Source organism: Lentzea roselyniae (genome assembly GCF_039537795.1).
Taxonomy (GTDB): domain Bacteria; phylum Actinomycetota; class Actinomycetes; order Mycobacteriales; family Pseudonocardiaceae; genus Lentzea; species Lentzea atacamensis.
The window spans coordinates 226816-283377 of sequence record NZ_BAABBE010000008.1 but is presented as its reverse complement, the minus strand read 5'-3'; the positions used below and the strand labels follow the sequence as shown (position 1 = coordinate 283377).

The window sequence follows — 56562 nt, the reverse complement described above, 5'->3', positions numbered from 1 at the left end:
GCCGGAGCCGCCGTACGAGGAGGGTCCGAAGGCCGCGGAGGCGGGGGCCACGTCGATGATCGACGTCTCGGACGGCCTGCTGCAGGACCTCGGCCACATCGCGGACTCGTCGGGCGTGGCGATCGACATCCGCACCGAGCTGCTGCCGTTGCACCCGCGGCTGCTCGACGTCGCCTCGGCGCTCGGCGGTGACGCACGGCACTGGGCGCTGACCGGAGGCGAGGATCACGCCCTCGCGGCGACGTTCCCCGGACCCAAGGCGGTGCCGGAGGGCTGGACGACGATCGGCACGGTCCGTGCGGGCGAGGGCGTGACCGTCGACGGCAGGGTTTACGAAAAACCGCCTGGCTGGGAGCACTGGCGCGCGTAAACTGGTCGATGTGGAACTATGCACGCGCGCGTATGACCATCCAGATTCGGTCAAGATGATCGCCGACCTGCAGCAGGTCTACGTCGACCGGTACGGCGACGTGGACGTCACACCGGTCGACCCGGCGCAGTTCGCCGCACCCCTCGGCTACTTCGTGATCGGCTACCTCGACGGCGTTCCCGTCGCGTGCGGTGGCTGGCGGATCAACGACGAGCTCGAAGGTGCCGCCGAGATCAAGCGGATGTACGTCGTCGACTCCGTGCGCGGGAAGGGCTACTCCCGCCTCGTGCTCGCCAACCTGGAGGAAACCGCGCGCGAGGCGGGCCTTCGGCGGATGGTGCTGGAAACCGGCCTGCGCCAGCCCGAGGCGATCAGCCTGTACACCACCAGCGGTTACGTGCGGATCGACAACTTCGGCGTGTACCGCGACCACCCGGAGAGTCGTTGCTTCGGGAAGCCGTTGTAGGTTCGGGCGCATGGCCATCTATGCGTTGGGGGAGTACACGCCGCAGATCCACCCGGACGCGTACGTGCACCCGGATGCGACTGTGATCGGCGACGTGCGCATCGGCGCGCATTCGTCGGTGTGGCCTCAAGCCGTGCTGCGCGGCGACTACGGCCGCATCGTCGTGGACGAGCGCACGTCGATCCAGGACGGCACCGTGATCCACTGCACCGAGGTCCACCCGGTGCACATCGGTTCGTCGTGCGTCATCGGCCACAACGTGCACATCGAGGGCGCGACGGTCGCCGACGACTGCCTGATCGCGTCAGGTTCCGTGGTGCTCAACGGTTCCATCGTGGAAAAGGGCGCGATCGTCGGTGCCGGCGCGGTGGTCTCGTTCGACGGCCATGTTCGTGAACGCACGATGGTGCTGGGAGTTCCTGCCCGCGAGCGTGCTGGATTTGTTGTGCCAGAACAGGCGTGGGCATTCATCGTCGAGAAATATGTGCAGAACATCGCGCTGTACCGGGAGAAGCTCCGTCGTCTGGATTGAGTGAGATAGGGTTCACAGCCGTGGCTCGTCCCCTCAACGAAATCGTCGAAGCCGGCTGGGCTGAAGCTCTCGCCCCCGTTGCTGATCAGATCGCCGCCATGGGTGAGTTCCTGCGCGCGGAGGTCGCCGCCGGCCGCACCTACCTCCCCGCGGGCGACAACGTGCTGCGCGCGTTCAAGCAGCCGTTCCACCAGGTGAAGGTGCTGATCGTCGGCCAGGACCCGTACCCGACGCCCGGCCACGCGGTCGGCCTGTCGTTCTCCGTAGCCCCCGACGTGCGGCCGATCCCGAAGTCGCTGGTCAACATCTACAAGGAATATGCGGAGGACCTCGGTCATCCGCTGCCGTCCAACGGCGACCTGACCCCGTGGTCCGAGCGCGGCGTGCTGCTGCTCAACAGGGCGCTGACCGTGCAGCCCGGCAAGGCGAACTCCCACCAGGGCAAGGGCTGGGAGGCCGTGACGGAGCAGGCGATCAAGGCGCTCGCCGCTCGCGACGCACCGCTGGTCTCGATTCTGTGGGGCCGCAACGCGCGCAACCTGCGTCCGTTGCTCGAGCCGTTGCCCTGCATCGAGTCCGCGCACCCGTCGCCGCTGTCCGCGCACGCCGGGTTCTTCGGCTCGAAGCCGTTCAGCCGCGCCAACGAACTGCTGGAGAAGCAGGGCGCGGAGCCGGTCGACTGGAAGCTTCCGTAGTTCCGCACGCGAGACGTGATCTGACGTTGACGGCCGCGGGAGCGGCCGTCTCCGAGTTCGGCAGCTCGTTGTCGCTGCTCGTGCTGCTGTTCTGGGCCACGCCGATCAGCCCGTTGCTGGTCGCCGCGATCCTGGTCGCCGAACTGCTGCCGCTCGTGCTCGGTGCGCCGCTCGCGGGTGTGCTCGTCGACCGGCTGCCCAACCGCAGACTGCTGATCATCGCGTTGCTGTTCCAGGGCATCGCGATCGCGGCCATCGCACCGTTGATGGGCCAGCCCGCCTTCGTGCTGGCGCTCGTGTTCCTCTCCGGCTCCGGTCGTGCCATCGCCATGCCCGCGATCGCCGCTCTGGTGCCGCACATCGCGGGCGAAGAAGAAGCCACGCGTGGTTATGCGTGGCTGGGCACCGCGCGCAGCGTCGGCAACATCGCGGGCGTGACCGGTGGCGCGCTGCTCGCCGGGATCTTCGGGCATCCCGCCGCCTTGCTCATCGACGGCGCCACCTTCGGTGTCTACGCGGTGTTGCTGGCGTTCGTGCGGTCGGACCGCAGACCTTCCGGCGAGCACGAGCAGCGGCCGAGCGCGCTCGCGGGGATCCGGCACGTCCGGCGGGATCCCGTGCTGTTCGCGGCGATCCTCGGGCTGGCGTTCTTCGTCGGTGCCGTCGTGGTGATCAACGTGGCCGACCCCGCGTTCGTGCGGTTCGTGCTGCACGGCGACGAGTTCCTGCTGGGCGCGATGCAGGCGTGCTGGATGGTCGGCATTCTCGTCGGCAACCGGCTGGCCGCGCGGCTCGGGACGGTTTCGCAGGCGGCTCACGCCCTCGCCGTCACCGGCATCACCACGGGGATCGCGGTCCTGATCCCCGCCGCGTTCCCGTACGTGGTGGCCGCGGGGATCGGCTGGTTCATCGGCGGTGTCTCGAACGGCGTCGACAACGTGACGGCGAACGCGATCGTGCGGTTGCGCACACCTGAGGAGATGCGCGGGCGGGCCTTCGCCGCGGTCTCGTCGCTGGTGATGGGCGCGAACCTGCTCGGAACGGCTGCCGCAGGTGGGTTGTTGCTGGTCATGGGGCCGCGAGCGGTGTTCGCGCTGGGCGGTACCGGGGCGTTGCTCAGCGGTGCGGCCTGCCTGGTGTTCGTGCACCGGGCCCTGAAACGCGAGAGGAGCCCGGCCGAAGCCGGGCTCCTCTCGAACTAACGAGCTGTGGCGTTATCAGCCGCGCACGACCTTGCCGGCCTTGAGGCACGAGGTGCACACGTTGATGCGCTGGCGCTGCGAGGCCGAGACCTTCGCGCGCACAGACTGGATGTTCGGGTTCCAGCGGCGGTTCGTCTTCCGCTGGGAGTGCGAAACCGAATGGCCGAAGCCCGGCCCCTTGCCACAGACGTCGCACACGGCAGCCACGTCAGCCACTCCTTCAGGTTCCTCAAGCGGGTGTCTCGCGTCCCGGTGGGCGCGCAAGCGTGCACAAGCCTCAACCGGGCACGGCAACCCAATCAGGGTAGCCGGTGGCCTCACCAGCGACCAAACCGGGTGGATACTCTCGCCGCCATGCAGGTCATGGATGCGGTCGCGGTGCGCAGGTGGGCGGACGCGTGCGTGCGGTCGCTGGACGCCAACCGGGAGTCGATCGACCAGATCAACGTCTTTCCCGTGCCGGATGGTGACACAGGCACCAACCTGCTGCACACGATGCAGTCGGCGCTCGACGCGCTGCTGCGCTCGCCCATCGCCACGGTGGGTGACGCGTTGTCCGCGCTGGCCCGTGGCGCGCTGGCCGGGGCCCGCGGCAACTCCGGCGTGATCCTGTCCCAGGTGCTCAGGGGCCTGGCGGAGTCAGTGCAGGAGGTGTCCGTCGTCACGGGATCCGCACTGCGCAAGGCGCTGCACCGGGCTGACGAGCTGGCCACCGCCGCTGTGTCCAATCCGGTTCCCGGCACGGTCCTGACAGTGCTGCACGCCGCCGCGGAGGCCGCTCGCGACTGCCCGTCGGACGACCTCGACGAGGTGGTGATGGCGGCGTCGCGCGCGGGTGCCGTCGCGTTGGCCGACACACCGCGTCAGCTCGCGGTGCTGGCCAAGGCCGGGGTGGTCGACGCCGGCGGACGCGGTCTCGTTGTGTTGTTGGACACACTCGCCGCGGTGATCACCGGTCAGACCGTGGAAACGCCGATGGACGCACCGCTGGTGCCGCGCACGCCAGAGTCGCTGACGACCGAGCGCGAGAGCGGCTCATCGGAGTTCGAGTACGAGGTCATGTACCTGCTCGACGGCACCTCGGAGGAGGCCGTCGCGGAGCTGCGCGCGTCGTTGAGCCTGCTCGGCGACTGCGTGTCGGTCGTGGGCGACGGCGCTTCTCTGTGGACCGTGCACGTGCACTGCAACGACATCGGCGCGGCCGTCGAGGCGGGTGTGCGCGCCGGGCGTCCGCACCGCATCACGGTGGCGCGGTTCGCCGACCAGATCGCGGCGCAGGCTTCACGGTTCGTGCGCGACCGGGCGATCGTGGTGGTGGTGAGCGGCGCCGTGGACCTGTTCCGGGCGGAAGGCGCCACGGTGTTCGATCTGGCCTCTACTTCGGCGACGCCCACGGACCTGTTGTCGGCCATCGTGTCGACGCGCGCGCGTCACGTCGCGGTTCTGCCGGGTGATCCGGACCTCGGCGAGGTTCTCGACGAAGCCGTGGCGTACGCACAGGCCGCAGGGCAGGACGTGGTGGTGGTGCCGACGTTCTCGCCCGTGCAGGCCCTCTCCGCGCTGGCCGTGCACGACGCGTCCCGCCGCGCCGGCGACGACGTTGTCGCCATGGCCGAGGCCGCTGCCGCCACCCGCCGCGGCGAGCTGTCGATCGCCGCCGACGAGGCCATCACGTGGGTGGGCCGCTGCCAGCCGGGCGACGTGCTCGGCATGCTGGACGGCGAGGTCGTGCTGATCGAGCCCGGCCCGGCCACGCCGGAGTCGTTGCTGGATCTCTCCTGCCGCCTGGTCGACCGCATGCTGAACGGCGGCGGCGAACTGGTGACGGTGATCCTGGGCGCCGATGCCCCGGACGGCCTGGCCGACGTGCTGGAGGACCACCTGCGGGTGACCCATCCGGAGGTCGAGGTGACCGCTTATCCGGGCGGCCAGCCCGACGCGGTCATTTTTGTCGGTGTCGAGTAGTTCAATGGGACGCGATGATCTCCTTCGACGACAAGCTGCAGCCGCTGCTCGGCAAGAAGACCGCCGACGCACTGGAGACCGGCCTCGGCCTCACGACGGTCGGTGACCTGCTGCGCCACTACCCGCGCCGCTACGACGAGCGCGGGCAGCTGACCGACATCAGGTCGCTGGAAATCGACGAGCACGTCACGGTGCAGGCCGAGGTCCGCAAGTGCACCAAGCGCCGCATGAAGGCCAGGCACGGCCACATGACCGAGGCGGTGATCACGGACGGCACCTCCGAACTGCACCTGGTGTTCTTCGGCAAGGTGGCCTTCGTGGCCGAGCAGGAGCTCCTGCCCGGCACCAGGGCCCTGTTCGCGGGCAAGGTCGGCCGTTACCGCCAGAACCTGCAGCTGGTGCACCCGGCGTTCGAGATCCTCACCCCCGAGTCGGACGGCTCCGAGTTCCTGCAGGCGTTCCTGCCCGTCTACCCGGCCTCGCAGCACATCAACACCTGGAACATCGCGAACTGCGTGAAGCAGCTGCTGGAGATCTGGGACGGCGTGCCCGAGGACCCGCTGCCGCTCGCGTTCCGCGAGGAGCACGGCCTGATCGGGCTGGAGGAGGCGCTGCGGGCGATCCACCGCCCGGAGAGCTGGGCGCAGATCTCCGTGGCGCAGCAACGCCTGAAGTGGGACGAGGCTCTTGCCGTGCAGCTGGCCCTGGCGCAGCGCCGCAAGGCCTCCACAGCTCGTCCGGCGCCGTCGTGCGCACGTCGTTCCGGCGGCATCCTGGACGCGTTCGACGCGCGCCTGCCGTTCAAGCTGACGGCGGGCCAGGTGGAGGTGGGCGAGCAGATCGCAGCGGACCTCGAAGCCACGGTGCCGATGAACCGCCTCCTGCAAGGAGAAGTCGGTAGCGGCAAGACCATGGTCGCGTTGCGAGCGATGCTGCAGGCCGTCGACGCGGGCCGTCAGTCGGCGATGCTCGCCCCCACGGAAGTCCTTGCGGCACAACACGCCCGCTCGCTGCAGGAGATGCTCGGCGACCTGGCCCAGGCCGGCCAGCTGGGCGGCGCCGACGTCGCCACGCGCGTCACGTTGCTGACCGGCTCGATGAACACGGCGCAGCGCCGCCAGGCCCTGCTGGACATCGTGACCGGCGAGGCGGGCATCGTCGTCGGCACGCACGCGATCATCCAGGACAAGGTGGAGTTCCACTCGCTGGGCCTGGTCGTCGTCGACGAACAACACCGCTTCGGCGTCGAACAACGCGACGCCCTGCGCGCCCGCGGCTCCGTGGAGAACCCGCACGTCCTGGTGATGACCGCGACCCCGATCCCGCGCACGGTGGCCATGACCGTCTACGGCGACCTCGAAGTGTCGGCACTGCGCGAGCTCCCAGGCGGCCGCTCACCCATCAAAACCTCGGTCGTCCCCGCCCGCGAAAAGCCGACGTGGCTGGACCGCGCCTTCGCCCGCGTCCGCGAGGAGGTGGCCGCAGGCCACCAGGCCTACTTCGTCTGCCCGCGCATCGGCGACGAGGAACCCGCGAAGTCCGACGACGAGGACAAGCGCCCGGCCCTCTCCGTGATCGACGTGGCGAACATGCTGGCGCAGGGCCCGTTGCGCGGCCTGCGCGTGGAAATCCTGCACGGCCGCATGCCCCCGGACGAGAAGGACGCCGTGATGCGAGCCTTCGCGGCCAACCAGGTCCAGGTCCTGGTCGCCACCACCGTCATCGAGGTGGGTGTGAACGTCCCGAACGCCACCGTCATGGCCATCATGGACGCCGACCGCTTCGGCGTCTCACAGCTCCACCAGCTGCGCGGCCGAGTGGGCCGAGGCAGCGCCCCCGGCCTCTGCCTGCTGGTGACCGAGATGCCCGAGATGACCGCGACGATGGAGCGCCTCCGCGCCGTCGAGTCCACTCTGGACGGCTTCGAACTGGCCCAGCTGGACCTCGAGCTCCGCCGCGAGGGCGACATCCTCGGCGCCGCGCAGTCGGGCCGCCGCTCAGCCCTGAAGATGCTCTCCCTGCTGCGCGACGAGGACATCATCGCGGAGGCCCGCCTGGCGGCCCAGCACGTCGTGGACGAGGACCCGGACCTGGAGAAGCACCCCGGCCTGGCGGGCATGGTGGCGACGTTGCTGACGGAGGAGAGGGCGGACTTCCTGGAGAAGACCTAGCCGCGCGTGTGTCGCGCCGGCTGGGCACCGGTGAACGTCGCGTTGCCGGACCGCGTTGCCGGACCGCGTTGCCGGACCGCGTTGCCGGACCGCGTTGCCGGACCGCGTTGCCGGACCGCGTTGCCGGACCGCGTTGCCGGATCTCATTGCTGGGCTGGGTTACCCGGCCGCGCTGCCGAACCACGCTGCTGGACCAGATTGCCGGACCGCGCCACCCGATCACCGCGATCCCCACCGCCACACCAGTCCTTTCGCGCTGCGCCGGCAACACCCGCCCCGAGCCGTACCTTCCACCTGCGCGCCCCAAATCCGGCAAGAAGTTCAAGAAGATCAGCGAGTTCACCGACCCGGCCAGCACCATGGTGCTCTGCTGCGGCCATCTCTACGAGCTCCCGCACCAGGTCGGGGCATGCCTGCGAGCACAAAACTGTGGGCCGGCTCGGTCGGCCTGCGGGAGGAGACGGCGAAGGGCCGCATCTGGCGCAGCGACGACGCCGGCGAGACGTGGTGGTACGTGTCCGAGTGCGCGCGGGCCAAGCAGCCCGTCTGCCTGAACTTCCACCCCGCCGATGTCGCGTCGCTCGACGGAAAGTCGCTCATCGGGTTCGCGAGCGACTACACGCCGAACGGCAAGTGCTTCACCAGCTGGGGCACGAGCAGCCTGCCACCGTTCCCCGGCTGACCTATCGGGGCTTCGGCAGCTGCTGGGTCTTCTCGCCGTCGTCCGAGTCGTCCGCGCTGTCGAAGTCGTCCGAGTCGTCCGCGCCGTTGGAGCCCTCGGAGTCCAGCGGCTTCAGCACCGACATCGCCGCCTCGACCGCTGCCTGCGCGGCGTGGAACTGCGTGGCGAGGTTGTCGTGCGCCGAACGCAGTGCCGCTTCCTTCTCGGCCGCGGCGGCAGCGCGCTGGTCGGCCTCGGCCACCGCGGCCGCTGACCTCTCCTCGGCCTCACGGACCAGGGCGGAGGTCTTTGCTTCGGCGTCGCGGACCAGCGTGGTGGCCTTCTCGTCGGCCTCACGCACGACCGTCTCGGCCTTCTGCGTTGCCTCGGCCAGCGTCGACTCGGCCTTGCCGGAGGCCTCGCGCACGACCGTCTCGGCCTTCTCCTCCGCCGCGCTGACCAGGGCGGTTGCCTGCGCGGACGCTTCGGAGGTGATCTTCTCGGCCAACGCCTGCGACTCCGCCTCCAGCTCGGCGATCGCCTTCTCGGCCTCGGCCTGCTTGGCCTTCAGCGCCTCGTCGAGCTTCCGCAGCGCCTCGACCCGCGTGGCCTCGGACTCGGCGGCGATCCGCTCGGCCTCGGCCTTCGCGTCCGCCAGCACCTTCTTGTGCTCGGCGGTCAGCGTCGCCTTGAGGCCGTCGTACTCCTTGTCCAGCTCGTCGTGGTAGGCCTTGTACTTCTGGTCGAGCTCCACGCGGTGGGTGTCCAGGTCGGCCGACTTCTTCTCGAACTCGGCGGCCACGCGCTCGCCTTCCGCGCGCACCTCGGCGACCAGGGCCTCGTGCTCGGCGGTCAGCTTCGCGCGCAACGCCTCGTGCTCGGCCTCCAGCTCGGACCTGCGGGCGGCGAACTGCTGTTCGAACTCGGCCGTGCGCTGCTGGTGGCCGACCTCCAGCTGCTTGCGGCGGGCCTCGGTCTCGGCGAGCAGGCGGTTGTGCTTCTCGCGCTGCTCCGCCGCCCACTTCTCGGCCTCGCCGCGCGTGGCGGCGGCCTTGTCGAGGGCGTCCTTGCGGATGTCCGCGATCTCTTCCTCGGCCAGGCTCATCATCACGCGAACACGCTCGGTGACGTTCGACGCGCTGACGGGGCTGTTGGCGAGGTTCGACAGCTGCATCTTGGTCTTGTCGAGCTCGGCGCGCGTCGCGTTCAGGAGCTTCGTGAGCTCCCCCACCTGGGCGGCGGCCGCGTCACGGGAGCGGTTCGAGTTCTTGAGGTCGAACTCCAAGCGGGTGACTCGTTCGTTCACCTGTCGCTGGTTGTAACCACGAAGGACAACGTCGAAATGCGGTGTGCGGGCAGTAGGCTGCCCGGCTCCATCAGCCCCGGCCATATGGCTCACCCTACCGAGATAGTTACCAAGATCGTCACTCGATCTGGTTAAACCCACTACCGGGCGGAGTCTGACCGGGTGGTGGGTATCAACCTAGCTCCCAAACCGCGAGAATCCTCACGAGCAAGACCGATCAGGATGACACCCATCACGTGAGACAGTCCTCCCAACAGGCAAGAGTCGCACGGTAACGTGCCCGAACTGACCGTCGAGCAACTCCGGGAGGGCTACGGATGTTCCGCAAGGTTCTTGTCGCCAACCGCGGCGAGATCGCGATTCGCGCGTTCCGGGCCGCCTACGAACTGGGCGCGGGAACGGTCGCCGTTTTCCCTCACGAAGACCGCAACTCCCTGCACCGGTTGAAGGCGGACGAGTCGTACGAGATCGGCGAGCCCGGTCATCCGGTTCGCGCGTACCTCTCTGTTGACGAGATCATCAAGGCTGCCCGCAAGGCCGGCGCCGACGCGATCTACCCGGGTTACGGCTTCCTGTCCGAGAACCCCGAGCTCGCGATGGCGTGCCGGGAGGCGGGCCTGACGTTCATCGGCCCCGTCGCCGAGGTGCTGGAGCTCACGGGCAACAAGGCGCGTGCCATCGCCGCCGCCCGCGAGGCCGGGCTGCCGGTGCTGGAGTCGAGCGCGCCGTCGTCGGACATCGGCGAGCTCCTCGAAGCGTCGAAGTCGATGCGCTTCCCCGTGTTCGTGAAGGCCGTCGCCGGTGGCGGTGGCCGCGGCATGCGCAAGGTCGACGACCCGGCCGCGCTGCGTGAGGCGCTCGAAGCGGCGTCGCGCGAGGCGGAGTCGGCGTTCGGCGACCCGACGGTGTTCCTCGAGCAGGCCGTGGTCGAGCCACGCCACATCGAGGTGCAGATCCTCGCCGACGGCCAGGGCAACGTGATCCACCTGTTCGAGCGCGACTGCTCGGTGCAGCGGCGTCACCAGAAGGTCATCGAGATCGCTCCCGCGCCGAACCTCGACCCCGAGCTGCGCGAGCGCATCTGCAACGACGCGGTGAAGTTCGCCCGCCACATCGGCTACCGCAACGCGGGCACCGTCGAGTTCCTGCTCGACCCGCAGGGCCACTACGTCTTCATCGAGATGAACCCGCGCATCCAGGTCGAGCACACGGTCACCGAAGAGGTGACCGACGTCGACCTGGTGCAGTCGCAGATGCGCATCGCGTCCGGTGAGACGCTGGAGGACCTCGGGCTCAGCCAGGACACCGTCCAGCTGCGCGGCGCGGCGCTGCAGTGCCGCATCACCACGGAAGACCCCGCCAACGGCTTCCGCCCGGACACCGGCATGATCAGCGCCTACCGCTCGCCGGGTGGTTCCGGCATCCGCCTCGACGGCGGCACGGCCGGCGCCGGCATGGCCATCGGAGCCCACTTCGACTCGATGCTCGTGAAGCTCACCTGCCGCGGCCGCAACTTCGCCCTCGCCGTGGCCCGTGCGCGCCGGGCGATCGCGGAGTTCCGCATCCGCGGTGTCTCCACGAACATCCCGTTCCTGCAGGCGGTGCTCGACGACCCGGACTTCTACGAGGGCCGCGTCACCACGTCGTTCATCGAGAAGCGCCCGCACCTGCTGACCGCGCGCCACTCGGCCGACCGCGGCACGCGCCTGCTGACCTACCTCGCGGACGTCACGGTCAACCACCCGAACGGCACCCGCCCGACCGCGGTGGACCCGCGGGAGAAGCTGCCGATCATCGACCTCAACGCCGAACCGCCGGCCGGGTCGAAGCAGCGGCTCGTGGAGCTGGGCCCCGAGGGCTTCGCGCGCTGGATGCGCGAGAGCAAGGCCGTCGGTGTCACGGACACGACGTTCCGCGACGCGCACCAGTCGCTGCTCGCCACCCGAGTACGCACCAAGGACCTGCTCGCCGTCGCACCGCACGTCGCGCGCATGACGCCGGAGCTGCTGTCCCTGGAGTGCTGGGGCGGCGCGACCTACGACGTGGCGCTGCGGTTCCTCGCCGAGGACCCGTGGGAGCGCCTGGCCGCACTGCGCGAGGCCGTGCCGAACATCAACCTGCAGATGCTGCTGCGCGGCCGCAACACGGTCGGCTACACGCCGTACCCCGAGGCGGTCACCAAGGCGTTCGTGCAGGAGGCCACGGACACCGGCATCGACATCTTCCGGATCTTCGACGCGCTGAACGACGTCGAGCAGATGCGCCCGGCCATCGAGGCGGTGCGCGAGACCGGCACGGCCGTCGCCGAGGTCGCCCTCTGCTACACGAGCGACCTGTCCAGCCCGGACGAACGTCTGTACACACTGGACTACTACCTCAAGCTGGCCGAGCAGATCGTCGGCGCGGGTGCGCACGTCCTGGCGGTGAAGGACATGGCGGGGCTCCTGCGGGCCCCGGCCGCCGCTCGCCTGATCTCGGCTCTGCGCAAGGAGTTCGACCTCCCGGTCCACCTCCACACGCACGACACGGCCGGTGGCCAGCTGGCGACCTACCTGGCCGCGATCCAGGCCGGTGTGGACGCGATCGACGGCGCGACCGCGTCGATGGCGGGCACGACGTCGCAGCCGCCGCTGTCGTCGATCGTGGCGCTGACCGACCACACCGAGCACGCCACGGGCCTCGACCTGCAGAACGTGTGCGACCTCGAGCCGTACTGGGAGGCCGTGCGCAAGATCTACGCGCCGTTCGAGTCCGGCATCCCCGGCCCGACCGGCCGCGTCTACCACCACGAGATCCCCGGTGGTCAGCTCTCGAACCTGCGCACCCAGGCCGTCGCACTGGGCCTGGGCGAGAAGTTCGAGGAGATCGAGTCCATGTACGCGGCCGCCGACCGCATGCTCGGCCACCTTGTGAAGGTGACGCCGTCGTCCAAGGTCGTCGGCGACCTCGCACTGCACCTCGTGGGCGCGGGCGTGTCCCCGGAGGACTTCGAGGCCGACCCCGGCAAGTTCGACATCCCGGCGTCGGTGATCGGCTTCCTGCACGGCGAGCTGGGCGATCCGCCCGGCGGCTGGCCGGAGCCGTTCCGCACCAAGGCGCTGGCCGGCCGGACGGCACCGAAGCCGATCGAGGAGCTCTCGCCGGAGGACGAGGCGGGACTCGTCGACGACCGCCGCGCGACGCTGAACCGCCTGCTCTTCCCGGGGCCCACGAAGGAGTTCCGCGCCCACCGCGACGCCTACGGCGACACGTCGGTGTTGCGGTCCAAGGACTTCTTCTACGGCCTGCGACCGGGTGAGGAGTACTCCGTCGACCTGGAGCCGGGTGTCCGGCTGCTGATCGGCCTGGAGGCGATCTCCGAGGCCGACGCGCGCGGCCTCCGCACGGTCATGGCGACCCTGAACGGCCAGCTGCGCCCGATCCAGGTCCGCGACCGCTCCGTGGCCGCCGACATCCCGGCCGCGGAGAAGGCCGACCGCGCCAACCCGAACCACGTCGCGGCCCCGTTCGCGGGTGTGGTGACGGCGGCGGTGGCCGAGGGCGACAGCGTGGAGGCCGGCCAGACCGTCGCGACGATCGAGGCCATGAAGATGGAGGCCGCGATCACCGCCCCGAAGGCGGGACGCGTGCAGCGCCTGGCGTTGCGCGGCGCCCAGCAGGTCGAGGGCGGCGACCTCCTGATCGTGCTGGAGTGAGCGTGCGGGGCCCGGCTTCGGCCGGGCCCCGTTTCGTTCTGCGCGCCGTGCGGAACTCCACGACCATTCCCTGCGTTGCACCGGGCACGGGTCAGGGGAAGGGTTGTGACATGAAGAAGGCGTTGGCCGGCCTGCTCGGACTGGCGGGCGTGGCGTGGGCGTTGCGGGACGTGCCGAAGCAGCTGGGCGGCAAGCCGGATCCGGCTCGGATGGCGCGCTCACCGCGCTACCGCGACGGCAAGTTCCACAACGACAAGGTGGTCAGCACGGTCCCGGACCGCGACTCCTTCTCCTTGCGCGACTTCATCTTCGGCGGCGAGGACCGCAAGCCGTCCGCCGTCGTGCCCCTCGTCGGTCCCGCCGCGCCGGTGACCTCTGGCCTGCACATCACCTGGTACGGCCACGCTTCCGCGCTGATCGAGATCGACGGCGCCGCGGTGCTGGTCGATCCCGTGTGGAGCGACCGCGTCTCGCCTTCCGCGCACCTCGGCCCCCGCCGCCTGCATCCGGTTCCGCACCAGTTGTCGGATTTGCCCGCCTTGAGCGCGGTGGTGGTGTCGCACGACCACTACGACCACCTCGACATGGAAACCGTGCAGGCGCTGGTCACGGGTTCGTCCGCGGTGTTCGTGGTGCCGCTGGGCCTCGGCGCGCACCTGCGGCGGTGGGACGTGCCGGAGGAGCGGATCGTCGAGCTGGACTGGGACGAGTCGTTCTCCGTCGACGGCTTCACGCTCACCTGCACCGCGGCACAACACTTCTCGGGCCGCTCCGTGCAGCGAAACGTCACGCTGTGGGCGTCCTGGGTGATCGCTCGTGGGTCTCGCTCGGTGTTCTACAGCGGCGACACGGGGTACTTCCCCGGCTACAAGACGATCGGCGAGGCACACGGCCCGTTCGACGCGGTGCTCATGCAGGTCGGCGCGTACAACGACGCCTGGCCGGACATTCACATGACGCCGGAGGAAGGGGTGCAGGCGTTCGAGGATCTCGGCGGCGGCCTGCTGATCCCGGTGCACTGGGCCACGTTCAACCTCGCGCTGCACTCCTGGACCGAGCCGGTCGACCGCGTGTGGCGGGAAGCCAAGGCGCGCGGCCTGAAGCTCGCCGTGCCGCGGCCGGGGGAGCGGGTCGACGTCGACGCGCCAAATGAGGTTGACGGGTGGTGGCAGGCTCTCTCCTGATGACTTTCGTTGGGGAGAACATGCGCACTGCAGTAGTCACGGGCGGTGGCACCGGCATCGGCCGGGCCATCGCCCTCGCACTTGCCGGACAGGGTCTGGACGTCACGATCACCGGCCGCCGCGCGGAAGTGCTCGCCGAGGTTCCGGACGTCCGCCACGCCGCGTTCGACGCCACCGACCCGGACGCGGTCAGCGAGGCGCTCGGCAGTCTTCCGTCCAAGGTGGACGTTCTGGTCAACAACGCGGGCGGCGTCATCAGCCACGCCGACACCAAGTCGCGGTGGCTCGCCAACTACGAGGCCAACGTCGTCAGCGCGGTGCTCGTCACCGAGGCACTCGCGCCGAGGCTCGCCGACAACGGCCGCGTGATCAACATCGGCTCCATCGCGGGTCGCAGGGGCGGCGGCAGCTACGGCGCCTCGAAGGCCGCGATCGAGGCGTGGACCGCGGACCTCGCGGGCGAGCTCGGCCCGCGCGGAATCACCGCCAACGTCGTCTCGCCGGGACTGATCGTCGACACGGAGTTCTTCGGCGACTCGATGACCGAGGAGCGGTTGAACACGCTCATCGGGCAGACCAAGAACGGCCGCGCGGGCACGCCGCAGGACGTGGCGGCGCTCGTGGCGTTCCTCGCCTCGGAGCACGCGGGCCACATCACCGGGCAGGTGCTGGCGGTGAACGGCGGAGCCCACCTGGGACGATGAGCAGGTGACACGAATCGTTGCCGGGACCGCGGGAGGCCGCAGGCTCAAGGTGCCGCCCAAGGGCACCAGGCCCACGTCCGAGCGGGTGCGTGAGGCCCTCTTCAGCTCGCTGGAGTCGATGATGGACCTCGACGGAGCGAACGTGCTGGACCTGTACGCGGGGTCGGGCGCGCTCGGCTTCGAGGCCCTGTCCCGCGGTGCCGGGCACGCGACCTTCGTGGAGTCGGACCGGCGGGCGGCCGACGTGCTCAAGGCCAACGCCAAGGACCTCGGCTTCGGCAACACCACGATCGCGAACCGCAGCGCCGAGGCGTACGTCACGGCCGAGGGCGAGAAGTTCGACGTCGTGTTCGCCGACCCGCCGTACGCGGTGACGGACGAGGAGCTCACCAAGGTCCTGCACGGGCTCGCCGGTCGGCTCGCCGAGGACGCGGTGCTCATCGTGGAGCGTGGTTCGAAGAGCGCCGAACCAGGGTGGCCGGACGGAGTAGAACCCTTGCGCGCCAAGCGGTACGGCGACACCGCGGTCTACTGGGGGCGGCTACGTGCTGATGGGTGATGAGAACCACGGACACGCCTGGAGGCGTCCGATCGGGTGCTAACGTCCGCCTCATGACGCGTGCCGTGTACCCCGGCTCCTACGACCCGGTAACGAACGGCCACCTGGACATCATCGGGAGAGCCGCGCACCTCTTCGACGAGGTCGTCGTCGCCGTGCTCATCAACAAGAACAAGCGCACCTTGTTCAGCGTTGAAGAGCGCCAGGACATGCTCCGCGAAGTCACCAAGCAGTGGGACAACGTGCGCGTCGACGCCTGGCACGGCCTCCTGGTCGACTACTGCCGCGAGAACGACATCAAGGCCATCGTGAAGGGCCTGCGCGCGGTCAGCGACTACGACTACGAGCTGCAGATGGCGCAGATGAACCACCAGCTCACGGGTGTCGACACGCTGTTCATGCAGGCCAGCCCGCAGTACTCGTTCCTGGCGTCCTCGCTGGTCAAGGAAGTGGCGACGTACGGCGGCGACGTGTCGACGCTGCTGCCCGCGATCGTCGAGCAGCGGCTGCAGCAGCGCCTCGCCGAAACCCGCTAGAGCGACAGCTTCATCCCCACGTGCGACGCGGTGAACCCGAGCCGCTCGTAGAACCGGTGCGCGTCCACGCGTGACGCGTCCGTCGTCAGCTGCACCAGACCACAACCGCGTGCGCGCGCCTCGTCGATCGCCCACCTCACCAGGCGTTCGCCGAGGCCGCTGCCGCGCTGGTCGGAACGCACCCGGACGGCCTCGACGGTCGCGCGGGTCATGCCCAGGCGCGACAGGCCGGACGTGAACGTGAGCTGGAGCGTGCCGACGACCTCACCGCCGGCGTCGGCCACCGCGAGGAACTGGTGCGGGTCGGCGTCGATCACCTCGAAGGCCTTGAGATACGCCGGATCGCCCGGCTTCTCGCGCGTGGCGCCCAGCGGATCGTCCGCGAGCATCGCCACGATCGGGTCGACATCGGCCGCGGTCGCCCGCCTGATCGTGATGGTCACGCCAAATCCTGACACGCCCTGCCGATCTCCCTCTTTCGGGGAGATCCGCAGGGCACACTTGTGAGTGGGAGCAACAGGTGGGTTAGGGAGTGAGACGTGTACCGGGTGTTCGAGGCACTCGACGAGCTCGTCACGATCGTCGAGGAAGCGCGCGGAGTACCGATGACCTCGGGCTGCGTCGTGCCGCGCGGGGATGTGCTCGAACTGCTCGACGACGTGCGTGACGCGATTCCCGCGGAGCTCGACGACGCGCAGGACGTGCTGGACCACCGCGACGAGGTCGTCGGCAAGGCCAAGCACGAGGCCGAGGCCGGTGTGTCGAAGGCGCGAGCGGACGCCGAGCGGATTCTCGCGGAGGCCCAGGCTGAGGCGGAGGCGATGCTGTCCGACGCCCGCGCCCGTGCCGAGCGGATGATCGCCGAGGCGGAGGACCAGGCGGAGCGCACAGTCGCCGCCGGCCGGCAGGAGTACGACGACCTGGTGGGCCGTGCCCACAGCGAGGCCGAGCGGATGATCCAGGCGGGCCGTGCCAACTACGAGCGCGCCACCGAGGACGGCCGGGCCGAGCAGGCCAGGCTCGTCAACGAGCAGGAGGTCGTCCGGGCGGCGCACGCCGAGTCGGCGCGCGTGCTCGACGCGGCGCAGAGCGAGGCCATCCGGCTGCGTTCGGAGTGCGACGCGTACGTGGACAGCAAGCTCGCGGACTTCGAGGACCTCCTCGCGCACACGCTCAGGTCGGTCGGCAAGGGCCGTTCGCACCTGCGCGGGCCTGCCGTCGCAGGGGCTGCCGCACCGTTCGACTACGGTTCCTGACGAACCAGCCGGGGTTCGGCACGACTGAACGTGTGATTCGCGCTACGTCTGACAGGTGCGATCACCTGCCGATTTCACGCGTGAGCCCGTCGTCCCGTACCCTGGACCGGCTGGACGTGGTAGGTCCCCGCCGGCAACCAATCTGATCATGACTGAGCATCGTCACGCGTCCACGCGTCCCACAGCATCAGGACCCTGGGTCATCGACACCAGGGACCTCGGCCGTCGCGCCGGGTCTAGCCGACCCTTCGTCCGGTCGGTTCCCGCAGCAGGCGTAGGGCTGCTCGGGGTGATCGCGGTGCCGGATGGCGGAGAGGTGGAGCTCGACCTCCTGACCGAGTCGGTCGTGGAGGGCGTGCTCGTGTCGGGGACCGCGTATGCCAAGGTCACCGGTGACTGCTCGAGGTGCCTCGAGCCGATCGCCGACGAGGTAGAGGTCCGGATCACGGAGTTGTACGCGTGGCCGGACAGCACCACTGACGAGACCACGGACGAAGACGAGGTCAGCCGGATCGTCAACGATCTGATCGACCTCGAACCTGTGGTGCGGGACGCCATCGTCCTCGCGCTGCCGCAGGCGCCGCTCTGCGAGCCGGACTGCAAGGGGCTTTGCTCCGAGTGTGGCGGCAGGTGGGCGGAGCTCGGGCCCGACCACGGGCATGAGACGATCGACCCTCGTTGGGCCGCGTTGCAAGAGCGGTTCAGCGATGACAACAACGAGGAGAAGTAGTCGTGGCCGTCCCGAAGCGGAAGATGTCGCGCTCGAACACCCGTGCGCGCCGTTCCCAGTGGAAGACGTCTGCCGTGCACCTGGTGGCGTGCTCCAACAAGGCTTGCCGCCAGCCGAAGCCGCAGCACGTCGCCTGCCCGGCCTGTGGTCAGTACGCTGGCCGCCAGGTCGCTCAGCCGGCCTGATCTCCTCGGCAACGTAGTGGGGGGAAAGCCGCCGCGCGCTCCGCAAGCCGACCGCGCGACTTTGTCCGAAGCGCTCGGCGTCCACCTGGACGCCGAGCTGCTCGGGCTTGCACTCACCCACCGGTCCTACGCGTACGAGAACGGCGGTCTGCCGCCGAACGAGCGTCTCGAGTTCCTGGGAGACGCCGTGCTCGGGTTGGTCGTCACCGACCACCTCTACCGCACTCACCCCGATCTTCCCGAGGGCCAGCTCGCGAAGCTCCGCGCCAGCGTGGTGAACATGCACGCACTCGCGGGCGTAGCGCGTGACCTGGGAGAAGGCGGTTTGGGAGCACACCTGCTGCTCGGCCGCGGCGAAGAGCTGACCGGCGGCAGGGACAAGGCGAGCATCCTCGCCGACGGCCTGGAAGCCGTCATCGGTGCGGTGTACCTGCAGTTCGGTATCGATACCGCACGAACGTTCGTTCACCGGCTGTTCGATCCACTCTTGGCCAAAGCTCCGCTTCTCGGTGCTGGACTGGACTGGAAGACAAGCCTGCAGGAGCTCACCGCTCAAGCCAGTCTCGGCGTCCCGGAGTACCGCGTGGACGACCAGGGGCCGGACCACCGCAAGGAGTTCACCGCCACGGTGCTCGTCGGTGGCCAGCCCTACGGCAAGGGTGATGGGCGCACCAAGAAGGAAGCCGAGCAGAAAGCCGCTGAAGCGGCTTATCATGTTCTGTCGGAGCGGGTCAAGGCCGAGCAGGAGTCGGCCGCATCCGCAAACGGACAGAACGGCGCCTCGGTGACGCCAGGGACCCTCCCATCCGAGGAAGACTGAGACACGCAATGTATGCGACCAGGTACCGCACGAACCGCCGCAGCCGCTCCGCTCGCGGCCCGGTCAACACCTCCCGCAACGGAGGCATCCAGGGACTTGTGCTGGTCAGGGACACGAGCCGTGCCGGCGTGTGGGTGCTCAAGCCCACCAAGCCGCAGGCTGCCGTGATCGAGGCACAGCCCGTCGACGAGGGCAAGTCCGAAGCCTGACGTGCCCGAACTCCCAGAGGTCGAGGTGGTCCGCCTCGGCCTTGAAGCCCATGTCGCCGGCCGGATCATCTCTTCGGTGGAAGTACTCCACCCGAGAGCGATCCGCCGGCACGACCTGGGCTCTGCGGACTTCTGCGCGCGCCTGGCAGGCCAGCCAATGGCAGCTGCCAGGCGCCGCGGCAAGTACCTCTGGGTAGAACTGGCCGACAAAGCCGCCATGCTTGCCCACCTGGGCATGAGCGGCCAAATGCTCGTCCAGCCCTCCACGGCCCCGGACGAGAAGCACCTCCGCGTACGGTTCCGCTTCGCCGACAACGGCCCGGAACTGCGCTTCGTCGACCAACGAACCTTCGGCGGCCTGGCCCTAGCCGAACTGGTGGAAGTCGACGGCACCCTCGTTCCCGACTCGGTCGCCCACATCGCCCGCGACCCGATGGACCCGCTGTTCTCCCGCGATGCTGCCGTGCGCGCGTTGCGCCTGCGTCACACGGAGATCAAACGCGCCCTCCTCGACCAGACCCTGGTCTCCGGCATCGGCAACATCTACGCCGACGAGGCCCTGTGGCGTGCTCGGCTGCACGGCACCCGCATGACCGACAAGCTGACCAAGGCGAAGGCCGCCGAGCTGCTCGACCACGCGACCGACGTGATGCGCGAGGCGCTCGGGCAGGGCGGCACGTCCTTCGACGCCCTGTACGTCAACATCAACGGTCAGTCCGGGTACTTCGACCGGTCGCTGAACGCCTACGGGCAGGAGAACCGGCCGTGCAAGCGGTGCGGGGCGGCGATCGTGCGCGAGCCGTTCATGAACCGCTCCTCGTACTCGTGCCCGCGCTGCCAGCCCCGGCCGCGGCTCTGACCTCGGCGCGCGTCCGGCAGGCGTTGCACCTGCGGGCGGACCTGCGGCTGCACCTCGTCAGCGACTCGGTGGCGTGCCCCGGTGCTGCCGGAACGCGGCTTCGACGGTGGGCGGGCCGACCGCATCGGTGATCGCGAACGTGAGTGCGGCCCACCGCCGCACTGTTCGGGTGGTGCGGCAGCACGGCGGGTCGTTCGGGTGTGCAGCCGACCTCCGCATCGTTCGGGCGGTGTGGCCGACCTCCGCATCGTTCGGGTGGTGCGGCAGCACGGCGCGTCGTTCGGTGTGCGGCACACGGCCGGGTCGTTCGTGCGGGGCGGCTGCGGTCACCGGTTCCACGCTCGCCATCGCCAGGCCACGTCGAGTGGCGGACATGTCGGTGATCTGCGGCTGGACGGCTTCAGCCCTTTCATTGCTGCGGTCCTGACCTGCATATTCGCGGCTTTCTCCCGTTGCTCCCTCGCGCGCTTCCTTATTGGCGCGGCGAAGATGACCATGATTTTGTGACACCTACTAGACGGCCGTCCGGCTGAATCCGGACACCGTTCACTCGGTCGGGTGGCGCTGGTCGCCGGAGCGTCGACCTCGTCGAGCAACGTGCCGAAGCCGTGGCCGTCCTGAATGGTGTGGACCTGCAGGTGGGCGAACCCCCTGATCGAACGGGGCAGGTCCGTCGCGGCGGGCGTCGCGGTGGACATCGGAGTGCCGTTCAGCAGCCGGATGATCGTCTTGCCCTCGGCGAAGGCGACCCCGATCTCCTCGCAGACCCCGCCTCTGCCGTCGCGCACGTCCCGCACCAAGCCGTCGCTGAAGCCCCGCACCCAGCCGACGTGCACCACCCCGATCACCACCTCGGACGGGCGGAGGCGGCGCTGCGGCCGGTCCGGATAGCGCCCGCCGAGATGGCCGCCGGTGCCGTCCAGGAACACGCTCGAGCCACCGAACAGTCCGCTGAGCTGCACTTACAGCCCGATGCGGAACGGCGACCAGCGACAGCAGATGAACACACCCCGCACGGCGCGACACCGACCGACAGCGCATTCGACAGTACTGTGCGATGCGTAGTAGTGTTCACGGCGCAACAGCGGGTCGGAGGGGTCATGGACACCAGTCAGCTGCTCAAAGGGGTGCTGGATCTGGCCGTCCTTGCGGTTCTGCGCAAGGACGACGGGTACGGGTACGACGTGGTGCGCAGACTGCGCGCCGGGGGATTGAACGACGTGGGGGACGCGTCGGTGTACGGCACGCTGCGACGGCTCTACAACGCGGGGATGCTGACCTCGTACGTGGTGCCGAGTGAAGAGGGGCCGCACCGCAAGTACTACAGCATCAACGAGACCGGGCGGGCGCGCCTGGCTGAGTCGAGGGAGACGTGGAGGTCGTTCGCCAGCACGCTGGACGGCCTGCTCGAGGAGGTCGCAGCATGAACACGCAAGCGCTCGGTGTCGAGTACTACCTGGCCGGGATGCGTGCGGCCCTCGACGACCTGCCGCCCAACGAGGTCGCCGAGATCATGGAGGACGTCGAGGCGCACGTCGCCGAGCTGTCCACCGAGCTGGGGGAGAACGAGACCCTCGAGCAGCGGCTGGGGTCGCCGGAGCAGTACGCGCAGGAGCTCCGGCAGGCCGCCGGGTACCCGCCGCGGACCGAACGGCTGCCGGTCACCACCAAGAAGCAGTTGGTCACCAGGCCCCGGGTGGCGGCTTGGGGGCTGGCGATCGCCACGGCTGTCACGTTGCTGGCGGGGACGGCGGTGCTGCGGCAGTCGGCGATCCTCCTGCTGCCGGCGGTGCTCCTGGTGCTCAGCCTGGCGCTGGTGCACGATCGCGGGCCGGCTCAGCAGGAGATCATGGACCTGCCGGAGACTCGCAAGATCCAGCAGTGGCTGACGCCGGAGGAAGGCACGCCGGGGGAGCGGGCGCTGACCTACCTCAAGTCGCTGCAGCCCGCGTGGTGGCTGGTGCGGGCCGGCCTGCTCGGGCTCGGGGCCGTGTTGCTCGCCAGCCGCGACATCCTCGGGTTCCTGTTCATCGCCGGGATCGCCGTGCTGTCGGTGTTCGCTGGGCCGCGCGCCAAGGTCGACCGGCGGTGGCTGTGGTTCAGCCTGCCGGCGTCCGCGCTGGCGGTCGGGCTGCTGTTCCAGGTGATCGACGTGACTGCGAACAACCTCGCGTACAGCCCGTCGCGGCAGGTGTATCAGCCGCCGGCCATGCAGAGCTACGAGAACGTCTACGCGTACGACGAGAACGGCAAGTTGCTCACCAACGTGCTGTTGTACGACCAGGACGGCAATCCCATCAACGCGCCCCGGCAGTACTACGGCTGCCACGGAGACGACCCGCAGCCGATGATTCCGGCTAACCGGTATCCGCGGCCGAAGATCGACTACGAAAACGGCACCTGTTACACGGTGGCACCGAGCGTTGTCGCTCCGTCATCGACGGAGAGTACGCCGCCGTCGAGTTCTGGAAGCGCACCTTCGAGCTCGGTGGCACCGACTTCTGTGTCACCCAGCAAGTAATGGCGAGGAGCGGGACCCGTCGGGGGGTCCCGCTCCTACTTGTTTTCCTGCGGTTCCGCCAGGTGGCGCAATACCGGCATGGCCGAACGCAGGAGTTCTCTGTCTTCCGGCGAAAGTTCGGACATTCTTTCACTCAATAGTTCGGCCTCGCCGTGAGCCAGCGACAGGATCGTCTCGCGACCGACTTCGGTCAGCACGACTATCGTCGCTCTGCCGTCGGCGGCGTCGGGCTCGCGACGTACGAGGCCGGTGGACTCGAGGCTGGTCACGACGGTTGTCGCGGTCGGCTGCGAACACAGCGCGCGCACCGCGATCTCGCCGATCCGCATCGGGCCGTGGGCGCTCAGTTCTGACAGCACCAATAACTGGGTGGGTTGCAAACGGCGGGCCGGAGCGGCCTGCCGAAGACTTCGCACCAGCCGGTGCACGGCCACCACGAGTTGAAGTGCCTCGTGGTTGGTGACGGTGGTGGGCATCGTTTCTCCGCGCGCATGTGATTGTCCGAATTCGGACACGAACCCTGGCACTTTCCCTCATTCACGCTCTGCGCGCTATCCGCCAACTGCCGATAACCCATTCGGCCGTTGTGGTGACGCGGGGTGTCACGGCGCGCGTCCAGCACAGTTAAATGTGCTGGTAAACGGCGTAAAAAGCGCAGTGGGGCTCACTCGAACGGGCGCCGTGCTGAAGCATGATTCAACGAGACAGATCTGTGGTCAAAGATGTGGGAAGGAGCACGTGAGTCGCCGGGCGGCGCAGTGCGTACCCCCGAACAGCCCATGCGGGGCCAGGAGCAGACTGGTCCGGTGAGTGCGAAACCCAGGCGTGGGGAGCTCCGCATCTTCTTCGGAGCCGCTCCCGGTGTCGGCAAGACGTTCTCGATGCTCGGTGAGGCCCACAGGCGCCGCGAACGCGGCACAGATGTGGTCATCGGATTTGTGGAGACCCACGGCCGTGCCAAGACCGCTGAACTGGTCGACGGTCTGGAAATCGTGCCGCGCAGGCACTTCACCCACCGTGGTGTCGAACTGACCGAGATGGACGTCGACGCCGTGCTGGCCCGTGTGCCCGAGGTCGCGGTCGTCGACGAACTCGCGCACACGAACGCGCCGGGATCCCGTAATGCAAAAAGGTGGCAGGACGTCGAGGAACTCCTCGAAGCCGGGATTGACGTGCTCTCCACCGTCAACGTGCAGCACCTGGAATCGCTCAACGACGTCGTGCACCGCATAACCGGCGTTCCTCAGCGGGAAACGGTGCCGGACGAGGTCGTGCGCAAAGCCGGCCAGGTGCAGCTCGTCGACCTCACGCCGGAAGCACTGCGCCGCAGGCTGGCCCACGGCGACGTCTACGCGGCCACCAAGATCGACGCCGCCCTCGGAAACTACTTCCGCGTCGGCAACCTCACCGCACTCCGTGAGCTCGCGTTGTTGTGGGTCGCAGACCAGGTCGATGTCGCGTTGCTGCGCTACCGGGCCGAACAGCAGATCACCGACACGTGGGAGACGCGCGAACGTGTCGTCGTCGCCATCACCGGCGGCGATGAGAGCGAGACGCTGATCCGGCGCGCTCGTCGCATCGCCACGCGCGCGGGAGGCGACCTTCTGGTCGTGCACGTCCTTCGCGGTGATGGGCTCGCAGGAGCCGACCCACACGCACTGACGAGGTACCGCAAACTCGCGGAGGACGTCGGCGCCACCTTCCACACCGTCGTCGGCGATGACGTGCCCACGGCACTGCTGGAGTTCTCGCGCGGTGTGAACGCCACGCAGCTCGTGGTCGGCACATCACGCCGTTCACGGTTCGCGCGCGTGTTCTCCGCTGGTATCGGCTCCACCGTGGTGCAGGAGTCCGGCGCGATCGACGTGCACATGGTCACGCACGCGGCCACGACCAGCGGCTGGCGCGCACGGTTCGCGGGCAGTCCGCTCGAGCCGAGCAGGCTCGCGTGGGGCTGGTTCCTCACGATCGCGGGTCCCGCGCTGGTCACGGCGGCCGGCGCGTCGATGCGGGGCAGCCTGAACTTCTCCACGAACGTCATCGCCTACCTGCTGGTCACGCTCGTCGTCGCCATCGTCGGCGGACTCGGCCCGGCGATCACCACCGCGCTGGTCAGCGCGTTGCTGCTGAACTTCTTCTTCACCGAGCCCGTCTACACGTTCACCATCGACGCGCAGCAGAACGTGCTCACCTTCTTCGCGATGATCATCGTCGGTGTCTCCACCGCGTTGGTGGTGGATTACGCCGCCCGCCGTGCGACGCAAGCAGCTCGGGCACGCACCGAGGCCACGCTTCTCGCGTCGTACGCGCGCACTGTGCTCACGAACCCGTATCCGCTCGTGCGGCTCCTTGAGAAGGTGAAGGAGAACTTCGGCCTGATCTCCGTCGCACTGCTGGAGCGCGCCGACGGCGAATGGCAGCGCGTGGCGTGCGTTGGCGCGAACCCGTGCGACGAGCCGGATGAGGCTGACGTCGACATCGCGGTGACCCCGGACGTGCACCTGGCGTTGCGCGGCCGGTCGTTGCCCGCGTCCGACCGCCGTGTGCTGGAGGCGGCCGCAGGCCAAGCGCTGCTGGCGCTACGGCAACAACGCATGGCCGAGCAAGCTGTGGAAGCTCAACGTCAGGCGTCTCGGACCGAGCTGCGCACGGCGCTCCTGAGCGCTGTCGGTCACGACCTCCGCACGCCGCTGACCTCGATCAAGGCCTCCGTGGGCTCGTTGCGCGACCCGGAGCTCCAGCTGTCCGAGTCCGACACCGCCGAGCTGCTGGAGGCCGTCGAGGAGTCCGCGGACCGGCTCACCGGCCTCGTCGACAACCTGCTCGACTCCTCGCGGCTGGCGACCGGAGCCGTGGAGCCGCAGTTCCGCGCCGTCGGCTACTACGAGGCCGTGGCACGGGCGTTGAGCGGCCTGAACGGCGACATCGAGGTGGACGTCCCGGAGTCGCTGCCTCCCGTGCTGGCCGACGTCGGGCTCCTCGAACGGGTCATCGCGAACGTCGTGGGCAACGCGCTGCGCTACGCCGGTGCCGTGGCACTCCGGGCGTCGGCACACGGTTCCGAGGTGGAGCTGCGCGTCGTCGACCACGGCCGCGGCCTGCCCCGCGGCACGGCCGACCAGGTCTTCGCCCCGTTCCAGCGCCTCGGCGACCGCACGCCGGGTGGCGTTGGTCTCGGTCTGAGCGTGGCGAAGGGCTTCACGGAGGCGATGGAAGGCACGATCAGCATGGAGGACACGCCTGGCGGCGGCCTCACCGTGGTGATCTCGCTCCCGGTCGATGAGAGGGCTTCGTGACGAAGGTACTGGTGGTCGACGACGAACCGCAGATCGTGCGCGCGCTGCGGATCAACCTCGCGGCCCGCGGCTACGAGGTGCTCACGGCCCCCGACGGCGCCACGGCCCTGCGCCTGGCCGCCGACGGCAAGCCCGACGTCGTCGTCCTCGACCTGGGCCTGCCGGACATGGACGGCACCGACGTCATCGCGGGCCTGCGCGGCTGGACCACCCTGCCGATCATCGTGCTCTCCGCCCGCACCGGCTCGACCGACAAGGTCGACGCCCTCGACGCCGGCGCCGACGACTACGTGACCAAGCCGTTCGGCATGGACGAGCTCCTGGCCCGCCTGCGTGCCGCGGTCCGCCGCTCGGCCGTCGCGGGGCCCGAGGACGAGCCGATCGTGAAGACCGCGTCGTTCACCGTCGACCTGGCGGCCAAGCGGGTGTTGAAGGACGACGTCGAGGTGCACCTCACGCCCACCGAATGGGGACTGCTGGAGGTGCTGGCGCGCAACGCCGGGAAGCTCGTCGCGCAGAAGCAGCTGTTGCGTGACGTGTGGGGACCTGCGTACGAGAAGGAGACCCACTACCTGCGGGTTTACCTCGCGCAGCTGCGGCGCAAGCTGGAGCCGGAACCCGCGCGGCCCCGGCACCTGCTGACCGAACCCGGGATGGGTTACCGGTTCGAGCTCTGAACTAGGGCTTCGGGTCGGGCACGGCCGAGCTGGAGCTCGCGGACGACGACGGCGGCGCGGTCGTCTGCGACGTCGAGGAAGTGGAAGACGTCGTCGGCTCCGTCCACGACGTGGGCGGGTTGCTCTGCGGCTGCGACGGCTCGCCCGGGTTGGTCGTCACCTGCGGTTGCTGCACCGGAGCGTCCGGCTTGGGCTGCTCGTTCGGGCGCGCGGCCTGCTTGCGGTCCGGCTTGGCCGACGAGGCGGCGGTGCTGGAGGGCACGGTGACGACGACCGTGCTGGTGCTGCCGTCAGGCGCCACGCTGGTGATGGTCTCGACGACGTCCGCGGACCTGCGTTCCGGGTTCGCCTCCTGGCCGCTCGCGGCCAGCATGGACGCGACGGTCGCGAACAGGGTTGCCACGACCACACCGCCCGCAGCCAGCATGACGGCCATGCCCACGCGCTTCTTCTGCGGCGCGGGCTCGGTTGGTGACTGCGGATGATCTTCCTCGAACACACCCATCTCCTCGTGGGAAACCCGGTCGGATGGTCTTGCGTTCGAGTTATCGGCGGAAACGCACCAAAGCCTCAGCTACGCCACACCTTCGTGTAGCTCTGCGTCACTGGGCGGTGACGGGCGTAACCCTAAGCGGGCGGAGTCGTTGTTGTCGGGTCCGGCGGCGGCGTGGTGGTCGTCGTCGTGGCCGGCGGGGGTGTCGTCGTGACCGGATCCTGCTTCGTGGTCGTCGTGGTGACCGGCGGCGGCTCTTCGGTCGTCACGGTGGTCGTGGTGCCGTCGGGGCGCGTGATGGTCGTGACGCGCGTGGGCTTCTTCGTCGTCGTGGTGGTCGACGTCGCGGTCTCCGAGGAGGTCGACGAGGTCAGCTCCACCGAGGACGTGGGCGCGGACGTCGGCACGATGCTCAGCGCGTCGCGCACGGCCTCCTTGCGCGGCGGCTGCGTGGACGGGGTCTGGGAGGCGCTGTCCGAGCCGGCCGCGAGCGAGGCCACGGCTGCGAAGACGGTCGCCAGTACGACGCCGGACGCGGCGAGGATGATCTGAGGTGCACCGCGAAAGCGCGAGCGCGAGTCCGGTTCCGGGCTCTCGTACACGAAGTTTCCCCTGCTCAAGCGTCAGAAGCCGAAGTTCTGGGTCCAGTAGTTCCCGCGGGTGTCGAGGCCGACGCCCATGGTCGCGAATTCACAGTTCAGGATGTTTTCCCGGTGACCCTGGGACTTCATCCAGCCGTCCATCACCGCCGCGGGGGTGGGATAGCCCATCGCGATGTTCTCGCCGCCGGGCTTCGGGTAGCTCGCGTCCTTCATGCGCTGGTCGAAGGTCCTGCCGTCCTGCGACGTGTGCGAGAAGTAGTTCTTGTTCGCCATGTCCGTGCTGTGCGCCTGCGCTGCGGTCGTGATGCGGTCGTCGATGACGAGGGCTTTGCAGCCCTTCACGGCGCGCTGGTCGTTCACGAGCTTGAGGACGGCCTGCTCCGGTGTCTGGCCGGACGGCGGCTGCGGTGGCTGGGCGGGCGGCTTCGGTGCTTCGGGAGGCGTTGTCGTGGTGGTGGGAGCCGCTGACGAAGTAGAAGAGGAAGTGGGAGCCGCCGTCGTCGAAGAAGTGGTGGGAGCGGGAGACGGCGAGGACTCAGCGGGAGCGCCTACACCGGGGTTGCCGGCCGGCATCTGTCTGTTGGGTGCGGCGGCGCTGCCGGTACCGAACTGGTTCGCTGCGTCGGTGCTCTCCTGCTGCGCGGCGGGCGTGAACCCGAGGCCGAGAGGGGAGGTACCGGTGACGGCGAGACCGCCGACGCCGGTTGCGCCGATCAGCAGGCCGAGTAAGAGGCTGCGGGCACTCACGGGTCGGCACCGTACCACTAATGGGTGATAAGCCCCGAGTGCCCCTTCGGTCACCTTGGGTGACTACGCAACCATTCGGAGGTGGACGTGCGACTAAACGCGTGGGTGCGTGGACGGGTTCAGGGTGTCGGTTTTCGCTGGTGGACGCGAGCCAGGGCGCTAGAGCTGGGCCTGGTGGGCAGCGCTTCGAACCGGCCTGACGGACGGGTCGAGGTCGTTGCCGAGGGTCCGCGCGAGAAGTGTGAACAACTGCTGAAGGCTCTCCGTTCGGGTGAAACCCCCGGACACGTCGAATCTGTCGGTGAGCAGTGGTCCGAGGCCAGGGGTGACCTGACCGGGTTCTCCGAGCGCTGAACCTTTCCGAAAGAAGTGGCGTAGTAAGGGAGCGTGGACTCCGCCGAAGACGTCCTCATCCAGCTGTACGACCGCTGGAGAGGCCCGCTGCTGCACTACGTGCTGCGGCTGGTCGACGGCGACTACCAGCAGGCGGAGGACGTCGTGCAGGAGACCTTGCTCCGCGCCTGGCGGCACTACGACGAGCTGAACCCGGACGACGCGGCACCGTGGCTCTACACGGTCGCCCGCAACCTGGTGATCTCCGGATATCGCCGGCGCAACGCACGTGCGACCGAGGTGCCGCTCGAACCGGTGGATCTGCCGCCGGTCGGCGACGAGGTCGAACACGTGCTGCAGACGTGGCAGATCGCGTCGGCGCTGCGGGCGCTCACGCCTGAGCACCGGACGGTCGTCATCGAGCTCTACTACCGCCGCCGCACCGTCGCGGAGGCCGCCAAGACGCTCGGCATCCCGCCGGGCACGGTCAAGTCGCGCTGCTTCTACGCGCTGCGGGCGCTGCGCGACGCACTGGAGGAGAGAGGGGTGACCGAGGCGTGAGCTGCCAGCACACCGTCGACGTCGGCGCCTACCTCTTCGGATCGCTCGAGCTCAAGGAACGGTCCGCGTTCGAACGGCACCTCGGCAGCTGCGACACCTGCCAGGCCGAGATGCTGCGGCTCGCCCCGCTGCCGGGCCTGCTCGGCCGCCTGAGCCTGGCGGACGTCGAGAACCTCGACGAGATCCCCGCCCCGCCCAAACCGAACCACCACCGTCGCGTGCTGATCCTCTGCGCGGCCGTCCTGGCGGTGCTGGCGCTGGCCGGCGGCGTGTTGTTCCTGAAGCCCCCGTCTGCGCCGACGTGGGCCGCGCAGGACCAGGCGACGGGCGTGAACGCCAGCGTCTCCATGGTCACCAAGTCCTGGGGAACCGAGATGTGGTTCACGCTCCACAACGTGAGGCCGGGCGCGCGCTGCAAGGTCATGGTGTTCGACCGGGACGGCCAGCGCGAGATCGGTGGCTGGTGGGGCTCGGACCACGCGCCTGACGAGCGGATTCCCGGGTCCACGTCGTTCCGGCTCGATCGGATCGATCGCCTGGAAGTGTCGGACGAAAGCGGGCCTCTGGTTACTCTCCGTCCATAGAAACGCAGGCCACGGCCCGCGTCCCGCATCACCCGCAAGCGTTTGGGTACTCTGCCCCGCGTGCATCTCAAGAGCCTGACGCTGAAGGGCTTCAAGTCCTTCGCCTCGGCTACCACGCTGCGCTTCGAGCCCGGCATCACCTGTGTGGTCGGCCCCAACGGGTCCGGCAAGTCCAACGTGCTCGACGCGCTGCGCTGGGTGATGGGCACGCAGGGTGCCAAGGACCTGCGCGGCGGCAAGATGGAGGACGTCATCTTCGCCGGCACGTCCGGCCGCGCGCCGCTCGGCCGCGCCGAGGTGACGCTCACGATCGACAACTCCGACGGCGTCCTGCCGATCGAGTACACCGAGGTGTCGATCACGCGCCGCATGTTCCGCGAGGGCGCCACCGAGTACGAGATCAACGGCAACTCGTGCCGCCTGATGGACATCCAGGAACTGCTCTCGGACTCCGGCATCGGCCGCGAGATGCACGTGATCGTCGGTCAGGGCCAGCTCGCCGCGATCCTCGAGTCCAAACCGGAGGAACGGCGCGCGTTCGTCGAAGAGGCCGCCGGTGTCCTCAAGCACCGCAAGCGCAAGGAAAAGGCGCTGCGCAAGCTGGAGGCGATGCAGGCGAACCTGACGCGCCTCACCGACCTCACCGCTGAGCTCCGCCGTCAGCTCAAGCCGCTGGGCAAGCAGGCCGAGATCGCCCGCCGCGCCCAGGTCGTGCAGTCCGAGCTGCGGGACAGCAAGCTCCGCCTGCTCGCCGACGACCTCGTCACGCAGCGGGAAGCCATCGCGCAGGAGGAACACGACGAGGCGAAGGCCCGCGAGCGCCGCGCCGAGGTCGAGAAGTCGTTGCAGGCCGCGCAGTACCAGCAGAACGAGCTGGAGGAGCGCGTCGCCGCCGACACGCCGAAGCTGCAGGCCGCGCAGGACACCTGGTACCGGCTGTCCGCTCTGGAGGAGCGTCTTCGCGGCACCGTGCGCCTCGCCGCGGAACGAGCGCGGCACCTGTCCGCCGAGCTGGACGCGCCGTCGCGCGGCCGCGATCCCGACGACCTCGAGCGCGAGGCCGAGGAGACCGCCGCGATGGAGCTGGAGCTCCAGGAGGGCGTGACCGAGGCGCGCATCGCGCTGGCCGAGGCCGTCGAGACGCGGTCGGAGCTGGAGCGCATGGTCTCCCAGGCGGAGAAGGCGCACATGGCCGCCGTCCGCGCGATCGCCGACCGCCGGGAGGGCCTCGCGCGGCTCTCCGGTCAGGTGGAAGCGTTGCGCAGCAAGACGAACGCCACCGCCGAGGAGATCGAACGCCTCTCCGTCACGCTCTCCGAGGCCACCGAGCGCGTCGAGTTCGCGTCGATGGAACTGGCCGAGGCACGCGAGATCACCGGCACCGAGGACGAGGACGACCACGACCTCGACGAGCGCCACCGCCAGGCCGTGCAGGCCGACGACGCGGCGAGGCAGCGCGTCGAGGAGCTGGTGAAGGCCGAACGCACCGCGGAACGCGACATCGCGTCGTGGCGTGCCCGTGTCGACGCGCTTTCGCTCGGCCTGACCCGCAAGGACGGTGCCGGCGCGCTGCTCGCGTCCGACGTGCCGGGCCTGCTGGGGTCGGTCGCGGCGCTGCTGACCGTCGAACCGGGCTACGAGGTGGCGATGGCCGCCGCGCTCGGCCCCATCGCGGACGCCGTCGCGGTGTCGTCCGGTGAAGGCGCGTTGCAAGCCCTGAAGCTGCTGAAGGAGAAGGACGCCGGTCGCGCGGGTGTGCTGATCGGCTCCCACGGGTCCACTGTGGACACGTCGCAGTGGGGTCATCTCCCGCACGGCGCGCGGTGGGCCGTCGACGTCGTGCACGCGCCCGAGGCGTTGCGTCCGGCACTGACCCGCGCGCTGGATCGCCTTGCGGTCGTCGAGGATCTGGACACCGCGGCCCGGCTGAACGTCCGCGCCGTGACCCGCGACGGCGACCTCTTCGGCACGGACTGGGCGGTCGGTGGCTCCGGCGGCCAGGGCCAGAGCGTCATCGAGGTGCAGGCGGCCGTCGACGAGGCCCAGGAGCAGCTGGCGACAGCGGAACGCGCACTGGAGCACGCTTCGGCGGCGATGGAAGGCGCCCGCGCCGAGCAGCAGGCCCGCCGCAAGGTGCTAGACGCGGTCAAGGAGGCCATGCAGGAGGCCAAGGTTCGCCAGGCGCGCTCCGGCGAGCGGCTGAACCGGATGGCCGCGGCGGTGCGGTCGGCGGAGGCCGAGGTCAACCGCATCGCCGAGCAGCGCTCGAAGGTCGAGCGGTCGCGGGAGGAAGCCCTGCTGAAGCTGGGCGAGCTCGAAGAGCGGCTGCTGATGGCCGAGGAGGAGCAGACCCTCGACGACGAGCCGGACACCGACCAGCGCGACGCGCTGGCCGCTGAGCTCGCCCAGGCCCGTCAGGCCGAGATGGACGCCCGTCTGGTGCAGCGCACCGCCGAGGAGCGCGCACGGGCGTTGCAGGGCAAAGCGGACGGTCTGCGCCGTGCCGCGCGCGCCGAGCGTGAGGCCCGCGAACGCCACGCCCGCGCCACGCAGCACCGTGCGCGCGGTGCCCAGGTCGCGAAGGCCGTGGCCCGTGGTGGCGAGCAGGCGCTGGAACGCATCGAAATCTCGCTGGCCCGCGCCGCCCGTGAGCGCGACCAGGCCCAGGAACGCCGCACGCAGCACGAGCTGCTGCTGACCCAGGTGCGCAACCTGGTGCGCGAGATGTCCGGCGAGCTGGAGAAGCTCGTCGACGCCGTGCACCGGGACGAGGTCCTGCGCGCCGAGCAGCGCCTGCGCATCGAACAGCTCGAGACCAAGATCGCCGAGGACTTCGGCATCGGCCTCGACGACCTCATCGCCGAGTACGGCCCCGACCAGCCGGTGCCGCCGTCAGCCGGCGAGATGGCCGAGTACCAGGCCGCGAAGGAACGCGGTGAGCAGGTCTCCGAGCCGCAGCCGATGCCGTACGACCGCGACACCCAGGCCCGCCGCGCCAAGCGTGCCGAGCGCGACCTGTCGCTGCTCGGCAAGGTCAACCCGCTCGCGCTGGAGGAGTTCGCCGCGCTCGAAGAGCGCTACAAGTTCCTCTCGACGCAGCTGGAGGACATCAAGGACACCCGCCGCGACCTGCTCACGGTGGTGAAGGAGGTCGACGACAAGATCCTGGAGGTCTTCACGTCGGCCTACGAGGACGTGGCGCGCGAGTTCGAGATCGTCTTCAAGGTCCTGTTCCCCGGCGGCGAGGGCCGCCTGGTGCTGACCGAGCCCGAGGACATGCTGACCACCGGCATCGAGCTGGAGGCCCGCCCGCCCGGCAAGAAGGTCAAGCGCCTGTCGCTGCTGTCCGGTGGCGAGAAGTCGCTGGCCGCGGTCGCGATGCTGGTCGCGATCTTCCGTGCCCGCCCCTCGCCGTTCTACGTGATGGACGAGGTCGAGGCGGCGCTGGACGACACGAACCTGCACCGGCTGATCGGCCTGTTCGAGCAGCTGCGGGAACGATCGCAGCTGCTGATCATCACGCACCAGAAGCCGACCATGGAGATCGCGGACGCCCTCTACGGCGTTTCGATGCGCGGTGACGGCATCTCGCAGGTGATCTCGCAGCGGCTGCGCACGCGTGGCGACGAGCCTGCCAAGCCCGTTGAGGCTGCTGTGCCGGAAGCGGCGGAGGCGGCGGAAGCCGAGGCGTGAAGAGGGCGGCCGGAGCGGTGCCTGGGGGGCTAAGACCAACCCCGGCCGCGGCCTCTCACGTCGGGCCGCGTCTGGCTCGGTGACCTTCCTCTTAGGGGAGGGAGGTCCCCCATATCACCGGGCAGACGCAGCCCTTGCGCCAGAAGAGGTGAAGTCCCCCAGTTCAACCTCACCTCTTCGGGTGCGCAGGGACCACTCTGCCCGACGAGGCTTGTGAAAACCTTGTATCCGCAGGTCAGCGCCCGTTGGCGTCGAGTCGCGCCGCCTCTTCCGGCGTGGGTGCGCCGCCGCCCAGGTGTGCCGGCGCCCACCACGCGCCCGGCTCGACGGGGTAGCTCGCCTGCGCGACGTCCAGCAGGTCCTGCATGCGCTTGCGCAGCAACGCGTCACCGGAGTCGCCGGGGGAGGGCTCGAACGGCTCGCCGATGAGGATCTTGATCGGCACGTGCCGTTGCGTCAGGTTCTTGGGCCGGCCCTTGGTCCACAGGCGCTGGGTGCCCCACAGCGCCATCGGGACGAGCGGCACTCCGGCCTCGTGCGCCAGGCGGTTGGCGCCGGACTTGATGTCCTTGACCGTGAACGACCGGCTGATGGTGGCCTCGGGGAAGATCCCGACGACCTCGCCGGTGCGGAGCGCGGACAGGGCCTGCTGGAAGGAGGCCTGGCCCGCGCTCCGGTCGACGGGGATGTGGTGCATGCCGCGCATGAGCGGGCCTGCGATCTTGTTGGCGAAGATCTCGTGCTTCGCCATGAACCGCGTGAGGCGCCCCGAAGGACGCGCGCCGTAGCCCGCGAAGATGAAGTCGAGGTAGCTGACGTGGTTGGACGCCAGCACCGCTCCTCCGGTACGCGGGACGTGGTGCGCCCCTTCGACGGTGATCTGCAGGTCCAGCAGCTTGAACATGAGCTTGGCTGCGGCGATCACCGGGGGATATACGCGATCCGACATGCTTCCGAACGGTAGCCGGAAAAGCTACTGACCGGTAGCGGCCCCTTCGTGTTCTCGCATGACCTTCGGCACGCCCGCGAGGTCCTCGTCGTTGCACAGCAGCTTGAGGTCGTAGTACGGGTTGCCATGGGTGTCGTCGTAGTCGAGATGAACTGCGATGACGTCCACGGGCTCGCCCAGCCACTCTTGCGTCTGCCGCAACCACGCGGCCGCGCGCTCGAGTGCGGTGGGCAGGTCATCGTCACGGAATTCGACCGGCCGGTACGGAACACCCTGGACGCCGTCCCGGTTGTTCGTCGGCAAGGGCAGGTCGACGGCCACCCCGGTTTCGTTGAGATCGAGTTGGATCGTTTCCTCACTCACTGTAGAAGAGTCCCCCACCCTCACCAGCCCTGCAAGCCCGAATCTGGGTGGCGGCCCGGTCGTGTGAGGCGTACCTCAGGTGGATCTCTTCAAGAACGCGATGTCGCGCTTCAGCTTGGTGATCCGGTCGTGGGTGGGCATGAGGGTGCGCGACAGTGCCGCCAGCAACTGTTCCTGCTCCTCGATCGCCCCTTCGACGTCGCCCGTCCGGTAGCGCAGGTTGGCCAGCAGCTGCCTGGTCTCCACCGTGTCGGCGTGCTCAGGGCCCAGCACGCGGACCTGGTCGCGCAGCAGCGGCTCGCAGGCGCGGATGGCCTTCGCGAACTCCGATGCGGCGCCGAGCATCCTCGCCAGGTTCAGCCGCACGTCGAGGGTCTGGAGGTGGTCCGCACCCGCGACGTCGGTGTAGTCCTCGACGAGCGCTTTGAACTCCGTGATCGCTCGCTTGAAATCGCCCGCGTGAGCCCTGGTCCTGGCCAGGTTGTTCCGCGTTGTCAGCGTTTCCGGGTGCCGTACGCCGTACCGGCGGCCCTGGTCCTCGGCGAGCCGTTCGAACTCGCGGACGGCACCGGCCGGATCGCCCGCGTCCAGGAGGCCTTCCGCCAGGCTGTGCCGAGAGGTCAGGGTGTCGGGGTGGTCGGCGCCGCGCGCCGCTCGCTGATCGGTCAAGAGTTCTTCCAGTTCTCGAACGGAGCCGAGGGGATCGCCTGCGGTCCTGCGCAGGCTCGCGAGGTGGTTGCGGCTGGAGAGCGTTGCTGATCGAGCACCTTGCCGACGCCTCCCATACCGCGCAGCACCGCGAGGCCGGTCAGACGGGTCGTGGGGCGGTCCTGGTAGCAGTCGGCCTGACGTGGGACGACGCCCACGTGCACGGGCCAGGACACCCCTGGTGACGTGCTGATGTGCACGTCGCCGCGCACGTTGCCGATCTGGGTGACGGGGCCCGTGGACCGTGCCGGAGATCGACGAGCGCGATTTCGCGGACATCCGCGCCATTTTACCCGGCCGAAAACTCCCTCGCGCCGAGCCGTCGCGGGAGCAACCATTCCTTCCATGTACGACATCCGTTTCGCCGAACCTGGCGACCTCGGCGCCACGATGGCGCTGCTGGTCCGGCTCCAGGCCGACAACGCGCATCACATCGGGTACCTCGGTGAGACAGTCGACGAGCTCCGCGCGGAACTCGGCGAGTTCGAGCCCAGCTGGGCCGACTGCACGGTGGTGGCCGTCGACGCCGACGACAACATCACGGGCATGCTCAGCGTGGAGATCGACGCTGACCTGGGCCGCGCGTGGCTGCACGGGCCGTTCGTCGACGTACCGGTCAACCACCCGGCGGGCAGCCGCATCTGGGACCAGACCGCCGACGCGATGTTCCGGCGCGCCGCCGAACTCCTCACCGGCATCACCGACCTCGAGCTCTACGGGCACACCGCCCACCGGCGGCTGGCGGCGTTCGCCGAACGCCACGGCTTCAGCGCCGGCAAAGCCAGTGCCATCCACATACTGGACAACGGGGAGCTGCGCACGTTGCTGCTGAGGGACGCGAAGTGCCCCAGCGAACGTGAGATGCGCGTGCTGCCCACCGACCGTTACGTGCACGAGGCCGTGGCCGTGTTGCACGAGCGATGTTTCCCGCGGACGTACCTGTCCGGCAGGCAACTCGTCGAATCCAAACCGGAGAACCGCACCGTCGTCGTCGCCATGGACGGCGAACGCGTCATCGGGTACGCGGCGGGCAAGGCCCAGCCCGAGGAGTACTACATCGACTTCGTGGCCGTCGAACCGGATGTTCGCGGCCAGGGCGTGGGCGCCGCGTTGATCACGGAACTGCTGTGGAAGCTCGCGGCGGACCACGGTGCACGACCGCAGGCCGCCGCGTCGATCTACTCGGGCAACGAGTCGTCGCAGAACATGTTCGCCCGCCTAGGCTTTCGCCTCCACATCGAGCTCGTCTCGTACCGGCACACCGCGTGAGTGCCGCAACGACAACAACCCACCCACCAGCAAGGTGACCGCCACCCCCAGGGGCGTGTTCCACCAGCCGGTCAAGGACTTCCTGGTCGCGTCGGCCTTCGCGAAGTCGATCGTCGGTGTGCTGCCGACGAACTTGACCCCGAGAATCACGAAACCGACGACCAGCACCGTCGTCACGAACGCGATGATCGCGTCCGCCTGCGTGACGCGCCTGAAGATCAGGCCGAGGAGGAAGGCCCCGAGCAGCGCGCCGTAGGTGTAGCCGGCGATGCCGAGCGCCTGCACCACGATCGGATCCGCCGTGGTCTTGTTCGAGGAGGCGAACAGGCCCGCGCAGACGATCAGCAGTCCCGCCCACACCAGCGTCCAGATCCGGCCGTGGCGCAGGCGTTCGTCGTCGGTCATCGGGGTCTTGCGGACGCGTTCGTAGACGTCCGTCACGGTCGATGAAGCCAAGGCGCCCAACGACGACGACAGCGCGGCCGCGAGGATGCCGGCGATCACGAAGCCGGAGAGTCCCGACGGCAGGTCGTTGACGATGAAGTGGGCGAAGAGCTCGTCCTTGTTGCTGAGCTTCAGGTCCTTCACCGGGTCGACGCCGTTGTAGAACGCCCACATCATCACGCCGATGAAGAGGAAGAACGCGAACTGCAGGAACACCACGACACCGGAGGCGATCAACGCCTTCTGCGCGGACTTCACGTCACGCGTGGCCATCAACCGTTGCACGATCATCTGGTCCGCGCCGTGCGAGGCCATCGACAGCAACGCGCCACCGAAGAACGCCGCGATGAACGGGAACGAGCCCGTCAGCGGTGACGAGGCGAAGTCGAAGAGCTGGAACTTGTTGGCGTCCGCGGCCTTCGAGAACCAGCCGTCCGGCAGCTGACCGGCCAGCACCCAGATCACCACGACGCCGCCGAGGACGTACCAGAGCATCTGGATGGCGTCGACCCACACGACCGCGCGGGCGCCGCCGAAGAAGCTGTAGAAGACCATCGCGATGCCGAGCGCGAGCACGATGGCCCAGTACGAAGCCGTGATCCCGTACTGCGCCAGCACGACCTTGATCGGAATCGCCGTCGCGAAGAGCCGGATGCCGTCCGCGAGCAGGCGGGTGAAGAGGAACGTGACGGACGCCGTGGCACGCATGCCGTCGCCGTACCGCTTGCCCAGGAACGCGTACGCCGTGACGAGGTCGCCGGCGACGTAGCGCGGCAGCAGCACGAAGCTGACGATGATGCGACCGACGATGTAGCCCAGCGCGAGCGTCAGGTACGTCATGCCGCCCTGCGCCGGCGTCGCCATGTAGGCGATCACCGGCACGCTCAGCACGGTGAGCGTCGACGTCTCCGCGGACACGACCGACAGGCAGACGACCCACCACGAGATGCGCTTCTCGCTGACGAAGTAGTCGGTGGACGATCTCTGCCTGCCGCCGATCCACGTGCCGAGCAACGGCATGCCGACGAGGAACAGGGCGATGATCGCGAGATCTAGTCCACGCATTTCGGTTCCCCCACTTTCAGCTTGGTCACGGCGGTGGTGACGGGCTCAGGCAGCCGCAGCGGCCCGTTGCCGGGCGTGATGCTCCCGAGCAGCCGCGGCCCGGACGCACCGGTCGCGGACGGCGTGTTGCCTGGAACTCCGTGCCACGTCAGGAATCCGAGCAGTGCGGCGAGGTAGGCCTCCTTGCCGTCGCGCGGCAGGCCCAGCGAGTCGCTGATCCGCAGCGGGATCGGGTCGAGCGCCTTCGCGAGCGCCTCGACGAGCACCGGGTTGCGCATGCCGCCACCGGACGCGACGACGGTGCTGGCGTCGTGGGCGCGGCAGGCGTCCGCGATGGTGCGGGCGGTCACCTCGACGAGCGTTCTCAGCATGTCCTCGGCGGGCACGGTCGGGAACCCCTGCAGGTACTCGGCGTTGAAGTGCTCCTTGCCCGTCGACTTGGGCCAGGGCTTCGAGTAGTACGGGTCCGCGAGCAGCTTCTTGAGGATGTCCTCCCGGACGGTGCCCCTGCGCGCGAACTCGCCGTTGGTGTCCTGCCGCCTCTGGCCGTTGGAGATGACCTCCATGACGGCGTCCATCAGCGCGTTGCCAGGCCCCGTGTCGTAGGCGATCGGTGGTGTTCCCGGCCGGACGACGGTGATGTTCGCGATACCGCCGATGTTCAACGCGACGGCGGAGGCGTCACCGGCCAGCCAGAGCGCGTCGAGGGTGCTCGCCAGCGGGGCTCCCTGGCCGCCGGCGGCGACGTCGCGCACGCGCAGATCGGCGATGACGGGAACACCGGTGCGTTCGGCGATCCACGCCGGCTGCCCGAGCTGCAGCGTTCCGAGGCAGTCGCCGTCCTGCACCTCGTGGTGGACGGTCTGGCCGAGCGAGGAGATCAGGTCTGCCGGAAGGTACCCGGCGGCGACTTCGCCGAAAGCCTGCCCGAGCGACGTGTCGAAGGCGCACACTTCGGCGAGGTCCCGCGGTTTCTCCAGCAGGTCCTTGGGGAAGGGGTGCTCGGCGCACTGCACCGGCACGAGCTCGACGACGTCGCCGTTGATCGACAGGTCTGCGACGGCCACGTCGATGCCGTCCATCGACGTGCCGGAAATCAGTCCGATCACCCTCACGACGTGTGGTGTATTCCACACCGTGGTCGCGCGCAAGGGCTTTGGTGAAATCTTCGCCTAAATGAGCAATATGTGGTTGGCAGGTCACATGGCACCCTGTGAAACCATAAGGCCGTGCCGACATCTTCCCTTGTCCTGATCCTCATCGTCGTTGCGGTCGTGCTGATCGCCGCGCTGGTGACCGGCGTGGTGCTGACGCGTCGCCGTCGCATCAGCCTGACCCAGAAGGAGGAGGCGCCCCGCCCTGGCGGCTACGAGGCCACGTCCGGGATCTCGCTGGCCCCGGCCAAGCCGGAGGTCGCCGAACCGGTCGAGCATCCGGTGGCCGAGCGGACAGAGGTGGACGGCCAGCCCGGGGTGGGGGACGACGCCTCCGTGCCGCGCGACTCGGTGAAGCGCGGCTTCGTCGAGGTCGACCTGCCGGAAGAGGCGTCCGAGGTCGAGGAGATCGAGCCCACCGAGGGACGCCTGGAGCGGCTGCGCGGGAAGCTCTCGAAGTCGCGCAACGCGTTCGGGTCCTCGCTGCTCGGGCTGCTGGGTGCCGGCGACCTGGATGAGGACTCCTGGCAGGACGTCGAGGACACGCTGCTGATCGCCGACCTCGGCGCGGCCACCACCACCGAGATCGTGGACAAGCTGCGCACGAAGATCGCCGGCTCCGGCGTGCGGACCGAGGCTGAGGCTCAGGCCTTGCTGCGCTCGGTGCTCGTCGAAGCGCTGGATCCGTCGATGGACCGGTCCCTGAAGGCGCTGCCGCACTCCGGGAAGCCCGCTGTGCTGCTCGTGGTGGGCGTCAACGGTGTCGGCAAGACCACCACCACCGGCAAGCTCGCACGCGTGCTCGTGGCTGACGGGCGCACGGTGCTGCTGGGCGCCGCCGACACGTTCCGCGCCGCTGCCGCCGACCAGCTGGAGACCTGGGGCAAGCGGGTCGGTGCGGAGACCGTGCGCGGGCCCGAGGGCGGCGACCCGGCTTCGGTGGCGTTCGACGCGGTCAAGCGCGGCATGGACTCCGGCGTCGACACGGTGCTGATCGACACGGCCGGCCGGTTGCACACCAAGGTCGGGCTGATGGACGAGCTCGGCAAGGTCAAGCGCGTCGTCGAGAAGCAGGCCGTGGTGGACGAGGTCCTGCTGGTTCTCGACGCCACCACCGGCCAGAACGGGCTCACCCAGGCTCGGGTGTTCGCCGAGCAGGTGGACATCACCGGCATCGTGCTGACGAAGCTCGACGGCACCGCCAAGGGCGGCATCGTGTTCCAGGTGCAGCGCGAGCTCGGGGTGCCGGTGAAGCTGGTCGGGCTGGGTGAAGGGGCCGACCACCTGGCGCCGTTCGAGCCGGGCGCCTTCGTGGACGCGCTGCTCGGCTGATCTTGTCGGACCCTCTGCCCGCGATCGCGACAGCGACAAGATCGCCGCGGAGGTCAGGGAGTTGTGGCGCGCTCGATGGCGAATGTCAGCGAGACTGCCTGGCGGCCACCGTCGCAGCCGCGACGGAGACTCCCTCCCGTGGTTTCGTCGGTCACCAGAGCGGCGGACAGTCAGCGATCTGGACGTGCGCCGCTTCGCGTGAGGGTCGGCATGGTGCGCGATTCCGGTGGCCCGCAGCAGGTCACCATGACGGTAGAGCCGTTGAGTCGCAGGGGTTCCCAGCTCGGGGGTACCCCCTGCGTCAGCTCGCCCGGTCCGCGAGCCTCTTCGCCACCGCCAGCACCTCCGGCAGGATCCGTGACACGGCTTCCTTGGTGAGCCTGCCTTCCGGCCCCGACACCGACACGGCGGCCAGCGTCGGCCCGCCGATCACCGGCACCGCGATGCACCGCACCCCGAGCTCCTGCTCCGACTCGTCCAACGCGTACCCGCGCTCGGAGATCTCGTCCAGCGAGTCCAGCAGCTGCGAGGCGTCCGTGATCGTGTTCGGCGTGTAGGCGGGCAGCCCGGTGCGCTCCAGCAACGACCGGACCTCGTCGCGCGGCAGCTGCGACAGCATCGCCTTGCCCACTCCGGTGCCGTGCGGCAGCAGGCGCCGCCCCACCTCGGTGAACATGCGCATCGAGTGCTTCGACGGCACCTGCGCGACGTAGACGACCTCGTCGCCGTCCAGGACCGCCAGGTTCGCGGTCTCCTCGACCGAGTCGACCAGCTGCGCCAGGTACGGGCGCGCCCAGGTGCCGTACTGACGGGACGCGGTCTCGCCCAGGCGGATCAAACGCGAGCCGAGGGTGTAGCGCCGGTTGCTGTTCTGGCGCACATAGCCCAGCGTGACAAGGGTGCGGATGAGCCGGTGGATCGTGGGCAGCGGTAGGCCCGAGACCGTGGCGAGTTCGGACAGGGAGGCTTCACCGCCCGCGTCCGCCAGGCGTTCCAGCAGGTCGAAGGCTCTTTGTAGGGACTGCACGCCACCTGTGGACACGTGCGGCTCCTCTCATTGCAGTTCCGCAATGCAAAAACTATAGTCCACACAGCAAAACCCGAGAGAGGTGGATCCAGGTGCAGGTCCTCACCGAAGAGGCTCTTGAGTTCGTCGCGAAGCTGCACGAGGCGCACGCCGCGCGCCGGGACGAGCTGCTCGCCCTGCGCAAGGAGCGACGGCCCCTCGGGTTCCTCCCGGAGACGCAGCACGTCCGCGACGGCGAGTGGCGGGTGGCGGAGGCGCCGGACGCCCTCGAAGATCGTCGCGTCGAGATCACCGGGCCCACCGAGCGCAAGATGACGATCAACGCGCTCAACTCCGGGGCCAAGGTGTGGCTCGCGGACCTCGAGGACGCGAACACGCCGCACTGGGACAACGTCGTGCAGGGGCAGGTCAACCTCTACGAGGCGGCGCGCGGGACGATCGAGTACACCTCGCCGGAGGGCAAGGAGTACAAGCTCAAGGGCGGCCCGTATCCGACGATCGTCGTGCGGCCGCGCGGGTGGCACCTCGACGAGCGGAACCTGGAGTTCGGCGGGCGCAAGGCGGTGGGGGCGCTCGTGGACTTCGGGCTGCACTTCTTCCACAACGCCGAGCTGGGCAAGCCCTACTACTACCTGCCGAAGATGGAGTCGCACCTCGAAGCGCGGCTCTGGAACGACGTGTTCACCACGGCGCAGAAGCTGTTGAACATCCCGTACGGCACCATCCGTGCGACGGTGCTCATCGAGACGATCCCCGCCGCGTTCCAGATGGAGGAGATCCTCTACGAGCTGCGCGACCACGCGTCGGGGCTCAACGCCGGCCGGTGGGACTACCTGTTCAGCGTCATCAAGTACTTCCGGGACGCGGGCGCGGACTACGTGCTGCCGGACCGCAACAGCGTGACGATGACGGCGCCGTTCATGCGCGCGTACACCGAGCTTCTGGTGAAGACCTGTCACAAGCGCGGGGCGTTCGCCATGGGCGGCATGGCGGCGTTCATCCCGAACCGGCGCGACCCGGAGGTCACGGAGAACGCACTGCGCAAGGTTCGTGAGGACAAGACGCGCGAGGCGAACGACGGCTTCGACGGCTCGTGGGTGGCGCACCCGGACCTCGTGCCGATCTGCCGCGAGATCTTCGACGGGGTGCTCGGGGGCAAGCCGAACCAGATCGACAAGCAGCGGCCCGAGGTCCACGTCACGGCCGAGCAGCTGCTGGACTTCAAGTCGGCCGGTGGCGCGGCGACGCGGGCGGGTCTGGAGTCCGCGGTCGACGTCGGCGTGCGCTACATCGCGTCGTGGCTCGGCGGCAACGGTGCGGCGGCGATCCACAACCTGATGGAGGACGCGGCCACCGCGGAGATCTCGCGCAGCCAGATCTGGCAGTGGATCAACAACAAGGTCGTGCTCGACGACGGCACGCAGGTCACCGCCGACGCCGTGCGGGAAGTCCTGGCGCGTGTGGGCAAGGAGCTCGAGGGCCCGCACGTCGCGGCCGCCGTCGAGCTGTTCGAACAGGTCGCGTTGTCCGAGGACTTCGTCGACTTCCTGACGCTGCCGGCGTACGAGCGCATCTGATGTACCGGACATCGCTGTCACCCGACGACGTCGCGCGGGTGACCGCGCGGTTGTCCACTGTGGAACGCAGCTGGCCGGTGGGCCGTCAGCCCGTGCACACGTGCTACGTGCCCGCCGGCCGTATCATCGCGACGACGGTCGGCGACTGGGGCCGCGAGGCGCTGCAGTCGATCGAACCCGCGCTCCTCCCGGACCTGCCGGACGGCGTGCTCGACCGCGTTCGCGCCAAGCTCGCCAGGGAGCCGATCGAAGACCTGCGGATCGACTTCGAGGACGGCTACGGCGCGCCCGAGGACGACGTCGAGGACATGGACGCCGAGAGCACGGCGCACCTCGTGTCCCGCTGGCTGGAGGAGGGCACCGCGCCGCCGTCGTTCGGCGTGCGGATCAAGTCGTTCGACACCCCGGCGTTGCGCGAACGCGGGCTGCGCACGCTGGACATCTTCCTGACAGCACTGGGAGAGGTCCCGCCGGGTTTCGTGATCACCTTCCCGAAGGTGACATCTGCCGACCAGGTCGAGGTGTTCGGCGAGGTGCTCGACCTGTTCGGGAAGGATCTGCGGTTCGAGATCCAGGTCGAGACCACCCAGTCCATCGTGGACAAGGAGGGCAGGCTTGCGATCCCGCGGTACATCGCGGCGGGCAAGGGCCGGGTGACAGGTCTGCACTTCGGCACCTACGACTACACGGCGGGCTGCGGGCTCTCCGCGGCGCAGCAACACCTCGCGCACGGCGCGTGCGACTTCGCGCGGCACGTCATGCAGGTCTCCGCTGCTGGGACCGGCGTGCGGCTGTCCGACGGCTCCACCAACGTGCTGCCCGTCGGCGACCAGAAGCAGCACGGGTGGGAGACGCACTACCGGCTGGTGCGGCGATCGCTGGAGCACGGTTTCTACCAGGGCTGGGATCTGCACCCGGTACAATTGGTGACACGATATGCCGCCGTTTATGCCTTCTACCGCGAGGGAATGAACGCGGACGCGGCCCGTTTGAAGTCCTATGTGCAGCGCGTCTCCGGAGGCGTTCTGGATGAACCGGCGACCGCCCAGGCATTGTCGTCCTTCTTCCTCCGTGCGATGGACTGCGGTGCGCTCGATCCGGTGGAAGTGCAGGTCGCGACGGGTCTGGACGAGGCAGCACTGAGAGGCCTCGCCACTAGATCAGGCTGACCGGGTAATCACCCGTTCGTGTGGTTCTGTCAATGGGTGTCGAATGTTCCCGGCAATGGGTGCAGGGTGGCTCGCATGAGCATGCGTGCTGGTCTCTGGACCGGGCTACCGGACCTCGACGCGGCGGAGCACAAATACCAGGTCGTCGCGTGCGAAGCGGATGTGGACACGTTGATCGGCCTGCTGGGCAGGCCCGAGTGCAACGACGGATCGCTCGACCACTTCGGCAGGGCCCTCACCGCCGAGGGCGATCCCGACCACAACGTGGTGCTCGCCGTGCGGGGCGTCTGGGGCTACATGTACTACGTCGACAACACGTTCATGGGCTGGCCGAAGGGGTCGGAAGAAGCGCCGTACGTCAACGAGAAGTACACGGACTTCCCGCCCGGTGTCGGCGTTCCACTCGACCTGTACAGGCAGTTGCTGATCGAGTTCATGACGACCGGTGAACGTCCTACCGGGGTGGACTGGTACTGCGAGGCGGATCTGTTCCACTCGTGGCGGGATCAGCAGATGTCGTTGCGCGGCACCGAGAACCGGTGAACGCCGGTTCGCACGGCTGTGTCGACCAGGTGATGTGACCCGGCTTCCGGGTTCGCCGCGTGCTCGAGGCGGTCGGCGCCGTCATCGGTGTGGTCGGGCTCGTGTTGACGATCCACTACGCCCGCAAGGCCGAGCAGATGAACCTGATGCGGAAACGGCTGTAGTGGCGGGTGCAGATTCCCAACGCCGTGTCGAAGCACGAAGGCACAGTGCTGATCGTCGACGACTTCGTGATGCCGGGTGACTTCCTGGACTCCCTGAAGCAGGAGCTGCCTGGCCGCCGGTCCGAGTGAGGACAGGATCAGGTCCGCCGCGGTGGCGGCCACGAAGATCTCCGTGAACAACCACAAGGCCCTCGACTGCTACTGGTGGCTGGCTGAGGACGACAGGTTCTTCTTTCCGTGGGGCAAGGCGCATGAGTGATCGCGATTGGCGGCACCTGCTCGAACCGGTCATCGCCGCGGTCGAGCGCGAGCTTCAGCTGGTGAGGTCGTGCACGTCGCGCCTGACGTACGAGTCGAAGGGGTCGGCGGGAGACCTGGCGACGGAGCTCGACAGGAAGATCGAGCGCTCGTTGTCCGAGGTGTTGCGATCCGTGCTCCCCGGCTCCGCTGTCGTCGGCGAGGAGTTCGGCTCGCGGGGGACGAGCCAGGCCGAGTGGATCGTCGATCCGATCGACGGCACGACCAACTTCGCGCACGGCGTGAAGCACGTCGCGATCTGCGTGGCGCTGGCGGTGGAGCGGCGGCCGGTCCTCGCGGTGGTGCACAACCCGTTCACGCGAAAGACCTACTGCGCGACCGCCGGCTGAGGCAGCTTCGTTCGTCACCGCGGTGTGCACGAGCCGTTGGCCGTGTCCCGGGTCGAGCGGCTGAGGGTGGTCTTCCACGAGTGTCAGGACCTCCGGCGGTGAGGTTCCGCCTCGCTCGATCTGATCTCGGTCGCGGAGGGCGCCATGGACGGTCACTTCGAACTGGACCTGCGGAGGTGGGACGTGGTGGCCGCGGGACTGGTCATCGAGGAAGCTGGTGGGGTCGTCAGCGGTTGGACCGGTGAGGACCTGAGCTGGACGTCGCCGGAGGACAAGCTCGACGTCGTCGCGTCCTACGGGCTGGTCCACGAGGCGCTGCTGAGGGCTGTCGGCGGTTCCGGGTGATTGAGGGGGATGGATGAAGGCCGTGGTGATGGGTGGGGGAATCGCCGGCTTGCTGGCGGCTCGGGTACTGACGGAGTCGTTCGACGACGTGGTGGTCCTGGAACGCGACAAGCTGTCCGACGAGCCCGAGTACCGGGCAGGTGTGCCGCAGGGCAGGCACGTGCACGGGTTGCTCGTGCGGGGCGGCGAGATCATGGAAGGGCTGTTCCCCGGTCTGCGCGACGAGCTCGTGCGGAGCGGGGCGCATCTGATGGACGCGGGGGAGATGCGGATCCTCAACCCGCTCGGCTGGGTGGCGTCGGGGCGCAGCGGGATGCCGTTGCTGGTGGTCAGCAGGCCGTTGCTGGAGACGCACATCCGGCGCCGGGTGACCGCCAAGATCGTGGACGACGTGCACGTCACCGGGTTGTCGTTCCGCGGATCCACTGTGGACGGCGTGCTGACGAGGGACGGCCGGATCGACGCCGACCTCGTGGTGGACGCGTCCGGCCGGTCCTCGAAGTTGCCCGCCTGGCTGGCCGAGGCGGGGATCGCGGTGCCGGAGCCCGAGGTGGTCGACTCGCGGACCGGGTACGCGACCCGGCTCTACACGGCGCCGCCGGAGATCCCGGTCGTGGTCGCCGAGTCGCTGTCCGCGCCGGACACCCCTCGCGGGGGCATTGTGATGCGCATCGAGGGGGACCGGGTGATGGTCACGGCGCAAGGTGCCGGGGGTGATCACCCGCCGCGGGATCCCGAGGGGTTCCAGCAGTTCCTGGACTCGTTGCGCGGGCCCATCGCCGGGATGCTCGCGGACGCCGAGCCCGTCACGCCCGTGTACCTGTTCGCGCGCACGGCCAGTCGCCGCATCGCGTTCGAGCAGGTGACGGGGTGGCCGGGCGGGCTCGTCGCGATCGGGGACGCGGTGTGCGTGTTCAACCCCGTTTACGGGCAGGGGATGACGGTTGCCGCGATGGCCGCGCTGTTGTTCCGGCGGCACTCGGACTTCAGCGCCAAGGGGTGCCGGGACTTCCAGCGGAAGGTCGCGAAGACGGCGAAGGGTTCATGGGTGCTGTCGAGCAACGCCGACCAGGGCTGGGCCGGCGTTGAGAAGACGCCGGCACCGTTGATGCGCGCCTTCCGCTGGTACATGAAGAAGTGGCAGGTGGCGCTCGTGCACGACCAGGACATCTTCCTGCGCTTCCTGCGCGTCGTGCACCTGGTGGCCTCGCCTGCCACTCTCATGAACCCGGTCGTGTTCAGAAGGTTGGCAAAGTACTCCAGGCTTGACCCGCGTCCGGGGCGTCGTCGCGCAGCACGGAGCCCTCGATGAGGCCGTACGGGCGGTCGGCGGCGTAGAAGACCTCGTTGTCGTTCTCCAGGCCGAACGGGCTGAGGTCCACCAGGAAGTGGTGCTTGTTCGGCATGGAGAGCCGCACCTCGGCGACCTCGGGACGCGTGTTCAGCACGGCCTCGCCCATCGCGTAGAGGGTCTGCTGCAACGACAGGGAGTGCTTGTCCGCGAACGTCTTCAGCATGATCGACCGGATCTCGGTGAACGACTTCGCCCAGTCGACGTCGGTGCCGACGTAGCGCCAGCGGGCCGTCACCGACGTCGCCAGGATGCGGTCGTTCGTCTCCTTCAGCGTCGTGTACGGGTCCTTCGGGTAGCCGTGGAACTCCGACCCGGTCGACTTCAGCACCACCAGGTCGCGTACGCCCGACACGACCCAGGCCTGCTCACCGTCGATCGTCACCGCCGTGGTGCGCTTCTCGTCCGAGCCGCGCACGAACGAGTGGTCGTGGCCGTCGATGCGTTCCCAGCCGTGCTCGTCGATCAACACACGAGCGCCCGTGATCGCCTCCTGCGAGGAGACGAAGTGGCGGCCCAGGCGCAGCGCGAAGTCCTCGATCTCGCCGACCGGAGCCTCCTTGGCGAAGGCGTAGACGGTGTTCTTCTGCGTGTCGGTCGCGAGCACCTTGGCGTTGTCGCCGGTCAGGTGCGTGTCGGCGAGGTCGCCGCGCAGTGAGGTGCTGACCGTCAGGTCCTTGATCGTGTGCACGGAACCGTTGCGCGACACCGTGACGAGGCGGTTCTCCGCCTTGCCGTACTGGTTGGGGCCCAAGACGATGGCCATGTTGTTCAGCTCCCGATCAGCTTCTGCAGCCGCAAGGCGGCGATCTTCGCGAGTTCGTCGTTGACGACGCGGAGCTCGACCTCCGGCGGGTTGTCCATCCTGCTGGACAGGTTGTCGAGCATCTCCGCACCGCTCAGGCCGGTCGCGCACACCAGGTAGATGTGCCCGAACCGATCCTCGTACGCGGCGTTCGCAGCCGCCAGGCGATCAGCCTGGGAGCTGTCCACACCGGACTGTTCGGACCGCGACCACTTCGCCGACACCCCACCTGTCTTCTGTCGTTCGCCGATGCGCGGGTGCCCGGCGATGGCGCCGAGCACCTCCTCGTCGGAAAGTCCTTGTGCGGCAACGTGAGAAGCCGCGAGGAGTGCATCCATCGACGCGTACGGCCTGCCCGCCACTATCGCGTCGACCCAGCGGGGTACCGCGAGGCACTCGGTGAGCAGAGGTCGCAGTTCGGCCTCCGGGGCGCTGTTGAAGCTCTCCACGGCTCTCCAAGTTTCTGTATCGCGGAATCTAGTTTCCACATTCTTGACCGGAGCCAAGTGGGATGTCTAGTGTCTCCGTAGTACGAAATCTAACTTCCGCAATGTGGAAGGACAAGCCACCGATGTTCGATGCGAACCTTTCGATGTTGTTCACCGAGCTGCCGCTGCTCGAGCGTCCGCAGGCGGCGCGTGCCGCCGGGTTCGACGCGGTCGAGATCTGGTGGCCGTTCGCGGACGCCGTACCCGAAACGCGCGAGATCGAGGCGTTCGAGAGCGCCATCGAAGACGCCGGTGTGCGCCTCGTCGGCCTCAACTTCTTCGCGGGCGACATGCCCGCGGGCGATCGCGGCCTCGCGAGCTGGCCGGGCCGCGAGACGGAGTTCCGGACGAACGTCGAGGTCACGGTGGCCATCGCGGCCCGCCTCGGCTGCCGCACGCTCAACGCGCTGCACGGCAACTTCGAGACCACCGCGCAGACCATCTCGAACTACCGCTTCGCCGCCGACGTCGCGGCCGAGGCGGGCGCCCAGATCGTCGTCGAACCACTCAGCGGCGCGCCGAAGTACCCGATCAAGACCGCCCAACAGGCGTTCGACGTCATCGACGAGATCGACCGCGGCAACGTGAAGCTGCTCGCCGACCTCTACCACCTCGCCACGAACGGCGACGACCTCGACACCCTCGCCGACCACGTCGACCGCATCGGTCACGTGCAGATCGCCGACGCTCCCGGACGCGGTGAGCCCGGCACCGGCGAGCTCGACCTCTTCGGGCACCTCGCGAAGCTCCGCGCCAACGGCTACACGGGCTTCGTCGGCGCCGAGTACAAGCCCGTCACCCACTCCTTCGCTTGGAGGGACAACGCATGACCAGGATCGGTTTCATCGGACTCGGCATCATGGGCAGCCCGATGGCGGCCCACCTGGTAGCCGCCGGTCACGACGTGACGGGCTTCGACCTCAGCTCCGCGTCGCTGGAGAAGCTCGCCGAGCAAGGCGGCAAGGCGGCGGCATCCGCCCAGGACGCCGTCACCGGCGCCGAGGTCGTCATCACGATGCTGCCAAACCACCCGCAGGTCGAGGCCGTCATCGACGAGGTCACCTTCGACGACGGCACCCTGCTGATCGACATGAGCACCATCCGGCCGTCCACGTCGATCGAGATCGCGCGCAAGCTCAGCCACGTCCGCGTGCTCGACGCGCCGGTCAGCGGTGGTCAGACCGGTGCCCAGCAGGCCAGCCTCAGCATCATGGTCGGCGGGGACGAGGCCGACTTCGCCGCCGCCAGGCCGTTCCTGGAGGTCGTCGGCAAGACGATCGTCCACGTCGGACCGCACGGCGCCGGCCAGGTGGTGAAGGCCGCGAACCAGCTCATGGTCGGCGGTATCTACGCGCTCGTCGCCGAGTCGATCGTGCTGCTGGAGGCGTCCGGCGTCGACCCGAAGGCGGGTCTGGACGTGCTCGCCGGCGGTCTCGCGGCGAACCGGATCCTCGACCTCAAGCGCGAAACGATGATCGCGCGCGAGTTCCAGCCCGGCTTCCGGATCGACCTGCACCACAAGGACATGGGCATCGCGCTGGACGCGGCACGCGCCGCCGACGTCGCGCTGCCGGTCACCAACCAGATCGCCGCGCTGGTCGCGGCGGCACGCGCGCAGGGCTACGGGTCGCTCGACCACTCCGCGCTGCTCAAGGTCATCGAGAACTTCGCGGGAAGGGCCTGACATGCCGAAGATCCCAGTCATGCAAGCGGTCGTCGAGGTCCTGAAGTCCGAGGGCATCGACACCGTGTTCGGCTGCCCCGGCGCCGCGATCCTGCCGCTGTACAAGGCGATGGAGCAGGACGGGTCGATCGAGCACCTCATCGTGCGGCACGAGGAGGGCGCCACCCACATGGCCGACGGCTGGTCGCGCACGACCGGCAACGTCGGCGTCGCGATCGGCACCTCGGGCCCGGCCGGCACGAACATGATCACCGGCCTCTACACCGCGCAGGCCGACTCGGTGCCGATCCTGTGCATCACCGGCCAGGCCGCGGTGTCGAAGCTGCACCAGGAGGCGTTCCAGGCCGTCGACATCGTCTCGATCGCCGCACCTGTCACGAAGTGGGCGGTGCAGGTGAAGGAAGCCGCGCAGATGCCGTGGATCTTCCGCGAGGCGTTCCGGATCGCCCGCTCCGGCCGTCCTGGCCCGGTGCTGATCGACCTGCCGATCGACGTGCAGAAGCAGGAGATCGAGTGGGACCCCACGATCGACGAACCGTTGCCGGTGCAGAAAAGCGCTCCCTCCGACGCACGCGTGGAACGGGCGCTGGAGATGCTGCTGGCCGCCGAACGCCCACTGCTGCTCGCCGGTGGCGGTGTCATCCTCGGCGAGGCGTCCGCCGAGCTGCTGGACCTGGCTGAGTTCCTGCAGATCCCGATCCAGGCCACGCTGATGGGCAAGGGCGCCATCGACGAGGATCATCCGCTCTACGCGGGCATGACCGGCATCCAGACCTCGCAGCGGTACGGCAACGCGTCGTTCCTGGAGTCCGACCTCGTGCTCGCGCTGGGCGCGCGGTTCGGCGACCGGCACACCGGTGACCTCGCGACCTACCGCGGCGACCGCAAGTTCATCCACGTCGACGTCGAGCCGACCCAGATCGGCAAGGTGTTCGGGCCCGACCTCGGGATCGTGGCCGACACCAAGTTGTTCCTGCAGGCCCTGCTGGAAAAGGCGAAGCAGCACGGGCCGCGGGACAAGGGTGTCTGGGTCGAACGGTGCCAGGAGCTCAAGCGGACCCTGCTGCGGCGCGAGGACTTCGACACCGTCCCGGTCAAGGCGCCGCGGGTGTTCAAGGAGATCAACGAGTTCTACGGCCCGGACACCTACTTCGTCACGGCCATCGGGCTCTACCAGATCTGGTCCGGCCAGCACCAGAAGGCGCACAAGCCGCGCCACTACCAGGTGTGCGGCCAGGCAGGCCCGCTCGGCTGGGAGATCCCGGCGGCCATCGGGGTCAAGAAGGCCAGGCCGGACGCCGAGGTCGTCGGCATCGTCGGCGACTACTCGTTCCAGTTCCTCGTGGAGGAGCTCGCGGTCGGCGCCCAGTACGACGTGCCGTTCGTGCTGATCATGCTGAACAACGAGTACCTCGGCCTGATCAGGATGGCGGAGGACCACGGTGGCTACGACATGAAGTACGAGGTCGACATCCACTACGACACCACCGGCTCGGACAACGTGAAGATCATGGAGGCCTACGGGTGCTCCGGGGTTCGCGTGGCCGATCCCGGCGAGATCCGCAGCTCGCTGGAGTGGGCGCGCAAAGAAGCCGACCGCACGCAACGGCCGGTGCTCGTGGAGATCATGATCGAACGCGAGGGCAACACCGCGAACGGCACGTCCATCGCCGCGATGAAGGAATTCGAGCCGATCCCGTGAGTCACGTGATTGTCGCGCCGGACAAGTTCAAGGGATCGCTCACCGCCCCGCAGGTCGCTGCCGCCGTCGCGCGCGGCCTGCGGGAGGCGGTCCCGGACGTGGACGTGCGCTGCCTCCCGGTGGCGGACGGCGGCGACGGCACGGTCGACGCCGCCGTCGCCGCCGGGTTCGTGAAGGTGGGGCGCTGGGTCACCGGCCCGGTCGGCAAGCCGGTGCCGGCGTCCTTCGCGGTCAGGGGCACCATCGCCGTGGTCGAGGCCGCCGCGGCGGCCGGGCTCACGCTGCTCGACCGGCCGGCGCCGCTCGACGCCACCAGCCACGGCGTCGGTGAGCTGCTCAAAGCCGCGCTGGACACCGGCTGCACCACGATCGTGCTCGGGCTCGGCGGCAGCGCGTGCACGGACGGCGGCGCGGGGATGCTGGAGGCGCTGGGCGGGGCGTCGTTCGACGGCGTCGACCTCGTGCTGGCCTCGGACGTGGACAACCCGCTGCTCGGCCCGACGGGCGCGGCGGCGGTCTACGGGCCGCAGAAGGGCGCCTCACCTGATCAGGTCGAGATCCTCGAGGCCCGGCTCGCGGCTTTCGCTTCCAGGCTGGGCCTGGAGCACGCGGACCGGCCCGGCGCCGGTGCCGCGGGCGGGATCGGGTTCGCCGCGCTCGCGGTGCTCGGTGCGCGGTTCCGGCCGGGCATCGAGGTGGTGCTGGAACTGGTCGGGTTCGCCGAGGCGGTCGGGGAAGCCTCGCTGGTGATCACGGGCGAGGGTTCGCTGGACGCCCAGACCCGGCACGGCAAGGCACCGTTCGGCGTGGTCAGGGCGTCCGGTGACGTCCCGGTGGTCGCGGTGGCGGGTCAGTGCTCGATCGAACCGGGCGACCTGGGGCTGCAGGCCGCCTACGCGTTGCTGGACATCGAGCCGGACGTCACGAGATGCATGGCCCAGGCCGAACCACTGCTCGCCGGCATCGGCGGTCGCATCGCCCGCGACTGGGTGTCAGAGTGAGCGGCATGGACCTGGTCTTCCGCGCCCGCAGGGTGATCACCCCGCAGGGCGAGATCGCGTGCGACGTCGGTGTCGTCGACGGTCGGATCGTCGCCGTCGAGCAGCACATCGACTCGCCGAACGTCGTGCACCTCGCGGACGACGAGGTGCTGCTGCCCGGTCTCGTCGACACGCACGTGCACGTCAACGACCCCGGCCGCAGCGAGTGGGAGGGCTTCGAGACCGCCACGAGGGCCGCGGCCGCCGGTGGCGTCACGACGATCATCGACATGCCGCTGAACAGCATCCCGCCGACGGTGGAGCTGGAGGCGCTGGAGATCAAGCGCAAGGCGGCGGCGAACGTGTCGGTCGACGTCGGGTTCTGGGGCGGCATCGTCCCCGGCAACCTGGCCGACCTGAAGCCGCTGCACGAGGCCGGCGTCTTCGGCTTCAAGTGCTTCCTGCTGCACTCGGGCGTCGACGAGTTCCCCGCCGTCACCACGGCTGAGCTGGAAGCGGCGTTGCGCGAACTGGCGACGCTCGACGCGTTGACGATCGTGCACGCCGAGGACGCGCACACGGTTCGTGACGCCGAACCGGACTACGCGGGGTTCCTCGCCTCACGGCCGCGTGAGGCCGAGAACCGGGCGATCAGCGACGTCGTCGAGCTGACCCGCAGGACCGGTGCCCGCACGCACATCCTGCACCTCTCGTCGTCCGACGCCCTCTCGATCCTGGAGGCCGCGAAGCGCGACCGGTTGCCGATCAGCGCCGAGACCTGCCCGCACTACCTCACGTTCACCGCGGAGGAGATCCACGACGGGCAGACGGAGTTCAAGTGCTGCCCGCCGATCCGCGAGGAGGCGAACCGCGAGGCGCTCTGGTGGGGGCTGCGGGAGGGCCTGATCGACCTCGTGGTGAGCGACCACTCGCCGAGCACGGTCGAGCTGAAGGAAGGCGACTTCGCCACGGCCTGGGGCGGCATCGCGTCGCTGCAGCTGGGCCTGCCCGCGGTGTGGACGGGGGCGCGCGAACGGGGCTTCCAGCTCACCGACGTCGTGCGCTGGATGGCCGCCCACCCGGCACGTCAGGTCGGGCTGGAGAGCAAGGGCGCCATCGAACCCGGCAAGGACGCGGACCTCGTGGTGTTCGCGCCGGACGAGACGTTCGTGGTGGACAAGAACAAGCTCCACCACCGCAACCCGGTCACGCCGTACCACGGTCGCACGTTGCACGGCGTCGTGCGCCAGACGTGGTTGCGTGGCAAGGAAATCAGTGAGACGCAAGGCAAGCTGCTACGCAGAGGAGAAGCATGACGGAGTGGACCCGGCTGCCCGATCTCGCCTCGCGCGCGGTCGGGGGTGGTGTGGTGTGGGCGAACGACGAGCTGTTCGCGGAGCGGGAGAACCTGATCAAGCCAGCCGAGCCGGTCTACCAGACCTACACCTTCGGCCACAAAGGACAGATCTACGACGGCTGGGAGACCAGGCGCCGTCGTGAGGCAGGGGTGGACCAGGCGGTGATCCGGCTCGGCATGCCCGGTGTCGTGCGCGGAATCGTCGTCGACACGGCGTTCTTCAAGGGCAACTACCCGCCGTTCTGCTGGGTGGAAGGTGCCCAGGCCGACGGCTATCCGTCCGCCGACGAGATCACCGAGTGGTTCCCGCTGGTCGAGCGGTCCGCGCTGAAGGGCGACGAGAAGCACTTCTTCGACGTGGCGGAGGACCGCCGCGTCACGCACGTCCGCCTCACCATCGACCCGGACGGCGGCGTCGCCAGGCTGCGCGTCCACGGTGAACCGATCGCCGACCCGCGGCTGCTCGTGCCGGGCATCGACCTCGCGGCGCTGGAGAACGGCGCCGTCGTCACCGGTTGCAGCAACATGTTCTACAGCTCGCCGAACAACCTCATCGCTCCCGGTCAGGCCACGGTCATGGGCGAGGGCTGGGAGACCGCGCGCCGGCGTGACGACGGCAACGACTGGGTGTCGGTCCGGCTCGCCGCACCCGGTGTCGTGCAGCTCGTCGAGCTCGACACCAGCCACTTCAAGGGCAACGCACCGGGCTGGGCGTCGGTGAGCGGCTGCGACGAGCGCAAGGACCCGGACGCCTGGTTCGGCGTCCTGCCCCGCACCCGGCTGCAGCCCGACACGCGGCACCGGTTCGTCGTGGACGGTGTCGAGGCGACGCAGGTACGGCTCGACATCTATCCGGACGGAGGCATGGCTCGCCTGCGCGTCGTAGGCACCCCTACGAGTGACGGGCTAGCACACCTCCGGACGATGTGGACCAGAACGACTAACTGAGGGTGGTTGTCCGACCACAGGCTGATTCTTTTCCCTACCTCGGTTGGTTGTCTGCGTCACACGATCGGTGGAAGCGTTTCCTCCCGCAAGATCGGGGATCTAGGGAGGAAATCCATGCAACCGATGATGCGCGTCTTCGGAGCCGCGCTCGCGAGTTCTGCATTGGTACTGGGTGTGTCACCGCTCGCGCTGGCGGCTCCGGAGGGGCAGCCGGAGTTCAAGGTCGGCGCGATCGACTGGAAGCCGTGCGAGGAAGTTCCGACGACGGACTGCGGCTTCCTGGAGCTGCCGATCGACTACGCCAAGCCGGCCGGTGAGAAGTTCAAGCTGGCGGTGTCGCGCCGCAAGGCCAACGACCAGGCCGGCCGGATCGGTGCGATGGTCATCAACCCCGGTGGCCCCGGCGGCTCCGGTGTCGACTTCTCGTTCGGCGCCGACCGCTACTTCAGCAAGGAGATCGTCGACAAGTTCGACGTCATCGGGTTCGACCCGCGTGGCGTCGCGCGCAGCCAGCCGATCAAGTGCTCGGCCGACCTGCTGCGCAAGCAGCCGTCCGACTACCCGAAGACCAAGGCCGAGTTCGACCAGCTGGTCGCGTTCAACAAGGAGCTGCGCGAGGACTGCCGCAAGCAGTCCGGCCCGATCTTCGACCACGCCTCGACGCGGGACGTCGCCAACGACATCGACTCGATCCGCCGCGCGCTGGGCGAGAAGAAGATCAACTACTACGGCATCTCGTACGGCACGATCATGGGTCAGCACTACGCGGAGCAGTACGGCCGCAACATCCGCGCCATGATCATCGACTCCAACATGGACCACAGCCTCGGCACCTGGAAGTTCCTCGAGACCGAGGCGCGCGGTGCGCAGGACATGTTC

59 protein-coding genes and 1 pseudogene (2 of these 60 cut by a window edge) are annotated in these 56562 nt (G+C 68.9%); 43 read left to right on the top strand and 17 right to left on the bottom strand.

What is annotated here, in order from left to right:
• The 5 genes in view from ABFX45_RS17200 to ABFX45_RS17180 are tightly spaced (at most 55 nt apart) and all read left to right on the top strand, a layout consistent with a single transcriptional unit that may run on beyond the window.
• A protein-coding gene (locus ABFX45_RS17200; RefSeq protein WP_109634200.1) for a thiamine-phosphate kinase crosses the window boundary here: on the top strand, positions 1-370 show its 3' end. 599 nt of this gene lie to the left of the window's left edge; 370 of the gene's 969 nt are visible here — the last part of the coding sequence; the start codon falls outside the window, past its left edge; the stop codon is at positions 368-370.
• A 55-nt stretch (positions 371-425) separates the two neighbouring features.
• Entirely contained in the window at positions 426-836 is a 411-nt protein-coding gene (locus ABFX45_RS17195) for a GNAT family N-acetyltransferase (RefSeq protein WP_211337223.1), read from the top strand.
• 10 nt (positions 837-846) lie between these two features.
• Positions 847-1368, top strand: a complete 522-nt coding sequence (locus ABFX45_RS17190) for a gamma carbonic anhydrase family protein (RefSeq protein ID WP_109634195.1) — start codon at positions 847-849, stop codon at positions 1366-1368.
• Between the two features lie 20 nt (positions 1369-1388).
• Positions 1389-2063 (top strand): uracil-DNA glycosylase, encoded by a 675-nt coding sequence (locus ABFX45_RS17185; RefSeq protein WP_109634193.1) that lies wholly within the window; start codon positions 1389-1391, stop codon positions 2061-2063.
• 26 nt (positions 2064-2089) lie between these two features.
• Positions 2090-3265 (top strand): MFS transporter, encoded by a 1176-nt coding sequence (locus tag ABFX45_RS17180; RefSeq protein WP_346130972.1) that lies wholly within the window; start codon positions 2090-2092, stop codon positions 3263-3265.
• 15 nt (positions 3266-3280) lie between these two features.
• Here ABFX45_RS17180 and rpmB read toward each other — a convergent pair whose 3' ends face one another.
• Positions 3281-3472: a 50S ribosomal protein L28 gene (gene rpmB, locus ABFX45_RS17175; RefSeq protein ID WP_030467945.1), complete on the bottom strand. Its 192-nt coding sequence runs from the start codon at positions 3470-3472 to the stop codon at positions 3281-3283.
• 147 nt (positions 3473-3619) lie between these two features.
• Between rpmB and ABFX45_RS17170 the strand changes: the two genes are divergently transcribed.
• The 3 genes from ABFX45_RS17170 to ABFX45_RS17160 all read left to right on the top strand — a co-directional run bounded on the left by ABFX45_RS17170 (position 3620) and on the right by ABFX45_RS17160 (position 8083).
• On the top strand, positions 3620-5230 hold the full coding sequence (locus ABFX45_RS17170; RefSeq protein ID WP_346130970.1) for a DAK2 domain-containing protein: 1611 nt from the start codon (positions 3620-3622) through the stop codon (positions 5228-5230).
• 14 nt (positions 5231-5244) lie between these two features.
• The gene (gene recG / locus ABFX45_RS17165; protein ID WP_346130968.1) at positions 5245-7401 is read left to right on the top strand and encodes an ATP-dependent DNA helicase RecG; all 2157 of its coding nucleotides are present in this window, start codon (positions 5245-5247) and stop codon (positions 7399-7401) included.
• A 409-nt stretch (positions 7402-7810) separates the two neighbouring features.
• Positions 7811-8083 carry a hypothetical protein gene (locus ABFX45_RS17160; RefSeq protein ID WP_346130966.1) on the top strand — a complete coding sequence of 91 codons (273 nt, stop codon included), beginning with the start codon at positions 7811-7813 and terminating at the stop codon, positions 8081-8083.
• 1 nt (position 8084) lies between these two features.
• Here ABFX45_RS17160 and ABFX45_RS17155 read toward each other — a convergent pair whose 3' ends face one another.
• Positions 8085-9368, bottom strand: coding sequence for a coiled-coil domain-containing protein (locus ABFX45_RS17155; protein WP_346130964.1), 1284 nt, complete (start codon positions 9366-9368; stop codon positions 8085-8087).
• Between the two features lie 317 nt (positions 9369-9685).
• Here ABFX45_RS17155 and ABFX45_RS17150 point away from each other — a divergent pair, with 317 nt between their 5' ends.
• The 5 genes from ABFX45_RS17150 to coaD all read left to right on the top strand — a co-directional run bounded on the left by ABFX45_RS17150 (position 9686) and on the right by coaD (position 16046).
• A complete protein-coding gene (locus ABFX45_RS17150; RefSeq protein WP_109634180.1) occupies positions 9686-13063 on the top strand; it encodes a pyruvate carboxylase in 3378 nt (1125 codons plus the stop codon).
• A 110-nt stretch (positions 13064-13173) separates the two neighbouring features.
• Positions 13174-14247: an MBL fold metallo-hydrolase gene (locus ABFX45_RS17145; RefSeq protein WP_346130962.1), complete on the top strand. Its 1074-nt coding sequence runs from the start codon at positions 13174-13176 to the stop codon at positions 14245-14247.
• 20 nt (positions 14248-14267) lie between these two features.
• A complete protein-coding gene (locus tag ABFX45_RS17140) occupies positions 14268-14951 on the top strand; it encodes an SDR family NAD(P)-dependent oxidoreductase (protein ID WP_109635219.1) in 684 nt (227 codons plus the stop codon).
• A gap of 4 nt (positions 14952-14955) precedes the next feature.
• Positions 14956-15510, top strand: a complete 555-nt coding sequence (gene rsmD / locus ABFX45_RS17135; RefSeq protein ID WP_109634175.1) for a 16S rRNA (guanine(966)-N(2))-methyltransferase RsmD — start codon at positions 14956-14958, stop codon at positions 15508-15510.
• 53 nt (positions 15511-15563) lie between these two features.
• Positions 15564-16046, top strand: coding sequence for a pantetheine-phosphate adenylyltransferase (coaD, locus tag ABFX45_RS17130; protein ID WP_109634172.1), 483 nt, complete (start codon positions 15564-15566; stop codon positions 16044-16046).
• On the opposite strand, the gene ABFX45_RS17125 is transcribed toward coaD, so the two are convergent.
• The gene (locus ABFX45_RS17125; RefSeq protein ID WP_325049745.1) at positions 16043-16483 is read right to left on the bottom strand and encodes a GNAT family N-acetyltransferase; all 441 of its coding nucleotides are present in this window, start codon (positions 16481-16483) and stop codon (positions 16043-16045) included. The genes coaD and ABFX45_RS17125 overlap by 4 nt on opposite strands.
• 102 nt (positions 16484-16585) lie before the next feature.
• On the opposite strand from ABFX45_RS17125, the gene ABFX45_RS17120 reads away from it, so the two are divergent.
• From ABFX45_RS17120 to mutM, 6 genes are all read left to right on the top strand, one after another.
• The gene (locus ABFX45_RS17120) at positions 16586-17302 is read left to right on the top strand and encodes a DivIVA domain-containing protein (protein WP_109634170.1); all 717 of its coding nucleotides are present in this window, start codon (positions 16586-16588) and stop codon (positions 17300-17302) included.
• 148 nt (positions 17303-17450) lie between these two features.
• Positions 17451-18032: a YceD family protein gene (locus ABFX45_RS17115; protein WP_109634167.1), complete on the top strand. Its 582-nt coding sequence runs from the start codon at positions 17451-17453 to the stop codon at positions 18030-18032.
• Between the two features lie 2 nt (positions 18033-18034).
• The gene (gene rpmF, locus ABFX45_RS17110) at positions 18035-18217 is read left to right on the top strand and encodes a 50S ribosomal protein L32 (protein ID WP_030467958.1); all 183 of its coding nucleotides are present in this window, start codon (positions 18035-18037) and stop codon (positions 18215-18217) included.
• A gap of 16 nt (positions 18218-18233) precedes the next feature.
• Complete coding sequence (gene rnc / locus ABFX45_RS17105; RefSeq protein WP_109634165.1) at positions 18234-19037, top strand: ribonuclease III; 804 nt, start codon at positions 18234-18236, stop codon at positions 19035-19037.
• An 8-nt stretch (positions 19038-19045) separates the two neighbouring features.
• The gene (locus ABFX45_RS17100) at positions 19046-19246 is read left to right on the top strand and encodes a hypothetical protein (RefSeq protein ID WP_109634163.1); all 201 of its coding nucleotides are present in this window, start codon (positions 19046-19048) and stop codon (positions 19244-19246) included.
• 1 nt (position 19247) lies between these two features.
• Positions 19248-20105: a bifunctional DNA-formamidopyrimidine glycosylase/DNA-(apurinic or apyrimidinic site) lyase gene (gene mutM, locus ABFX45_RS17095; protein WP_346130957.1), complete on the top strand. Its 858-nt coding sequence runs from the start codon at positions 19248-19250 to the stop codon at positions 20103-20105.
• A 57-nt stretch (positions 20106-20162) separates the two neighbouring features.
• On the opposite strand, the gene ABFX45_RS17090 is transcribed toward mutM, so the two are convergent.
• Positions 20163-20435 (bottom strand): hypothetical protein, encoded by a 273-nt coding sequence (locus tag ABFX45_RS17090; RefSeq protein WP_346130955.1) that lies wholly within the window; start codon positions 20433-20435, stop codon positions 20163-20165.
• Positions 20432-21034 (bottom strand): hypothetical protein, encoded by a 603-nt coding sequence (locus ABFX45_RS17085; RefSeq protein WP_346130953.1) that lies wholly within the window; start codon positions 21032-21034, stop codon positions 20432-20434. Before ABFX45_RS17085 ends, ABFX45_RS17090 begins: the two co-directional genes overlap by 4 nt.
• A 171-nt stretch (positions 21035-21205) precedes the next feature.
• Here ABFX45_RS17085 and ABFX45_RS17080 point away from each other — a divergent pair, with 171 nt between their 5' ends.
• Together ABFX45_RS17080 and ABFX45_RS17075 are read left to right on the top strand one after the other, a co-directional pair.
• On the top strand, positions 21206-21532 hold the full coding sequence (locus ABFX45_RS17080; RefSeq protein WP_089954763.1) for a PadR family transcriptional regulator: 327 nt from the start codon (positions 21206-21208) through the stop codon (positions 21530-21532).
• Positions 21529-22626 (top strand): HAAS signaling domain-containing protein, encoded by a 1098-nt coding sequence (locus tag ABFX45_RS17075; protein ID WP_109634156.1) that lies wholly within the window; start codon positions 21529-21531, stop codon positions 22624-22626. Before ABFX45_RS17080 ends, ABFX45_RS17075 begins: the two co-directional genes overlap by 4 nt.
• A 35-nt stretch (positions 22627-22661) precedes the next feature.
• Here ABFX45_RS17075 and ABFX45_RS17070 read toward each other — a convergent pair whose 3' ends face one another.
• Positions 22662-23102, bottom strand: coding sequence for a MarR family winged helix-turn-helix transcriptional regulator (locus ABFX45_RS17070; RefSeq protein ID WP_109634153.1), 441 nt, complete (start codon positions 23100-23102; stop codon positions 22662-22664).
• Between the two features lie 303 nt (positions 23103-23405).
• Here ABFX45_RS17070 and ABFX45_RS17065 point away from each other — a divergent pair, with 303 nt between their 5' ends.
• Positions 23406-25922 (top strand): DUF4118 domain-containing protein, encoded by a 2517-nt coding sequence (locus ABFX45_RS17065; protein WP_346131029.1) that lies wholly within the window; start codon positions 23406-23408, stop codon positions 25920-25922.
• A complete protein-coding gene (locus ABFX45_RS17060; RefSeq protein ID WP_109634149.1) occupies positions 25919-26599 on the top strand; it encodes a response regulator in 681 nt (226 codons plus the stop codon). Before ABFX45_RS17065 ends, ABFX45_RS17060 begins: the two co-directional genes overlap by 4 nt.
• Position 26600: 1 nt before the next feature.
• Here the strand turns inward: ABFX45_RS17060 and ABFX45_RS17055 are convergent, their stop codons facing one another.
• Positions 26601-27098 carry a hypothetical protein gene (locus tag ABFX45_RS17055; RefSeq protein WP_346130950.1) on the bottom strand — a complete coding sequence of 166 codons (498 nt, stop codon included), beginning with the start codon at positions 27096-27098 and terminating at the stop codon, positions 26601-26603.
• A gap of 204 nt (positions 27099-27302) precedes the next feature.
• On the opposite strand from ABFX45_RS17055, the gene ABFX45_RS17050 reads away from it, so the two are divergent.
• A complete protein-coding gene (locus ABFX45_RS17050; RefSeq protein ID WP_146231452.1) occupies positions 27303-27644 on the top strand; it encodes a hypothetical protein in 342 nt (113 codons plus the stop codon).
• Positions 27645-27715: 71 nt separating this feature from the next.
• Here the strand turns inward: ABFX45_RS17050 and ABFX45_RS17045 are convergent, their stop codons facing one another.
• The gene (locus ABFX45_RS17045; protein WP_346130948.1) at positions 27716-28441 is read right to left on the bottom strand and encodes a CAP domain-containing protein; all 726 of its coding nucleotides are present in this window, start codon (positions 28439-28441) and stop codon (positions 27716-27718) included.
• Between the two features lie 81 nt (positions 28442-28522).
• On the opposite strand from ABFX45_RS17045, the gene ABFX45_RS17040 reads away from it, so the two are divergent.
• Genes ABFX45_RS17040 through smc form a run of 4 tightly spaced genes read left to right on the top strand, consistent with a single transcriptional unit; the run spans position 28523 to position 33612 of the window.
• The gene (locus ABFX45_RS17040; RefSeq protein ID WP_109634140.1) at positions 28523-28795 is read left to right on the top strand and encodes an acylphosphatase; all 273 of its coding nucleotides are present in this window, start codon (positions 28523-28525) and stop codon (positions 28793-28795) included.
• A 33-nt stretch (positions 28796-28828) separates the two neighbouring features.
• The gene (locus tag ABFX45_RS17035; RefSeq protein ID WP_109634138.1) at positions 28829-29335 is read left to right on the top strand and encodes a sigma-70 family RNA polymerase sigma factor; all 507 of its coding nucleotides are present in this window, start codon (positions 28829-28831) and stop codon (positions 29333-29335) included.
• On the top strand, positions 29332-29919 hold the full coding sequence (locus ABFX45_RS17030) for an anti-sigma factor family protein (RefSeq protein WP_346130945.1): 588 nt from the start codon (positions 29332-29334) through the stop codon (positions 29917-29919). The genes ABFX45_RS17035 and ABFX45_RS17030 overlap by 4 nt, the downstream gene beginning before the upstream one ends.
• Before the next feature lie 60 nt (positions 29920-29979).
• Positions 29980-33612: a chromosome segregation protein SMC gene (gene smc / locus ABFX45_RS17025; protein ID WP_346130943.1), complete on the top strand. Its 3633-nt coding sequence runs from the start codon at positions 29980-29982 to the stop codon at positions 33610-33612.
• Between the two features lie 235 nt (positions 33613-33847).
• Here smc and ABFX45_RS17020 read toward each other — a convergent pair whose 3' ends face one another.
• The 4 genes from ABFX45_RS17020 to ABFX45_RS17005 form a co-directional block, all read right to left on the bottom strand.
• Positions 33848-34561: a lysophospholipid acyltransferase family protein gene (locus tag ABFX45_RS17020; RefSeq protein ID WP_109634130.1), complete on the bottom strand. Its 714-nt coding sequence runs from the start codon at positions 34559-34561 to the stop codon at positions 33848-33850.
• Between the two features lie 24 nt (positions 34562-34585).
• Positions 34586-34924 (bottom strand): hypothetical protein, encoded by a 339-nt coding sequence (locus ABFX45_RS17015; protein ID WP_109634128.1) that lies wholly within the window; start codon positions 34922-34924, stop codon positions 34586-34588.
• Between the two features lie 75 nt (positions 34925-34999).
• Complete coding sequence (locus ABFX45_RS17010; protein ID WP_233439405.1) at positions 35000-35647, bottom strand: tetratricopeptide repeat protein; 648 nt, start codon at positions 35645-35647, stop codon at positions 35000-35002.
• Positions 35590-35844 (bottom strand): hypothetical protein, encoded by a 255-nt coding sequence (locus ABFX45_RS17005; RefSeq protein WP_346130940.1) that lies wholly within the window; start codon positions 35842-35844, stop codon positions 35590-35592. Before ABFX45_RS17005 ends, ABFX45_RS17010 begins: the two co-directional genes overlap by 58 nt.
• Positions 35845-35977: 133 nt before the next feature.
• Here ABFX45_RS17005 and ABFX45_RS17000 point away from each other — a divergent pair, with 133 nt between their 5' ends.
• Entirely contained in the window at positions 35978-36901 is a 924-nt protein-coding gene (locus tag ABFX45_RS17000) for a GNAT family N-acetyltransferase (protein ID WP_109634122.1), read from the top strand.
• On the opposite strand, the gene ABFX45_RS16995 is transcribed toward ABFX45_RS17000, so the two are convergent.
• Both ABFX45_RS16995 and ABFX45_RS16990 read right to left on the bottom strand, forming a co-directional pair.
• Positions 36851-38410, bottom strand: coding sequence for a sodium:solute symporter (locus ABFX45_RS16995; RefSeq protein ID WP_112229971.1), 1560 nt, complete (start codon positions 38408-38410; stop codon positions 36851-36853). The genes ABFX45_RS17000 and ABFX45_RS16995 overlap by 51 nt on opposite strands.
• The gene (locus ABFX45_RS16990; protein WP_109635215.1) at positions 38398-39519 is read right to left on the bottom strand and encodes an anhydro-N-acetylmuramic acid kinase; all 1122 of its coding nucleotides are present in this window, start codon (positions 39517-39519) and stop codon (positions 38398-38400) included. Before ABFX45_RS16990 ends, ABFX45_RS16995 begins: the two co-directional genes overlap by 13 nt.
• Before the next feature lie 120 nt (positions 39520-39639).
• Here ABFX45_RS16990 and ftsY point away from each other — a divergent pair, with 120 nt between their 5' ends.
• Positions 39640-40896 (top strand): signal recognition particle-docking protein FtsY, encoded by a 1257-nt coding sequence (gene ftsY, locus ABFX45_RS16985; RefSeq protein ID WP_109634117.1) that lies wholly within the window; start codon positions 39640-39642, stop codon positions 40894-40896.
• A 301-nt stretch (positions 40897-41197) separates the two neighbouring features.
• On the opposite strand, the gene ABFX45_RS16980 is transcribed toward ftsY, so the two are convergent.
• Positions 41198-41938: an IclR family transcriptional regulator gene (locus ABFX45_RS16980; protein WP_109634115.1), complete on the bottom strand. Its 741-nt coding sequence runs from the start codon at positions 41936-41938 to the stop codon at positions 41198-41200.
• A gap of 77 nt (positions 41939-42015) precedes the next feature.
• Here ABFX45_RS16980 and aceB point away from each other — a divergent pair, with 77 nt between their 5' ends.
• The 6 genes and pseudogenes from aceB (at position 42016) to ABFX45_RS16950 (ending at position 47680) form a co-directional block, all read left to right on the top strand.
• A complete protein-coding gene (gene aceB / locus ABFX45_RS16975; protein ID WP_233439336.1) occupies positions 42016-43500 on the top strand; it encodes a malate synthase A in 1485 nt (494 codons plus the stop codon).
• Complete coding sequence (locus ABFX45_RS16970) at positions 43500-44669, top strand: DUF6986 family protein (protein WP_346130936.1); 1170 nt, start codon at positions 43500-43502, stop codon at positions 44667-44669. The genes aceB and ABFX45_RS16970 overlap by 1 nt, the downstream gene beginning before the upstream one ends.
• 75 nt (positions 44670-44744) lie before the next feature.
• On the top strand, positions 44745-45212 hold the full coding sequence (locus ABFX45_RS16965) for an Imm1 family immunity protein (protein WP_109634108.1): 468 nt from the start codon (positions 44745-44747) through the stop codon (positions 45210-45212).
• A 415-nt stretch (positions 45213-45627) separates the two neighbouring features.
• Positions 45628-46023, top strand: a complete 396-nt coding sequence (locus ABFX45_RS16960) for an inositol monophosphatase family protein (RefSeq protein ID WP_346130933.1) — start codon at positions 45628-45630, stop codon at positions 46021-46023.
• A gap of 114 nt (positions 46024-46137) precedes the next feature.
• Positions 46138-46368 (top strand): annotated as a pseudogene (locus ABFX45_RS16955) (inositol monophosphatase family protein); the annotation flags it as partial.
• Between the two features lie 13 nt (positions 46369-46381).
• Entirely contained in the window at positions 46382-47680 is a 1299-nt protein-coding gene (locus tag ABFX45_RS16950; RefSeq protein WP_346130931.1) for an FAD-dependent oxidoreductase, read from the top strand.
• On the opposite strand, the gene pucL is transcribed toward ABFX45_RS16950, so the two are convergent.
• Complete coding sequence (gene pucL / locus ABFX45_RS16945) at positions 47607-48485, bottom strand: factor-independent urate hydroxylase (protein ID WP_346130929.1); 879 nt, start codon at positions 48483-48485, stop codon at positions 47607-47609. The two genes, ABFX45_RS16950 and pucL, sit on opposite strands and share 74 nt — an antisense overlap.
• Positions 48486-48490: 5 nt before the next feature.
• On the bottom strand, positions 48491-49012 hold the full coding sequence (uraD, locus tag ABFX45_RS16940; RefSeq protein ID WP_346130927.1) for a 2-oxo-4-hydroxy-4-carboxy-5-ureidoimidazoline decarboxylase: 522 nt from the start codon (positions 49010-49012) through the stop codon (positions 48491-48493).
• An 83-nt stretch (positions 49013-49095) separates the two neighbouring features.
• Between uraD and ABFX45_RS16935 the strand changes: the two genes are divergently transcribed.
• From ABFX45_RS16935 to ABFX45_RS16905, 7 genes are all read left to right on the top strand, one after another.
• Positions 49096-49842, top strand: a complete 747-nt coding sequence (locus tag ABFX45_RS16935) for a hydroxypyruvate isomerase family protein (RefSeq protein WP_233439335.1) — start codon at positions 49096-49098, stop codon at positions 49840-49842.
• Positions 49839-50696, top strand: coding sequence for an NAD(P)-dependent oxidoreductase (locus ABFX45_RS16930; protein ID WP_346130924.1), 858 nt, complete (start codon positions 49839-49841; stop codon positions 50694-50696). The genes ABFX45_RS16935 and ABFX45_RS16930 overlap by 4 nt, the downstream gene beginning before the upstream one ends.
• A gap of 1 nt (position 50697) precedes the next feature.
• Positions 50698-52398 carry a glyoxylate carboligase gene (gcl, locus tag ABFX45_RS16925; RefSeq protein WP_109634087.1) on the top strand — a complete coding sequence of 567 codons (1701 nt, stop codon included), beginning with the start codon at positions 50698-50700 and terminating at the stop codon, positions 52396-52398.
• Positions 52395-53399: a glycerate kinase family protein gene (locus ABFX45_RS16920; protein ID WP_346130922.1), complete on the top strand. Its 1005-nt coding sequence runs from the start codon at positions 52395-52397 to the stop codon at positions 53397-53399. Before gcl ends, ABFX45_RS16920 begins: the two co-directional genes overlap by 4 nt.
• A gap of 5 nt (positions 53400-53404) precedes the next feature.
• Entirely contained in the window at positions 53405-54694 is a 1290-nt protein-coding gene (gene allB / locus ABFX45_RS16915) for an allantoinase AllB (RefSeq protein ID WP_346131027.1), read from the top strand.
• Positions 54691-55683, top strand: a complete 993-nt coding sequence (gene alc / locus ABFX45_RS16910) for an allantoicase (RefSeq protein WP_346130920.1) — start codon at positions 54691-54693, stop codon at positions 55681-55683. The genes allB and alc overlap by 4 nt, the downstream gene beginning before the upstream one ends.
• A gap of 114 nt (positions 55684-55797) precedes the next feature.
• Positions 55798-56562: the 5' portion of an alpha/beta fold hydrolase gene (locus tag ABFX45_RS16905; protein WP_346130918.1), read on the top strand. Its footprint extends 744 nt past the window's final position; the window shows 765 of its 1509 coding nt (coding positions 1-765); it begins with the start codon at positions 55798-55800; its stop codon lies off the right edge, out of view.

Coding starts and splice junctions, on each gene's coding strand:
- ABFX45_RS17115 (WP_109634167.1), top strand. CDS start 17,451: ATGACTGAGCATCGTCACGCGTCCACGCGTCCCACAGCATCAGGACCC.
- ABFX45_RS16970 (WP_346130936.1), top strand. CDS start 43,500: ATGTACCGGACATCGCTGTCACCCGACGACGTCGCGCGGGTGACCGCG.
- ABFX45_RS17195 (WP_211337223.1), top strand. CDS start 426: ATGATCGCCGACCTGCAGCAGGTCTACGTCGACCGGTACGGCGACGTG.
- allB (WP_346131027.1), top strand. CDS start 53,405: ATGGACCTGGTCTTCCGCGCCCGCAGGGTGATCACCCCGCAGGGCGAG.
- recG (WP_346130968.1), top strand. CDS start 5,245: ATGATCTCCTTCGACGACAAGCTGCAGCCGCTGCTCGGCAAGAAGACC.
- ABFX45_RS17100 (WP_109634163.1), top strand. CDS start 19,046: ATGTATGCGACCAGGTACCGCACGAACCGCCGCAGCCGCTCCGCTCGC.
- ABFX45_RS16960 (WP_346130933.1), top strand. CDS start 45,628: ATGAGTGATCGCGATTGGCGGCACCTGCTCGAACCGGTCATCGCCGCG.
- ABFX45_RS17075 (WP_109634156.1), top strand. CDS start 21,529: ATGAACACGCAAGCGCTCGGTGTCGAGTACTACCTGGCCGGGATGCGT.
- ABFX45_RS17065 (WP_346131029.1), top strand. CDS start 23,406: ATGCGGGGCCAGGAGCAGACTGGTCCGGTGAGTGCGAAACCCAGGCGT.
- ABFX45_RS16950 (WP_346130931.1), top strand. CDS start 46,382: ATGAAGGCCGTGGTGATGGGTGGGGGAATCGCCGGCTTGCTGGCGGCT.
- ABFX45_RS17150 (WP_109634180.1), top strand. CDS start 9,686: ATGTTCCGCAAGGTTCTTGTCGCCAACCGCGGCGAGATCGCGATTCGC.
- ABFX45_RS16935 (WP_233439335.1), top strand. CDS start 49,096: ATGTTCGATGCGAACCTTTCGATGTTGTTCACCGAGCTGCCGCTGCTC.
- ABFX45_RS16965 (WP_109634108.1), top strand. CDS start 44,745: ATGAGCATGCGTGCTGGTCTCTGGACCGGGCTACCGGACCTCGACGCG.
- gcl (WP_109634087.1), top strand. CDS start 50,698: ATGCCGAAGATCCCAGTCATGCAAGCGGTCGTCGAGGTCCTGAAGTCC.
- ABFX45_RS17070 (WP_109634153.1), bottom strand. CDS start 23,102: ATGCCCACCACCGTCACCAACCACGAGGCACTTCAACTCGTGGTGGCC.
- ABFX45_RS17170 (WP_346130970.1), top strand. CDS start 3,620: ATGCAGGTCATGGATGCGGTCGCGGTGCGCAGGTGGGCGGACGCGTGC.
- alc (WP_346130920.1), top strand. CDS start 54,691: ATGACGGAGTGGACCCGGCTGCCCGATCTCGCCTCGCGCGCGGTCGGG.
- ABFX45_RS17000 (WP_109634122.1), top strand. CDS start 35,978: ATGTACGACATCCGTTTCGCCGAACCTGGCGACCTCGGCGCCACGATG.
- ABFX45_RS16930 (WP_346130924.1), top strand. CDS start 49,839: ATGACCAGGATCGGTTTCATCGGACTCGGCATCATGGGCAGCCCGATG.
- ABFX45_RS17020 (WP_109634130.1), bottom strand. CDS start 34,561: ATGTCGGATCGCGTATATCCCCCGGTGATCGCCGCAGCCAAGCTCATG.
- ABFX45_RS17145 (WP_346130962.1), top strand. CDS start 13,174: ATGAAGAAGGCGTTGGCCGGCCTGCTCGGACTGGCGGGCGTGGCGTGG.
- ABFX45_RS16995 (WP_112229971.1), bottom strand. CDS start 38,410: ATGCGTGGACTAGATCTCGCGATCATCGCCCTGTTCCTCGTCGGCATG.
- ABFX45_RS17160 (WP_346130966.1), top strand. CDS start 7,811: ATGCCTGCGAGCACAAAACTGTGGGCCGGCTCGGTCGGCCTGCGGGAG.
- ABFX45_RS17190 (WP_109634195.1), top strand. CDS start 847: ATGGCCATCTATGCGTTGGGGGAGTACACGCCGCAGATCCACCCGGAC.
- coaD (WP_109634172.1), top strand. CDS start 15,564: ATGACGCGTGCCGTGTACCCCGGCTCCTACGACCCGGTAACGAACGGC.
- ABFX45_RS17140 (WP_109635219.1), top strand. CDS start 14,268: ATGCGCACTGCAGTAGTCACGGGCGGTGGCACCGGCATCGGCCGGGCC.
- ABFX45_RS17080 (WP_089954763.1), top strand. CDS start 21,206: ATGGACACCAGTCAGCTGCTCAAAGGGGTGCTGGATCTGGCCGTCCTT.
- pucL (WP_346130929.1), bottom strand. CDS start 48,485: ATGGCCATCGTCTTGGGCCCCAACCAGTACGGCAAGGCGGAGAACCGC.